This is a genomic window from Pseudomonas viridiflava (assembly GCF_003702045.1).
In the GTDB taxonomy this organism is placed as follows: domain Bacteria; phylum Pseudomonadota; class Gammaproteobacteria; order Pseudomonadales; family Pseudomonadaceae; genus Aquipseudomonas; species Aquipseudomonas viridiflava_C.
In genome coordinates this window covers 1-57671 of the sequence record NZ_RBTP01000043.1, presented here as the reverse complement: position 1 = coordinate 57671, position 57671 = coordinate 1, and the positions used below count along the sequence as shown (strand labels likewise).

Below are 57671 nucleotides of genomic sequence, written 5' to 3'. Positions count from 1 at the left end.
TGCGTGCCAGTCGTACGGCGTAGTCCAGCACCTGCTCATCCATCGGCAGATCACTGGCAATGCGTTGCAATGCCTGGACTTCGCGGGCTTGCATGACCACCTTGAGCGGCCGCACGTCGAGCATGTCGGCACGGGTCGAACGCGTCACCTGACTCACCATGTCCAGCTCTTCCTGTGCGTGCGGGTAGTCCATGCGCAGCTTGAGCATGAAGCGGTCCAGTTCGGCCTCGGGCAGCGGATAAGTGCCTTCCTGTTCGATAGGGTTCTGCGTGGCCAGCACCATGAACGGCTGCGCGATAGGCAGCGCCTTTCCTTCCAGCGTCACCTGACGTTCCTGCATGGCTTCGAGCAGTGCAGCCTGGGTCTTGGCCGGTGCCCGGTTGATCTCATCGGCCAATAGCAGGTTGGTGAAAATCGGCCCCTTGCGCAGCTTGAACTGTTCGGTCTGCAAGTCGTAGACCGCATGACCCGTCACGTCGCTGGGCATCAGGTCGGGGGTGAACTGAATGCGGGCGAACTCGCAGCCCAGGCAACTGGCAAGTGCCCTCACGAGCAATGTCTTGCCCAGCCCCGGGACACCTTCAAGCAATACGTGACCACCGCCTATCAATGCGGTCAGCACATCGTCGATGACGGCGTTCTGGCCAATGACTGCCTTTTGCAGTTCGCCGCGCAGTACCTGAGCCAGATGGCTGGCGCGCTGGCGCTGTTGGGCCTGCGTGTTGACCGCATTGTCGGTGCTCGCAGGCATGACAGGCTCGACACTGCCTGGCTGTTCGGGCGCTTGATCGCTCATAAGGCATTCCTGAGGGTTTGCAGGTGGGCCACCTGACGGGTGAAGTCGCTATGGGAGAGGCGCTGTTGCGGTCTTGGTCGCAAGGCATCGCTGATGGCGCTGGTTGGCTGACGAGTGAGTCGCGACAGTACCTGCCATTGATCGGCAACGGCCAGGGATTCAAAACCCGGATGGCGCTGACGGGCGCGGCGCAAGACGTCCTGTTGCAGGCTCTTGAGCAGCGTATGTTGCCCGCTGCGTCGGCGCAGGAACTCGGCGCTGGCTCGCAAGTGTTCTGTCAGTTGCCGTCGAGTTCGGGCTGCTGGCAACTGCACAGGGCCTTCGCGTAACCCGACATGCCAGAGGCCAAGCCCGATCAGCAGCGCCAGTGCCACTAACGCCAGCGAAAAGTGGCGCAGCAGCAGGCTCAGCAAATTGTCATGTTCGGTTTGCAGCAACAGCGTGACGTCGCTGTCCTGGGTCAGATACCAGAGCAGCCAGGCGTTGTCGTATTTGCCGATCGCGCGGGTCTTCCAGAGATTGGCGTCAGTGAGCACCGTGATCAACCCGTCGCCCTGGCTCACCTGCACCATGTGCGTGGCATCGGCACTGTTGGCCCACGCGTCGGCGTGGTCGTTGGGGTCTTCCAGGTGGAAAGCCGGGTCAAAGCTCATGTAGGCGGGAGCGTTCTCATTTTCAAGGTACAGACGCGTCAGCTCCGGCCACTTCACTTTTTGCCGTTCAGGCGGTTGCGCCATCAGCGGAATGGGCAGGCTGGGCCGTGTGTCATCGGCTTGCAGGTCCTGCGCCTTGATGTCTTTCGTCAGGTACTGGCGAATCTCTATGCTGTCGAGCAACAAGTCGCCGCTGCGGCCTTTGCGCTCATCCCACAGTTGTTCGGCCACGAATATCAGATGTCCGCCCGAGGCGGCCCAGTCCAACAGGCGCTCGGTTTGTGCCGGGGTCATGTTTTCCCGGTCGTCGAGCAGCAGCAGTGTTTGCATGCGTTGCTTTGTGTCAGGCAGCTCGGCGAGTGTGCGCGTAACGGTGACCGGCACGGCGCGGTGACGAAGAAATTCTGCTGCGGCCAGATAGGGGTTCGACCTGGCTTCGGGAGAGGGACCCTGGTCGACAGTTTTCTCGTAACGCTCAAGATGACTGCCTATATAAAAGCCGACAAGCATCAACAGGATCACAACGATCCCTGTGATCAGCACATTGCGTCGGCTCATGCGTCGGCCTCTGGGCCGAACAGGCGACGCCAGCCATCGCACAATTGCTGTTGTGACTGTGCTGGCGGCAGACGATGGCCGTAAGCGAGGTTCTGCCAGTGCGTGGTCAGTGCCCGACTGAATTCAGCCAGTTGGGGCTGGTCGAGACGTTCGATGCGCTCAAGCACTTGACCTTCGGTGTCGGCCGTTTTCAGCGGCAGGCGATAGTCGTTCAGCAGGCGGCTGAGCAAAGCGCGATAAAGGAGGCCGAGCGCTTCGCGTGGTGAAGTGCTCCAGAGTCTTTCTGCGCTGGCGGCGACATCGTCCGGCAGGCTTTCTGCGCTGACTTGCAGGCCGAAAAGCTGTTCTGGCGCTTCGCGGGCGCACACAGGCTGGCGCGGTCTGCGGTTGACGAATGTGCCCAGCCAGGTGCGGTAACGCCAGACCAGCAGGCCAATCACGGCCAATGCCACCGCCCACAGCAGTATTTTCACAGCACTGGCCAAGGCACTGGCAGCCGCCAGCAGTCGGTTGAGCCATGTGACGACTGCGCTTTCATTGGCGCGGTTCTTGGGTGTTGCTGCCTTGTCTTCCCGCTCCGGGAAGCGCCAGCCGGAAACCGTCTTGGGGTTCTTGAACGGCGGCGCTTGCAGGATGCTCTTGATCTCGCTCCGCGCCGCTTCGCTGGTGAGCGGCTGATGGATGAGACGTGGCGAGTCGGGTGCTGCGGTTGCGGCTGACTGTTGCGCAGCAAGGGGCTCAGGCAATGGACAGCTGTAGCTTTGAGAATCGGCCATCGCAGACGGCGGGGCGGCGATGAACAGCAGCGCAGCACCGATCAGCAGGACATAAGCTGTGCCGATCAATCGCTGGCGCAGCCGCCGGAAGGTCAGTTCGATATCCCACGCCTCAAGGACCGTGCGGCGATTGAGGTACAGCGTAAAACCGCACGCGACATAAATAGGCTCCCACAGCACCAATGCCAGGACATAAAACAGGTTGGTCAGGTGTTCGAGCCAGTTCCAGTCTGCCTGGGTGTCGACCAGACTCAGCCACTGCCAGTCGATTTCGATCTGCTGAGGAATGAACAGATAGAACAGGATCATCAGCCCGATCCACAGCGAGTATTCCAGGTGCGCACCGACAATGGTCAACAGGCGGGCGGCTCGTAAGTCTTTCTGGCCAAGCAGGGTGAGGCGACGTGTCCGCTCGGCACCTGAAAGGTTTTCCAGTTGCTGCACCGGCAATTGAAAGCTGCGGGTCAGGCTCAGGCGACGCCACAGCAGGCTGGGCAGCAACTGGTTTTTCAGGGTGGCGGGCCAGGCTTTGAGCGCTTGTTTGAGTGTGGGCGTAGTGCCAAACAAGGCTTGGGACAGAATCAGTAACGGCAGGCGGTCGAAGGCGGGTTTGAGCCACCAGAACAGAAACACTGCCACCGACGGATAGTCCCAGAGCAACAGGCTGAGGACGGCGAAAGCTGGCAGCGTGACGAGCGCCCAACTGCCCATCAGCAGCGTCCGGTGCTCACGGGCCATGAGAACGCCCAGATCAATGGCTTCCCAGGCCGGGCGAGGGCGGATGGCGACGCTCGATTCAGTCAGGCGCATGGGTGGTCCGCCCTGCCAGTGTCAGGTAGGTGCCCACCAGCGCCCAAAGTGTCGCACCCACCAGGTACTTGATAAGTGGCGTCGGCCAGGTCATCGATGACCAGTAGGCTTCGATGAACGCCGCGATCAGCAGGAACATGATCACGCCGCCGATCAGTTGTACGCTGCCCTGTGCGGCGATCCGCAGGGCTTCACCGCGAGTGAACCTGCCGGGTGCCAGCAAGGCCCATCCCAGCTTCAGGCCAGCGGCTCCGGCCAGTGCGATGGCCGTGAGTTCGAAAGCGCCATGACCGATGACGAATGACCAGAAAGTCTGGCCAAAGCCGATGTCTGTCAGATGGCCAGCCACTGCACCGATCATCAGGCCATTGAAGAGCAGAAAGAACAGGCTGCCCACGCCAAACAGCAAGCCGCTGGCATAAGTCTGAAAGGCGATGCCGATGTTGTTCATGATGTAGTAGCCAAACATCACCCAGTCGTCGTCGGAGGCGCGCTCCAATGCCTGACCGATACGGCTCGCCGCAGGGTCATACATGCTTTGCATGTCGCTGACCTGTTCAGGGCTGACAATGCTGTAAATCAGCTCTGGAAACCCGTACACCAAAAGGCCTGTGCCGATCAGGCTGCCGAAAAAGATCAGGCTGGCCACCAGTACGAAACGCCATTCGGCCCGAACGCTTCTCGGAAAGCCTGCAAGGATGAAGGTCAGGAACTGCGCACCCAGCGCACTGCGATGCCGGTACAACTGCTGGTGACCGCGCATGGCCAGTTGGTGAAGCGGGTCAATCAAGTGGCTGCTGTAGCCGCGTTCCTGAGCCAGCGCCAGTTGATGGCAAAGACGTCTGTAGTCGGCAGGGAAGCGCTCACAGGACTTGGGGTCGGCCTTGCCGCGCTCTAGGGCATCCAGGCATTCGCCGAAGTGCTGCCACTCGGCCTGATGACGGGCCTCGAACTGAATCTGTTTCATGTCGCCCCCGTCAGGCTGCGTGCGATACCGTTGACTTGGGTGACGGCCTTGTCAGCAGACAATTGCAGCGGCTCGACGAGAATCGCGGCCAGCTCACGGGTGCGTGCTTCGGACAGCTCACCCTGGCGTTCGGCCAGACTCAGGAGGGCGCGCTGCTCGTCCAGTCTAAGGGCAACCGGCACCACGTAAGGCTCGACGGCCGGCAGGGTGGGCCGCTGCACAGGCAGGTCGGTGTGAACCACCAGGGTTCCGGCGGCCAGGTCGCCCAAGCGCTTGAACTGCGGGTGATTCAGGCAACTGACGGCTCCGACGCTATAGGCCACCGGCAGCATGTCGACGAAACGCAGCAGGTTGCGAATAAGTGAAGAGGCCCAGCCGATCGGCGTGCCATCGTCGTTGACCACGCGCAGGCCCGAGGCGCGCTTGCCGGGCGTACGGCCCTGATTCAGCACCTCGAACAGCACCATGTACCACCAATTCACCAGAAACAGCGCAATGGCGGCCAGCCCCATGCCGAATTTGTCGAACACCTGGAGGATGAAAAACAGCGCACCGAGTGCCAGACCCCGGATGGCCAGATCGATCCCGAATGCCAACGCGCGGACAACCAGACCCGCAGGACGAAGGATCATGTCGATGCCTTCCGGGGTCTCGATGGCAATGCGGGTATCCAGCGGCAATGGCTGCGCTGCAATCCTTTGCGAAGCGGGCGGTGATGACATGATGGGGAGGCGGTACCTGAAGGCGAAAACTGATGCTAGCTAGCACTGCGATGCTAAGCAACCGGCCTTTCAAAACAGACCCTGTAAGAAAAGGTGTCTGAGGCGTGCCGAGCCTTCCGATTAGCCAACGGTTGGCTTCAACCCCTACACTTCAGGGGTCTCTTGTTCAGGATCAGCCCGTGACTTCCAGCCTCTTCTGGTATGACTACGAAACCACCGGTATCAACCCGCGCAATGATCGCGCGCTACAGATGGCCGGTATCCGGACCGACGCCGAGCTCAATGAGATCGCGCCACCGGTCAACCTCTACTGTCAGCCCAGCGACGACATTCTGCCGCACCCTGCCGCCTGTATCATCACCGGGATTACGCCGGCCACTCTGGCAGAGAAAGGCTTGTGCGAAGCCGATTTCATGACGCGTGTTCACGCCGAGCTGTCCGCCCCCGGAACCTGTGGCGCTGGCTACAACACCCTGCGCTTTGACGATGAAGTCACGCGCTACAGCCTCTATCGCAACTTTTTCGATCCTTATGCACGGGAGTGGCAGGGGGGGAACAGCCGGTGGGATCTGATCGATGTGGTGCGTGCCGCTTACGCCTTGCGACCGGATGGAATCGTCTGGCCAGAAGAAAACGGCCGGGTCACGCTCAAACTTGAGCGCCTGACCGCCGCCAACGGAATTGAACATGGGCAGGCCCACGATGCTTTATCCGATGTGCGTGCAACCATTGCACTGGCACGCCTGATTCGTGAGAAACAACCGCGGCTGTACGAATACCTGTTTGCACTGCGTAGCAAACAAAAGGTCCAGGATCAGATTCGTCTGATGCAGCCTCTGGTGCATATTTCAGGTCGCTTTTCAGCCGCCCGTCATTATGTGGGGGTCGTATTGCCGCTGGCGTGGCATCCGCATAACCGTAATGCACTGATCGTGTGTGACCTGCACCAGGATCACTCACCGTTACTGGACTGCGATGTTGAAACACTGAAGCAGCGCTTATATACCCGGCACGAGGCATTGGGCGAGGGCGAACTGCCGGTGCCGCTCAAACTCTTGCATATAAATCGCTGCCCTGTGATTGCGCCCATGAGCGTATTGCGGCCTCAGGATCAAGAACGCCTCCAGCTGGATATGGCAGGCTACCAGGCGCGCGCCACACGCGTCGCGGAAAGTCTGGAAGTTTGGCAGGGCAAACTGCGTGCGCTGTATGGCAAGGATCATTTCATTGCCAGTGAAGACCCCGAGCAGCAACTGTACGACGGGTTTATCGGGGACCGTGACCGCAGGTTGTGTGAACAAGTACGCCTTTCAGATCCTGAACAACTGGCACATGATGCATGGCCGTTTGACGATGCACGCCTGCCTGAATTGTTATTTCGCTATCGAGCCCGTAACTTTCCTCACACCTTGGCCCCCGAAGAACAACAACGCTGGCATCAGTTTTGTCAGACAAGGCTGCAACGCCCGGAGTCAGGGGCTCCGAATACTGTGCACGCCTTTAGTAACGCGCTGGTGGAGTTGTCGCTTAGTGCCACGCCAGAGCAGTTGGCGATACTGAGTCAATGGCAGGACCACGTTCAGTTGCTGCGCGAGCGGCTGGGAATATGAGTAAAAGGTGTAGGAAGTGAACTATAAAAAAACGCCAGCAAGCTGGCGTTTTTCATACCGTGAATAACACGGCTTTTGAAGCTTAGCCCAGCAGAGTGGCCCAGCTTTCAACCTCATCACCGCCCCACTTGGCTTTCCACTCTTTCAGTGTCTTGTGGTTGCCACCTTTGGTTTCGATGACTTCGCCATTGTGCGGGTTCTTGTACTGCTTGACCTTGCGAGCGCGTTTGGTGCCGGTCGTTTTTACAGCGCCGCCACGGGGTGCCTTGTTAACCTTGGAATCCGGATCCAGCAGAGCAATGATGTCACGCAGCGATTTTTGATATTCGCCCATCAGGGTGCGCAGTTTGCCTTCGAATTCCAGCTCGGTTTGCAGTTTGTCGTCTTGCGACAGGTTCTTCAAACGGGCTTGCAGTTCTTTGATGGCTTCTTCTGTAGCGCGGTATTCGTTGATCAGGGACATGAGGAGGACCTTATGTTGTGAAGGGTGGCAGGGATACAGTGACGCAATAATAGTCAGAGGAACTGATCAAGTAAACATTAAATAAAAGTTTTATTTGAATTATTTAGAAATATACACGCGTCCTACAGACTCAGGAACTAGATCGACCGTCTCTACGCTACTAAATAGGCGCGCTATAAAGCCCTGCTTAAATGCCGGTCTTTATAGAAACGCGTCCTGAAAATTGCGTACTGGCACGGTGCAATCTTTTTCCCTCGGCGCGCCAGCCTCGCCGCCTGGATTCAGGCAACAGAGATACTGCAGTTTTTCGGCGCAGTCGCTAGAATAGCGGCTTTGCGAAGTTCTGGAGTTTCCCCTAATGCGCACTTTTCGTCTGGTGATTGCTTGCCCGGACCGTGTCGGCATCGTTGCCAAAGTCAGTAACTTTCTGGCGTCCCATAACGGCTGGATCACCGAAGCGAGCCATCATTCGGATAATCTCAGTGGCTGGTTTTTCATGCGTCACGAGATCCGTGCCGACACGCTGCCATTCGACCTTGACGGTTTTCGCGAGGCGTTCACGCCGATAGCCGAAGAATTCGCGATGGACTGGCGTATCACCGATTCGGCGCAGAAGAAGCGCGTCGTGTTGATGGCCAGCCGCGAATCACACTGTTTGGCAGACCTGCTGCACCGTTGGCACACCGATGAGCTGGATTGTGACATCGCCTGCGTGATTTCAAACCACCAGGACCTGCGCAGCATGGTCGAGTGGCATGACATTCCTTATTACCATGTGCCTGTCGACCCTAAAGACAAGGAGCCAGCCTTCGCCGAAGTGTCGCGTCTGGTCGGGCAGCATCAGGCCGATGTCGTGGTGCTGGCGCGCTACATGCAGATCCTGCCACCGCAGCTGTGCCGTGAATACGCGCATCAGGTGATCAACATTCACCACAGCTTCCTGCCATCGTTTGTGGGGGCCAAGCCCTATCACCAGGCCTCGCTGCGTGGAGTCAAACTGATTGGCGCGACGTGCCATTATGTGACTGAAGAACTGGACGCTGGCCCGATCATCGAGCAGGACGTTGTCCGGGTCAGCCACCGTGACAGTATCGAGAACATGGTGCGCTTTGGCCGTGACGTGGAAAAGATGGTACTGGCGCGTGGTCTGCGTGCGCACCTTGAAGATCGCGTACTGGTTCACGACAACAAGACAGTCGTCTTCGACTGATCCGTTGTGGCAGGATCGTCCATGCGGCGCTCCTGCCAACCTCCCAGGCGGACATTTCCATGACCGACCCCCTCGATAAAGCAACGTCCAAGGCACCGGCCACCCTGGGTGAAGGTTGCCTGAGCCGTTATGACCCGGACGCCTTGACACCTGAGAATGGCACCGAGTTCGATGGCGCGGCTGAACTGTGGCGCGAGTTGCAGCAACCCTCGGAAGATCAGTCTGAGGCGTAGCGCGTAAGCCACTGAATCTTGGTCATTGGCTGTCTGCCGTCTTCCAGCAGTCGTGTCAGCAGCGCGAGCCAATAAGTGCGTGATGATTCGTGCAGCATATCCACAGGATGCAGGCCCAGCCGGATCGTCGGAGAGTCGCGAAGCCGTGCTTGCTTGTAGTCGCTGTAACGCCTCGACGCCGCGCGTCTCCATGCACTGCGTGCGCTCCACACCAGCCCCGGCGCTTCAATCGGGGTGAAGTCGGGCAGTCTGAACAAACGCTGCGGGTCGCTGGTATAACTGAACGGCAATTGACGCAGGGCGTCACGTGTCCCCTGACTCATCAGCCACGCCGGTGCGACAAAACCGTGCAGTGGCCAGCCGTGGCGACGAAACACGTTAATGCCCGCTTCCAGACGCATCAGGGCCTGCTGCGAACTCAGGCAGTAGAACTCGCCTTCCCATGTATAGACACGTCGCATGAAATAGTCGCGCAGGGTTCTTGGCGCGGCGCTGTCGTCACAATGGTAATAACCGTGCAGGGCCAGTTCGTCGCCACGCTCCAGCCGCTCACTCAGCCGGCGTTGAAAAAGCGGGTCTTCGTTCAGCGGGCTGCGCCGATGAAAGTCCGGCACCACCAGCCAGGTCATGTTGACCCCGCCCAGTCGGTCGACCGCGTTCACGAACGGTTCATACATCGACCAACTGTGAGGCGCGACGTCGTGCAAAACCAATAGCACGCTGCGCGGCCTTGACCTGTCGCCCCGTTCAACCATGAGCGAATGCCGACACGTCAGTGCCCAAGACCGCCTGATAATGTCCAAGCAGGTCCGAAACTACGACGTCCCAGCTGTAATGCTGTTCGACGTACAGTCTGGCGGCCAGCCCCTTGGAGGGCATGTCGTGGGAAAACAGCTCTCGCACCGCTGCGGCCATCGCCTGAGCATTGCCTGCTTCACACAACAGTCCGCTGTGCTCCGACACGATTTCCGTGAACGCTCCGGCAGCGACCGCCACGACAGGGATCCCGCTGGCCATCGCTTCAAGCACCACCAGACCAAATGTTTCCTGATCCCCGGCATGGACCAGGGCATCGGCGCTGGCCATTAGACGGGCGAGGGGGGCGGCTTTGCAGAAACGATGGACGACGGTGACGTTGTCCGGTACGTGCATGGGCATGTGTGACCCCACCAGCAAAAGGTGATAACGCGGGCCGAGCGTTTTCATGCACCGCAGCAGCACCGGCAGGTTCTTCTCCCTGGAGCCGCGCCCGGCGAAGATCAGCAACCTCGTGTCTTCGCGCAGACCCAGTTCCGCTTTCAAGCCTGGGTCCCGGTGGCGTGGATTGAAGGTCTGCAAATCAACGCCAAGGGGTTGTATGTGCACGTTTTCCACGCCCATCCCGAGCAGCTTGTCGGCCACGACACGACTGGGCGCCAACACCCGGTCGAAGTTGCTGTAAAGCTTGCTGATATACGCTTGAGCACTCATGCCCATCCAGTTGCCCATGCGATTGCTGATCAGCAGGGGAAGGTCGGAATGGTAGAAACCAATCACCGGAACGTCCAGCTGGCGTCGGGCATCGAGCGCGGCCCAGGCAGTCAGGTAGGGATCGCCGGCCTCGATCAGGTCGGGCTGAAGCCGGTGTAACAGCGTGCGCCACGGAGCGGCCCGCAACGGAAAGCGGTAACCGTTACTGAAGGGCAGGGCTGGCGCCGGAACCCGGTAAATGCCCTCACTGTGTGTGGCGCGTGCCCCAGGAATCAGCAGGCTGTGACGCACCCCGGGGCGCTTGCTCAGAAGGGCGTGCTTGGCGTCCAGGTAGGTGCGCACTCCGCCGCTGGCCGGGGCGTAGAACATCGTGATGTCGGCAATGTGCACAGCAACGTTCCTCCAGACTGAGGTCGTCCTTTCTTGACCTCTTGAAAGAATAGTGGTTCGCGGCGGCATTCACCGCTCGGCAGGCGAGCGGCAGACGCGCCGTCCAGTTGGGAGGATGATGAGCATTCAGCAAGCGTTAACGAACGGCGGCTGCACTTGCTACGCTCAACGCCAGCGCGTCTCATGCTGTGGAGGAAGTGAAACATGCACGACTCTCAAAATATGATTCTGGGTGCGGGTCCGGACGGGCAGCCGATCTCCCAGGCGTTTCGTCTGGCCAATCGTCATGGACTGGTGGCCGGTGCGACCGGGACCGGTAAAACGGTGACCTTGCAGCGTTTGGCGGAGGCGTTCAGCGACGCGGGCGTTGCGGTTTTCGCGGCGGATATCAAAGGTGATCTGTGCGGGCTGGGTGCTGCTGGCAATCCCCAGGGCAAGATTGCCGAACGCATTGCCGGTATGCCGTGGCTCGATCATCGGCCTCAGGCTTATCCGGTCACGTTGTGGGACATCAACGGTAAGTCCGGCCATCCACTGCGCACGACTTTGAGCGAAATGGGGCCGCTGTTGCTGGGTAATCTGCTGGAGCTGACCGACAGTCAACAATCGGCATTGTACGCCGCGTTCAAGGTCGCCGACCGCGAGGGTCTGCTGCTGCTTGATATCAAGGACCTCAAGGCGCTGCTCAATCATCTGCACGATCACCCTCAACTGCTGGGCGAAGACGGCGCCTTGATGACGACCGGTTCCAGTCAGGCGTTGCAACGCAGGCTCGCAGTGCTTGAACAGCAAGGGGCAGAGGCGCTGTTTGGAGAGCCAGCCTTGCAACTGGAGGACATACTCCAGCCAGACAGTGACGGGCGAGGGCGCATTCACCTGCTGGACGCCAGCCGACTGGTGCATGAAGCGCCAAAGGTTTACGCCACCTTTCTGCTGTGGCTGCTGGCGGAGCTGTTCGAGCAGCTTCCTGAACGGGGCGATGCCGACAAACCGTTGTTGGCGCTGTTTTTCGATGAGGCGCACCTGCTGTTCGCCGACACACCCAAGGCTTTGCAGGATCGGCTCGAACAGGTGGTGCGTCTGATCCGCTCCAAGGGTGTGGGGGTGTATTTCGTGACTCAATCGCCCGGTGATCTGCCTGATGAGGTGCTTGCCCAGTTGGGCCTGCGGATCCAGCACGGGCTGCGGGCCTTCACGGCGAAAGAGCAGAAATCGTTGCGCGCAGTGGCGCAGGGCTTTCGGCCCAACCCTGAGTTCGATGCGTTGAGCGTATTGACCGAACTGGGGATTGGCGAGGCACTGGTGGGTACGCTGCAGGACAAAGGCACCCCCGCCGTGGTGCAGCGCGTTCTGATAGCCCCGCCTCAATCGCGTATCGGACCTCTGACAGCCGACGAGCGTGCGAGCCTGATCGCCCGATCATCGCTGGGCACGCGCTATGACAAGCCCGTGGATCGGGAGTCCGCTTACGAGATGCTGGCGGCGCGCAAGGTCTCCGAGCCAGGGGCGGTCGTGGAGCCTGAGCCGAAAGGCCATCAGGAGGAAAGCTTCAGCGATAAGGCTGGGGCGTTTCTGGGAGGGTTGGCCGGTCAGGCCATGAAGAACGCCATGCGGCAGGCGGCGAGCCAGTTGGGACGAGAGTTGGTGCGAGGTCTGATGGGGTCGTTGCTGGGGACGAAGAAGCGCAAGTGACGCCGATCCACTCAGGCGGCGCGAAGATCGCACCGCCTGAGCAGGCTCAGGTCAGGACAGCGCTTTTGACGCCAGCCAGAACAGGCAGGCCGACAGCGCAACTGTCGCTGGCAGGGTCAGTACCCAGGCCAGCAGGATGGTGCGAACAGTGCCGCCTTGCAGGCCGCTCTTGTTGGCGACCATCGTCCCGGCCACACCCGAAGACAGGATGTGGGTGGTCGAAACCGGCAGGCTGAACACGTTGGCCATGCCGATGGCGCAGGCGGTGGTGATCTGTGCCGACATGCCTTGGGCATAGGTCATGCCCTGCTTGCCGATCTTCTCGCCAATGGTCAGGACCACACGCTTCCAGCCCACCATCGTACCGATGCCCAGCGCCAGCGCCACGGCCAGAATCACCCAGAACGGGGCGTATTCGGTGGTGGCTGTCAGGTCTTTGCGTAGCTTCTCAAGGTCGGACTTTTCACGCGCTGCCAGCCCCGGCAGTTTGCCGACCTTGCGTGCGGTGTCGTCCAGGCAGAGCAGGTAGCGACGGACTTCGATACGGCTTTCGGACGGCATGGAATGGTAGTCGGAAACGCCTTTCAAGCGGTCCAGCAGCGCATCGATGGTCGGCTCGGTCTGTTCGGGGTTGCAGGCAGAGCTGGAAGGCAGGTCGCCTTTTTCGGCTTTGCCCATCGCCAGGTATTCACCCAGCGTGTCGCTGTTGCGCTGATAGAACTGGCTCAGGTGCTGGGTCGCGTCGCGCGTGCGTTCGATCTGGTAGGTCGTGCTGTTGAGGTCCAGCACGAACTGGCTCGGAACGATACCGATCAGCACCAGCATGATCAGGCCGATGCCTTTCTGGCCATCATTGGAACCGTGTACGAAGCTGACGGCCATTGCGGAAATCACCAGTACCAGGCGGTTCCAGAACGGCGGATGTTTCTTGTCGTCGAGCTTGCGGCGTTGCTCCGGCGTCTTGTGCATCTTGGACAGCGGTCGCCACCATTTCAGTGCGATCAGCACCAGACCCGCCACGATGAAACCGGCGAGGGGGGAAAACACCAGAGACGCGCCAATGTCGATCGCCTTCTGCCAGTTGACGCCGTCAGCGAGCGGAATGTCGTTGATCAGGGCGTTGGCCAGGCCGACACCAAGGATCGAGCCGATCAACGTATGGGAGCTGGAGGCTGGAATACCGAAATACCAAGTGCCCAGGTTCCATGTGATCGCCGCTGCCAGCAGCGAGAACACCATCGCCAGCCCGTGACCGGTGTTGACGTTGATCAGCAGTTCCACCGGGAGCAGATGGACAATCGCGTAGGCAACGCCGACGCCGCCCAGCAACACGCCGAGAAAATTGAATACACCGGATAGGATGACAGCCAGGTGCGGCGGCATGGCTTTGGTATAAATGACTGTCGCCACCGCGTTTGCAGTGTCATGAAAGCCGTTGATGAACTCGAAGGCCAGGACGAAGGCCAGGGCGAGCAATAGGCTCACAAGCACCCAAGCATCTAGCCCGCTGAATAATTCGATCATGTAGATTTTCTGACCCGGTCTGAAGGGGGCGCGATTATGACAGAAAAAATACGTATCGACTTGCCAGCCTCGACCGGTGTCGCCTGAAACCAAAAAAAAGACGCATGGGCGCCGTCCCATTGGTAAGGCAGACAGGCAATAACACTTCGATTGCGGACCCTGGTAGTGCGGATCAGATCGTCAAGGCTGTTGCAGCCTGACCATCAGGACTCTTGCTTCAAGTCCTCTTCCATTTTCTGCAGTTCCTGTTTGAAAGCCTGATCCCGAAGGCTGGCTCGTTTACGCCAAGGTTTGCGTTCCGGTTCCGGTTGCGCGGCATACGTGGTGATCTCACCGCCATAGACATCCTTGAAACGTTGCTCCTGGCGCTCAAGTTCCGCGCGCAGTTCATCTTTAGTCACTTTATTACCTGTTCAAGTCAAATGAGTTCCGGTGAAAACGCGACGCACGGCAAACAGATTCATCCCGTTACCTGCCCTGAAAAGGATCAAGGGCATATGTGATCGGTACTGGCTGGGATGTCTGAACACCTTGAGGCTGCTCGCGGCTACGGACACCGGAGAAAACGACTGTCGTAGCGACATGTGGTTCAGGGGTAAAACCAACGGGATCTTCGTTGACCGCCGTTTGCACGGGCCCGGTATACGGGGCCTGCACGTTGACGCGACTGCAGCTTGTAAGGCTCGTGGTGCGCACGAGTCACTGCTTAAGATTCAGTCCGCCAATGGAAATGTACTATCGCCAAGAAGTTCGGCTGCGTCAACTATAGTCGTTTGAATAATGTTAAACCCAACTCATTCTGTACGAATGTTCCGAAGTACAGGTGAGTCATGTTTATGACGGAACTTTCATAAAAGAGAATTGACAGGCTCGGACAAAAAACCGCCGCCGGAATTCAGCGAGTCTGATGGACTGACTGTTCAAGGAATAAGAGACGGGGAATTCGGAGGGAATGAATGACGCGTGGTGAGCTCAAGGCGCTGTAATGAAAACGGCCTTGCTTAAAGGGCAAGGCCGCTGCCTTGGACTTCTCAGTGGGTACCTGACCAGTAATTTCCAAGAAGTCACTTAGTGGCAGTCCTAAAGGTATAAGCATATTTACGACGGGTCAATTGCGATTATCGGCCATTGGTTCGATAATCGCACAAACTGAAGCCGGTCAATGTGCTCCTTTGCACTGAAACCGCCGGTTCATAAGGCCTGAAAGGGTGTACAGAGGTTGCGGCAATGAACGACGAACTGCGTAATTCTTTTTCCTCATTGGCTCCGCCTATCGTGGCTTCGCCTGCGAAACGTATCCAGGCGCTGACCGGTGATCCGGATTTCATGACGTCCCTGGCGCGTGGGCTCGCGGTGGTTCATGCGTTTCAAGAGCGTAAACGGCACCTGACCATCGCGCAGATCAGCCACCGTACGGAAATCCCCCGTGCGGCCGTGCGTCGCTGCCTGCATACGCTGATTAAACTGGGCTACGCCACCACCGATGGACGCACCTATTCGTTGCTGCCCAAGGTTCTTACACTGGGCCACGCGTATTTGTCGTCCACACCTTTGGCCATTTCGTCGCAGCCCTACCTGGACCGCATGAGCGACCAATTGCATGAGGCCTGCAACATGGCCACCCTCGAAGGTGACGACATCCTCTATATAGCCAGGTCGGCCACTACTCAGCGGTTGATCTCGGTGGACTTGTCCGTCGGGGGGCGCTTGCCGGCGTATTGCACGTCAATGGGTCGCATTCTGTTGGCGGCGCTTGATGATGTGTCGTTGCATGAGTACCTGGACCACGTTGACCTGCAACCCAAGACCAGTCGCACCATTCGTACCCCCGAAGCATTGCTCGAATGCCTGCAGCAAGTTCGCCAGCAAGGCTGGTGCATTGTTGATCAGGAGCTGGAGCAGGGGCTTCGCTCGATTGCCGTACCGGTCTATGATGCGTCGGGCCAGGTGCTGGCTGCGCTCAATGTCAGCACCAGCGCGGGGCGAGTGGCCCGCAGTGAGCTGGAACAGCGATTTCTGCCAATCATGCTTGATGCAAGCCGTGATCTGAGTACTCAGCTGTTCACGTGAAGCCTTTATAGAGGGTTGATGAATTGGTTCGATTACCGAACGGTTAGTCGATTATCGGATTGTTTGGCGCAGTGCTCAGGCATAACCTCATTTTCATTCCGGCGCAGGTCTTCGCGCTGATCATTGAACATGATGTTGGGTTCGGAGCACCTCATGGCAGACATTCTTTCTCTACGCGATGCGGTGAAGCAACTGGTCAACGATGGCGACACCGTTGCGCTGGAAGGCTTCACCCATTTGATCCCTACGGCCGCTGGCCATGAAATCATTCGTCAGGGCAAAAAAGACCTGACACTGGTGCGCATGACGCCCGACCTCATCTATGACCAGCTGATTGGCGCAGGTTGCGCCAAGCGCCTTATCTTCTCGTGGGGTGGTAACCCTGGCGTCGGTTCGCTGCACCGCTTGCGTGACGCGGTCGAAAAACAATGGCCGCGTGCTATGGAAATCGAAGAGCACAGCCATGCCGACCTGGCCAATGCGTATGTCGCGGGTGCCTCCGGCCTGCCGTTCGCCGTGTTGCGGGCCTATGCCGGCTCCGACTTGCCGAAGGTCAATCCGCTGATCAAAACCGTGACCTGTCCTTTTACCGGTGAAGTACTGGCTGCCGTGCCGTCGGTGCGCCCGGACGTTACGGTTATCCATGCCCAGAAGGCCGACCGCAAGGGTAACGTGTTGCTGTGGGGGATCCTCGGTGCGCAGAAGGAAGCCGCGCTGGCGGCAAAACGCTGCATCGTCACGGTTGAGGAAATCGTTGATGACCTCAACGCCCCGATGAACTCCTGCGTGCTGCCGACCTGGGCCTTGAGTGCGGTGTGCCTGGTGCCTGGCGGCGCTCATCCGTCCTACGCTCACGGCTACTACGAGCGCGACAACCCTTTCTATCAAGCCTGGGACCCGATTGCCCGAGACCGCGAAACCTTCAAGGCCTGGATCGATGAATACATTCATGGCACAGCGGATTTCAGCGAATTCCAGAGCAAGCTGGCTCGCGCTTCGGAGGCAAAATAATGACTTACACCACCAGTGAAATGATGACCGTTGCCGCTGCCCGCCGTTTGCGTAATGGAGCGGTCTGCTTCGTGGGCATCGGCTTGCCCTCCAAGGCGGCAAACCTGGCACGCCTGACCTCTGCACCTGATGTGGTGCTGATCTATGAATCAGGCCCGATCGGTGCCAAACCGACGGTGCTGCCGCTGTCCATCGGCGACGGTGAACTGGCCGAGACCGCTGACACGGTGGTCGCGACCAGTGAGATTTTCCGTTACTGGCTGCAAGGCGGGCGGGTGGACGTCGGTTTTCTAGGCGCGGCTCAAGTCGACCGTTTCGGCAATATCAACACCACCGTGGTCGGCGACTATCACAACCCCAAGGTGCGTCTGCCCGGTGCCGGTGGCGCGCCGGAGATTGCCGGTTCGGCCAAGTCGGTGCTGATTATTCTGAAGCAGTCGGCGCGTTCGTTCGTCAATAAACTCGATTTCATCACCTCGGTCGGCCACGGCGAAGGTGGCGATTCGCGCAAACGTCTGGGCCTGCCGGGGGCGGGACCGGTGGGCATCATCACCGACCTGTGCATCATGGAGCCTGAAGAGGGCAGCAACGAGTTTGTGGTGACCACGCTGCATCCCGGTGTTACACGTGAGCAAGTCATCGCCGCCACCGGTTGGGACATCCGTTTTGCCGACAACGTGGTCTATTCCGAAGCACCTACCGACGTCGAACTGACTGCGCTTCGAGAGCTGGAGGCGCGAACCGCTGCCGCCCACGGTCAGGTCGCAGGAGAAGCGTGATGCGTGACGTATTTATCTGCGATGCGATTCGCACCCCCATCGGCCGCTTTGGCGGTGGCCTGTCTTCGGTGCGTGCCGACGATCTGGCTGCCATCCCGATCAAGGCGCTCATGGAGCGTAACCCGACGGTCAATTGGAACGAAGTTGACGAGGTGTTCCTCGGCTGCGCCAATCAGGCAGGCGAGGACAATCGTAATGTGGCACGCATGGCGGCGCTGCTGGCGGGCTTGCCGACCACCGTTCCGGGCGTGACGCTCAACCGTTTGTGCGCTTCTGGCATGGACGCCATTGGCACCGCTTTCCGGGCCATCGCTACGGGCGAGATGGAGTTGGCGATTGCCGGTGGCGTCGAGTCGATGTCCCGCGCGCCGTTCGTGATGGGCAAGGCCGATGCGGCATTCTCACGCAACATGAAACTGGAAGACACCACCATCGGCTGGCGCTTCATTAACCCGGCCATGAAAGCCCTGTACGGCGTGGATTCTATGCCCGAAACGGGTGACAACGTGGCCATCGATTTTTCTATTTCTCGCGCCGATCAGGACGCTTTCGCCCTGCGCAGCCAGCAACGCGCTGCCGTTGCCTTGGCTGCGGGCTTTTTCGAGGAAGAGATCGTGCCGGTGCGTGTGGCGCACAAGAAAGGCGAAACCGTCGTCGACAAGGACGAACACCCTCGTGCCGACACCAGCCTGGAAACCCTGGCCAGGCTCAAGCCGGTCAACGGGACGGACAAGACGGTCACGGCAGGCAATGCGTCCGGTGTGAATGACGGGGCTGCCGCGCTGATTCTGGCTTCTGCTGAAGCGGTGAAGAAACATGGCCTGACGCCTCGCGCACGGGTTCTCGGCATGGCCAGCGCGGCCGTTGAGCCTCGCGTGATGGGGATCGGGCCGGTGCCTGCGGTGCGCAAGCTGGTCGAGCGTCTGGGGCTGGCGGTGTCCGATTTCGATGTCATCGAACTCAATGAAGCCTTCGCCAGCCAGGGTATCGCGGTGTTGCGTGAGCTGGGTCTTGCTGACGATGCGCCGCAGGTCAATCCCAACGGTGGCGCGATTGCCTTGGGCCATCCGCTGGGCATGAGCGGCGCACGTCTGGTGCTGACGGCGTTGCATCATCTGGAAAAGACCGGCGGTCGCAAAGGTTTGGCGACCATGTGTGTCGGGGTCGGCCAAGGCTTGGCATTGGCCATAGAGCGTCCATAACGCCCCTCTTTTTGCTTTGCTCAACAACCCGGTCCATCGATCTGTCTCCACGAAAAGGCAGTCCGGTGGTCCGGGTTGTTGTGCTTGGGGGCATTGGGGTGTTACAGATTGTGTCTTACGGATAGTTTTGCTTGGGGATAACAATGACCACACCATCGAAAGCACCGCACTACACCGGCGAGGAGCGAAGCAAAAGAATCTTCGCCATTGTCGGTGCCTCCTCCGGGAATCTGGTCGAATGGTTCGACTTTTATATTTATGCCTTCTGTGCGATCTACTTCGCGCCAGCCTTTTTTCCTTCCGACGATCCGACCGTTCAGTTGCTCAATACCGCAGGCGTGTTCGCTGCCGGTTTTCTGATGCGGCCGATTGGCGGCTGGCTGTTCGGACGGGTGGCGGACAAGCATGGCCGCAAGAATTCCATGCTGATCTCGGTGACCATGATGTGCGCCGGGTCGTTGATCATTGCGTGCCTGCCGACCTATGCGTCGATTGGCGCCTGGGCACCGGCACTGCTGCTGATGGCGCGCCTGCTTCAGGGCTTGTCGGTGGGCGGGGAGTACGGCACCACGGCCACGTACATGAGCGAAGTGGCCTTGCGTGGGCAGCGTGGCTTCTACGCCTCGTTCCAGTACGTAACCCTGATTGGCGGTCAGTTGCTGGCTGTACTGACTGTGGTCATCCTTCAGCAATTTCTGACCACTGAAGAGCTGCGTGACTACGGCTGGCGTATCCCGTTCGTCATCGGCGCGGCGGCAGCGGTCATTGCCTTGCTGCTGCGCCGCACCTTGAACGAAACCACAACGGCTGAAAGCCGCCAGGACAAGGACGCGGGCAGCATAGCGGCGCTGTTCAAACACCATAAGGCTGCGTTCATCACCGTATTGGGCTACACCGCAGGTGGCTCGTTGATCTTCTACACCTTCACCACGTATATGCAGAAATACCTGGTCAATACCGGCGGTATGGAGGCCAAGACGGCCAGCTACATTATGACCGGCGCACTGTTTCTGTACATGTGCATGCAGCCGTTCTTCGGCATGCTGGCCGACCGGATCGGCCGACGTAACTCGATGCTGTGGTTCGGCGCGCTGGGTACGCTGTGTACGGTGCCGATTCTGATGACCCTGAAAACCAACACCAATCCGTTCATGGCGTTTGTGCTGATCACGCTGGCGCTGGCCATCGTCAGCTTCTACACCTCGATCAGCGGGCTGGTGAAGGCCGAGATGTTTCCACCGCAGGTGCGCGCCCTTGGCGTCGGTCTGGCGTATGCGGTGGCCAATGCGGCCTTTGGTGGTTCGGCCGAATTCGTCGCCTTGAAGCTCAAAAGTGCAGGGATGGAAAACAGTTTTTATTGGTACGTGACGGCCATGATGGCGGTGGCGTTCCTGTTCAGCCTGCGCCTGCCCAAACAGCCCGCTTACCTGCACCACGATCAGTGATCGCGGGGGAGAACGCATAAAAAAACCCACCGAATTCGGTGGGTTTTTTATTGGGCGTTGATCAGAGCAACAGCATCAGAACAGCTGGATCGACGGCTTCTCTTTGTCGATCGTTGCGGTCTGACCGGTCTTCTCGTACCAGCCGCCGCCGAGTGCCTTGTACAGATTGACCTCGCTGGTCAGCTGCGCAAGACGATCGGTGATCAGTGTTTGCTGCGCGCTGAACAGCGAGCGCTGGGCGTCGAGGAACGTCAGGTTGCTGTCGATCCCGATGCGGTAGCGACGTTCGGCCAGACGGTAGTAGTCCTGGTTGGCGGTGACAAAGTCACGCTGCGCCTGGAGCTGTTCGTCGTAGGTCTTGCGCGAGGCCAGGCCGTCGGACACTTCCTGGAAGGCGGTCTGAATCGCTTTCTCGTAATTGGCGACGCTGATTTCTTTCTGGATTTTGGAGTAATCCAGGCTGGCGCGCAGGCTGCCGGCGTTGAAGATCGGGATGTTGATGCTCGGCTGGAACAGCCAAGTGCCCGAGCCGCCCTTGAACAGGCCGGACAGTTCGGTGCTGCCGGTGCCTGCGCTCGCCGTCAGGCTGATGCTCGGGAAAAACGCAGCACGTGCGGCACCGATGTTGGCGTTGGCTGCCTTGAGCTGGTGCTCGGCTTCCAGAATGTCCGGACGACGTTGCAGCAGGTCCGACGGCAAGCCTGCCGGCATTTCGGTCAGCATGTCGGAGTCGAGCAACTGGCTGGCTGGCAGGTTGTCAGGCAAGCCGGTGCCCAACAACAGCACCAGGTTGTTCTGGTCCTGTGCGACCAGACGCTGGTACTGGGCCAGACGGGCGCGAGCGCTTTCGACGGCCGTGCGCGACTGGCTCAGGTCCAGTGCCGAAGAAACACCGACTTCGTTGCTGCGCGAGGTCAGGCGGAAACTTTCTTCGTAGGTCTTGAGGGTGTCTTGCGTCAGCTTGAGCAGTTCTTTGTCCGCCTGCCAGGTCAGGTAGGCGTTGGCGACGTTGGCCACCAGACTGATCTGGGTGCTACGACGCGCCTCTTCGCTGGCGAAGTAGGTTTCCAACGCCTGCTGGCTGAGGCTGCGAACACGACCGAAGAGGTCCAGCTCATAGGCGCTGACGCCCAGCGTGGCCGAATAGCTGCTGGTGATGGCCGACTGGCCGGTCTGCGTCTGGTCGCCCGGCACACGCTGACGGCTGCCGTTGCCGTTTGCCGAAACGGCAGGCAACAGGTCGGCACGCTGGATGCGGTACTGCGCGCGGTAGGCGTCGATGTTCAGGGCCGCAACGCGCAGGTCACGGTTATTGACCAGCGCGGTCTGGATCAGACGCTGCAGCGCCGGATCACGGAAGAACTCGCGCCAGCCCTGTTCGGCGGCAGCCATTTTGGCCGCTTCGGCCGGCGAGTACGCCGGACCTTGCGGGTATTGAGCGGCAACCGGAGCTTCGGGCTGCTTGTACTCGGGGATCAGAGAGCAGCCGCCGAGAATGAACGCGGTAACTGCTAGAGAGATCAGGGACTTGCTCATTGGCCAGCCTCGGTATGTTTGACTTGTGGCTTGTTTGATTTGTCTTTGCCTTTGAACACCGACGACACGGCGACGTAGAACATAGGCACCCAGAAGATCGCCAGGATCGTTGCGGTGATCATACCGCCGATAACGCCTGTACCGATGGCGTGCTGGCTGCCCGAACCGGCGCCGCTGGAAATGGCCAGCGGAACCACGCCCAGGATGAACGCCATCGAGGTCATGATGATGGGGCGCAAGCGCATCCGGCAAGCTTCCATCGCCGACTCGACCAGCGATTTACCCTGCTCATGCAGTTCCTTGGCGAACTCGACGATCAGAATGGCGTTTTTCGCCGCCAGACCCACCGTCACCAGCAGGCCCACCTGGAAGAACACGTCATTGGACAGTCCACGCAGACTGGTTGCCATCAAGGCACCGATTACACCCAGCGGTACGACCAGAATGACCGCAATCGGAATCGACCAGCTCTCGTAAAGCGCTGCCAGGCAGAGGAATACCACCAGCAAGGACAGTGCGTACAAGGCTGGCGCCTGAGAACCGGACAGGCGTTCTTCGAACGAGAGGCCGGTAAACGAGTAGCCAATCCCTGCCGGCAGTTTCCCGGCAATGGCTTCAACTTCCGCCATGGCCTGTCCGGAACTGTAGCCCGGAGCAGGCGTACCCAGCACTTCCATCGCTGCTACGCCGTTATAGCGCGACAGCTTGGGCGAACCGTAGATCCACTCGCCGCTGGCAATGGCCGACAGGGGTACCATCGTGCCGCTGTCGTTGCGCACGAACCATTTCTGAAGGTCTTCAGGGGTCATGCGGCTGAACGCTTCGCCCTGCACGTACACTTTCTTCACCCGACCACGGTCGATGAAGTCGTTGACGTAGCTACCGCCCAGCGCGATGGATAGCGTCTGGTTGATGTTGGCCAAGGTAATGCCCAACGCACTGGCCTTCTCGTCGTCCACGGTGAGCTGATACTGCGGCTCGTCGTTCAGACCGTTGGGGCGCACGCCTGCCAGGATCTTGCTCTGTGCTGCCATGCCCAGGAACTGGTTACGGGCATCCAGCAGTTTCTGGTGGCCGACACCGCCCTGGTCTTGCAGGTAAACGTCGAAGCCGGTGGCGTTACCCAGCTCCAGCACCGACGGTGGGACGACCGCGAAGACCATTGCGTCCCGGAAGCTGGCGAAGTGTGCCTGCGCCCGTTCGGCGATCTTGAACACGGTGGTTTCAGCATCGCGCTCGTCCCACGGTTTGAGCATCACGAAGGCCAGGCCCGAACTTTGGCCGCGACCGGCGAAGTTGAAACCGTTGACGCTGAACACCGAGTTGACGCCCTTGCCTTCACCGTTCTCTTTATCGAGCAGGAAGTCGCGCATGTCATCGATGACTTTCTGGGTACGTTCTGCCGACGAACCCGCCGGTGTCTGGACCTGGGCAAAAATCACACCCTGGTCTTCTTCAGGCAGAAACGCCGCCGGGATACGGGTGAACAGCCAGATCATGCCCGCGAAGATGATCAGGTACACGACGAAGGCCGGCAACTTGTGAGTCACCATGCGCTTCACGCCGTTTTCGTAGCTGACGACGCTGCGGTCGAAGGTCCGGTTGAACCAGCCGAAGAAGCCGCGCTTGGGTTGGCCGTGCTTCTCCGGATCGATAGGTTTGAGCATGGTGGCGCACAGCGCCGGGGTGAAGATCAGGGCCACGAGCACCGAGAGGGCCATCGCCGAAACGATGGTGATCGAGAACTGTTTGTAGATCACCCCCGTGGAGCCGCCGAAGAACGCCATCGGCAGCAGAACCGCCGACAGCACCATCGCGATGCCGACGAGCGCACCCTGGATCTGGTCCATTGATTTCTGCGTGGCCTCCTTGGGAGACAAATGCTCCTCGGCCATCACCCGTTCGACGTTCTCCACCACCACGATGGCATCGTCCACCAGAAGCCCGATGGCCAGAATCATGCCGAACATGGTCAGGGTGTTGATGGTGAAGCCAAAGGCGGCCAGGATCCCGAACGTACCCAGCAGTACCACCGGCACGGTCATCGTGGTGATGATCGTTGCGCGCAGGTTTTGCAGGAACAGGTACATCACCAGGAACACCAGCACGATGGCTTCGATCAGGGTGTGAACCACGCCGCTGATGGATTCCGTGACGGTCGGCGTGGTGTCATACGGGTAAACAACCTTCATGCCCGGCGGGAAGAAGGGCTCGAGCTCGCTGATGGTGGCGCGAATCGCTTTGGCGGTGTCGAGGGCGTTGGCACCCGATGCCAGCTTGATCGCCATACCGGAAGCCGGTTTGCCGTTGAACTGTGCGTCGATGCTGTAGTTCTGACCGCCCAGTTCGATACGCGCGACATCCTTGAGACGAACCTGCGAACCGTCGGTGTTGACCTTCAGAAAAATGTTGCCGAACTGTTCGGCGGTCTGCAGACGGGTCTTGCCGATGATGGTGGCGTTCAACTGAGTGCCGGGCAGCGCAGGCAGGCCACCCAACTGACCGGTAGCGATCTGCACGTTCTGCGCACTGACCGCATTGGTTACATCCACAGGCGTCAACTGGAAGTTGTTGAGCTTGGCCGGGTCCAGCCAGATGCGCATCGCATACTGCGAACCGAACACCTGGAAGTCACCCACACCGGAAGTCCGCGAGATCGGGTCCTGAATGTTGGAAACGATGTAGTTGGACAAGTCTTCGCGGGTCAGGGAGCCATCTTCAGCGACGAGACCGATCACCAGCAGGAAGTTCTTCACCGACTTGGTCACGCGCAGGCCCTGCTGCTGCACTTCTTGCGGCAGCAGTGGGGTGGCCAGGTTCAGCTTGTTCTGAACCTGTACCTGAGCGGTGTCCGGGTTGGTGCCCTGATTGAAGGTCACCGTGATGGTCATGCTGCCATCGGAGTTGCTGTCCGAAGAAACATAACGCAGGTTGTCGATACCATTGAGCTGCTGCTCGATGATCTGCACCACGGTGTCCTGCACGGTCTGTGCGGACGCACCTGGGTAGGTGACCTGGATATCGATGGCCGTTGGTGCGATGGCCGGGTATTGGTTGATCGGCAGCTTCATGATCGAAAGCGTGCCAACCAGCATGATCACCAGGGCTAATACCCAAGCGAAGATGGGGCGGTCAATAAAGAATCTGGACATCTATCACTCACCTTTGCCAGTGGCAGCAGGGGCAGCATTGGCAGACTGGTCAGCGTTGAGGTTGGTTGCTTCCTTGACCTTCACTTCAGCGCCTGGTTTTACGTATTGCAGGCCTTCGGTGATCACCCGATCACCCTCGACCAGACCTTTTTCGATCAGCCAGTAGGCACCGGCGGTTCGGCTGGTGACTAACTCACGCTGTTCCACCTTGTTGTCCTTGTTCACCACCAGAGCGGTCGGCGTACCTTTCAGGTCGCGGGTCACGCCTTGCTGCGGAGCAAGAATGGCCTTGCTGCTGACACCCGCCTGCAGCTTGGCGTGAACGAACATGCCGGGCAGCAGAACGTGATCAGGGTTGGGGAACACAGCGCGCAGCGTCACCGAACCGGTGGCCTGATCGACCGAGACTTCGGAAAACTCCAGCTTGCCTTGCTGTGCATAATCACTGCCGTCTTCCAGGGTCAGCTTGACCGAAGCCGAGTTGTCGCCCGACTTCTGCAGCCTGCCGCTGGCCAGATCGGCACGCAGCTTGAGCATGTCTGCCGAAGACTGATTGACGTCAACGTAGATCGGGTCAAGTTGCTGGATAGTGGCCATTGCGTTGGTCTGGCCGTTGCTGACCAGCGCACCTTCGGTGACAGCGGAACGACCGATACGGCCGGAGATCGGCGCGAGCACCTTGGTAAACCGCAGGTTGATCTGAGCGGTTTGCAAGGTGGCCTGAGCTTCCTGGGTCGACGCCAGCGCAGTGTCGTACTCCTGGCGGCTGACAGCTTGCTCGTTGACCAATTGCTTGTAACGGTCGGACATCGACTTGGCCGACTGCAGGGTCGCCTTGGCGCTGTTGACGTTCGCGTCATAAATAGACGGGTCGATCTGGTACAGCTGCTGGCCGGCCTTTACATCGCCGCCTTCGGTGAACAGGCGCTTGAGAATGATGCCGTTGACCTGCGGCCGGACTTCCGCCACGCGGAACGCGGTTGTCCTGCCCGGCAGCTCGGTGGTCAGCGTGTAGGGCTGGGCTTTGAGCGTGACGACGCCCACCTCAGGTTTCTGCGGAGGCGGGGCCTCCTGCTCCTTCTTGCCACAACCGCTAAGCAGGGTTGCCAGGGCGACGGCAGTGACCAGGACGGTAACAGCTGGCTTGAATTGCATGAAGATCCTCGGGGGCAGGAGCCTGTTCGTTCAACGGAGAGTTGAAATGTTAAAAAATATTTCGGCTAGATAAGTAGCATGCTAAGGAATATACTTACATTCATGGCTGTTTGTAAATACCTTCCCTTCGCAATGATTCGTAGCGAAGGGGGTCATCAGCGGGTTCGGGACAAGGCGATACAAATGCCGCCCGGTTGTGACTTCAGGCATCGCGCTACGCGGATGGCTGAGGTGAATTTTTTGAGGTTGATTGCCATGGTTCGTCGCACCAAAGAGGAAGCTCAGATCACTCGCAGCCAGATACTGGAGGCTGCCGAGCAGGCCTTTTATGAGCGCGGGGTTGCCCGTACAACGCTGGCCGACATCGCGACCCTGGCGGGTGTGACGCGGGGAGCGATCTACTGGCACTTCAATAACAAGGCCGATCTGGTGCAGGCGATGCTGGACAGCCTTCAGGAACCGCTCGACGAAATGTCGCAAGCCAGCCGGGATGAAGATGAAGAGGATCCGCTGGGGTGCATGAAGAGTCTGCTGGTTCATTTGTTTCATGAGCTCGCACTTGACCCGAAAACCCGTCGCATCAATGAAATCCTTTTTCACAAGTGCGAGTTTACGGACGAGATGTGTGATTTCCGTCGTCAACGCCAAGAGAACGCCGTCCAGTGCCACGAGCGCATCCAGTTGGGGTTGAGTAATGCCGTGCGTCGGGGCCAGTTGCCAGCAGGTCTGGATACGGGGCGCGCAGCGGTCGCTCTGTTTTCCTACATCAATGGCATCATCTACCAGTGGCTGCTGGTGCCCGACAGCTATTCACTGCCGTCGGAGTCCGAGCAGTTGGTGGAAGTCTGCATGGATATGTTGCGTTTCAGCCCATCGCTGTTGAAAGCGCAGCATGCCGTCTAGCGAAGTGACTGAATATAACGCTGTGAGGGTGCGAATGGGCACCCTTGGATTTCAATTAATCCTGGTAAACAAAAAAGTTTACCGTTTGCTGACGTTTGTCCATGTGTAGGCGCGCTTGAAACAGCGTTTTAAGGCATGGGATGCCCGTGGTTTGTAGGACATCGGTAGGACATTTCCTGAAACATGTAGCTGATTTCCCAAACTAAATTCCGTGTATTGCTCCGTCTCGAAACTCCCTTCACTCTTCGTCCCTCAATCAACAGGGTGAGAGGGAAGTTGCATGTTCAGGCGAACGCTTGCGCCTATCTGTTCTGAAAACAACGTCAGCCGCGCAAAAGGCCGCAAGGCAGGGGATTGTCTTCCCGGATGCTGTCGCTGTTCATCAAACAGGGTGGTAAGTTCGGGCAGTTTCGACTGTCAGCGCTCGCTCACCCTAAGTCTCAGCTATCACTGGAGGGAAGGGTGATGTCAGACACGGTAGCTGATTGGATGACGCCGCTGACAAAACTGTCACGGCAGGCCGAGCGCATCGCTGTCGATTCAGGATTGGGCACGCCCGTCGTCCGCCTCGGGCTCATCACCACGTTGTACTTCAGAAAAGGCCATACGCAGGATTTGAAACAGCGAGTGGAGGCCTGTTTTGTAAGGTTCTACGACGCCTTCAAACCCGTGCTCAAGTGGCAGCTCTACAAACGCATGCGTCGTCTGACCTCGTCGGGCTTCGCGGCGTGCCGACGTCAGGTGTTGCAGAGTTCGCCGGACGATCAGTTTGTCTGGTCGATTGCCAGCGCGACCCAGGCCGAAGTCGCCGACTACAGCCTCTTTGTCATGAACACATCGGAGGGCCAGGCGGACAACGACCTTTCCTGCCTGAAAATGGTGCTGCCCTGGTCGTACCTGACCGAGCCCGACGGTTTGCAAAACTATGAAGCGTGGATCCGTTACTTGAGCAACGAAGTCCAGGCGGAGCACGGGTTTGGTGGGCTGGCCTGCATTCTCCCTTGTGACGGGCATCAATACTTGCCCTGGGAATACCGGCTGGCTCAACAGTATGTCGGGTTGATGGTCGACCCCGGCCCTCATATAGAAAGCCTGCGTTTGCTGGACCGGATCAAGGGCGTGGGCTGGTACACCGTTCTGGGCGAATCGTTTGTCAGGCGACTGGGCAGCAGTGACAGGCTGCGCGCTCAGTTGAGCGGGCACAGCGACATCGTTTTTCATGCCTACAGTGCCGGCTTGATGATTCGCGCGGGCAGGTTGCCGGAGCTGGGTGATCCAGGTCGGCCTGCGCCCGCCTCCTATATGGCGGTCAACAAAGTGATCAAGCCCGTCCGGTTGCAGGACACGGGCAATCTCCATCCTTATCTGGTGCCGGGCCTTGGGTTCAACGAGCACACTACCGCGCAGTGGTTTTCCCGCTTCGACGAAAAATCCCCCCAGCCGGTCGATGCCGGGCGTGCCTGTCCACGGGCCGGTTATTGGTTCAGTAACGCGCGTGCCCGTTCTCGCCGGTTTTTCAATGAAAGCGAGATCATGCCCGCGTTCGAACATATAAAGGACAAGAAGACCCAGTGGTTCTGGGCGGCTGAAGCGCAGTAACTGCTACTGCGCTTTTTGCTCGGCGGCCTGTTCACGGCCGCGCAGAAGGTTGTTGGGCATTGCCCACGCAGCAGCGATACCCAGCAATGAGATGGCGGCACTGATCATCAGCAGATGCCTGAACGTCATGGCCAGTTCGGCGCGCAAGGTATCCAACGCCGGTCCGGTGGCAGCGTTCAGGCTGTCAAGCAGCACATTGCCAGAAGCGCCTTCATGACCTATTGCGCCTGCTTCCAGTTGGCCTACACCGGTGTGTTGCAGCATGGCCAGCAGCAGCGCCGACATCAGTGCCACGCCGACAGCACCGCCCAGTGAGCGGAACAGATTGGTGGTGCTGGTGGCCACGCCCATGTCTTTGACGTTGACCGAGTTCTGTGTCCCGACCAGCGACGTTGGAAACTGCATGCCCGTGGCGATACCGGTCAGAATCATGAACAGGCTCATCAATACGATTGACTGCGGCGGCGTGAAGGCCATGCCCAAAATGGCGATGGGCATGAGCACGGCGCCCGTTGCGATCAACGGTTTGTAGCGCCCGGTCGATGCCGTGCGCCGCCCTGCGAAATAGGCGCCCATCGGCATGCCCATTGCCAAGGGAAGCAGGTGCAGCGCGGCGCTGTCCGCACCGCCGCCGGTCACGGTCTGATAGCGCAGCGGCATCAGGACAATCAGTGAGATGGCCTGGAAACTGGTGAAAAATACCGTACACCAGCAGAGCACTGCACTGCGGTTGGCGAACAGGTGCATGGGCAATAGAGGCTCGGCTGCACGGCGCTCATACCAGACGAACACCCCCAGCGTTAGCAAGGCCACGCCCAACAGGGCCTGCACCTGCACCTCATCCAGACCATGCCCCTGGCCGATTTCCGTGATGCCTAGGAGCAGCGCAGTCAGGCCAATGATCATCAACACCGTACCCAGGTAGTCGATGATCGGTTTGCGTTGTGGAACGGGCAGCCCTTTCAGCGTTTTCCACGCCACCACCCACGCGGCGACGCCCAGCGGCAGATTGATCAAAAACACCCAGCGCCACGACAGGTATTCGGTCATCAAGCCACCCAGTACAGGTCCTGCGACACTGGCAACGGCGTACATGCTGCTGAAATAGCCCTGATAACGGCCTCGCTCACGGGGTGGGACGATGTCGGCAACGATTGCCTGACTGACCGACACCATGCCCCCCGCGCCGATGCCCTGCAGTACGCGCGCCAGTACCAGTTGCTCCATGCTCTGGGCCAGGCCGCAAAACAGCGAGGCGAGGGTAAACAGGCCAAGGCCGAACAGCATCAGTTTGCGTCGCCCGTACAAATCGCCCAGCTTGCCGTAGATCGGGACCGCCACAGTCAGCGAAACCATATAGGCAGAGATCACCCATGCCAGCAGGTCAATGTCCTTGAACTGGGCGGAAATGGCGGGCATCGAAACGGCGACGATGGTCTGGTCAAGTGCGCTGAGCAGCACAGCCATCATCAACGCAAACAGAATGCTGCGGATCGCGGGAGGGGTAAGCGTAAGACTGGTCAAGGCGGAACCTGATGGCAGTGTTGACCCGCTGCAAACGAGGCGGGAGAAGTCAGGCCAGTCTAATCCGATAGGGGGCTAATCGATAGCGCCCTTTGTTTCATCCGCGACGAAATGCGCGACGCGTGAGCGTCATCGCAACGCGCTGAAGGTTGAATTGGTAGGCACGCAATGGCCGAAGCTGCAGCTGACGACAGCGGGAGCCTGGCGCGCCAGCTCGATGCGCCAGGCACCTGCGGCGTAGACACCGAGCACAGCGATAACACCCACTGCCACCATGCATTTTCTTGTTATTGAGTTCATGTTGCACTCCTCACTTCAGTTGCAAAGCAATTTGAAAGAGCTAAATGGAGTGTAGGACAGGATCGTGGGGTGTACAGCAACGCGCAGGCGATACACGGCCAGGCGGACGGGCTAAAATGCGCGTTTTATCCGACAGGCAGGTTCAAGACTGATGGCGCGCAAAGAATACGAAGAGTTCGAAGCGGTTTCTGCAGTGATTCCGGGGGAAGAAGGCTACCGTGCGGCGATTGCAGTCAAAGCGCGAGCCGGTGGTGCGCCGCGCTTTCATGCGGTTCTGCCGGGCCAGACATTCAAGACTGCTCACGACGCCGACCTGGCTGCAACCGCAGAGCTTGAGCGGCTGGCCAGCGTCGATGCCGAGGGTGAACTGGTCTGGTGAAAACCGTGATCAGGCGCCGGGTCTGAACATCTTGAACAGTGCTTCCGGACCCAGCTGGAAGTAATCCGCAGGCCCGCCGCCGCGCAGGATGGGTTCGGCGGCAGCGGTGTCATACACGCCGTCCTTGAGAAGTGACTTGGCAATGTGTACCGCAACCACTTCGCCGAGAATCAGCCAGCTCGGCACCAGCTCCTTGTCGGCGCGTTGCAACTGGACGATCTGCGTGACTTTGCACTCGAACGACACCGGCGTTTCCAGCACGCGTGGAACGGCAACGATTTGCGAAGCCAGCGGCGTCAGGTTGGCCAGTTCGAATTCACTGACATCTGCACCCACCGGCGCGCAGGTCTGGTTCATCGCTTCTGCCAGAGAGCGGGTCGCCAGATTCCACACGAACTCGCCCGTCTGCTCGATGTTGTTGAGGCTGTCTTTGCGCCCGACGCTGCAAAAGCCAATGATCGGCGGCACGTAATTGAAAGCGTTGAAGAAGCTATAAGGTGCCAGATTCAGCTTGCCATTGGCGTCCTGGGAAGAAATCCAGCCGATGGGGCGGGGCCCGACGATCGCGTTGAACGGGTCATGAGGCAGGCCATGACCTTTGGAAGGTTCGTAGGAGTGAATAGCGTCTGACATGCTTATTCCTTATCGGCTTATAAAAGAAGATTGACAGCATAGTGCTGCGCTTTGAAAACGGATGCCAGCCCTCAGACACTGAAAAGCCCGGCGTGTGCCGGGCTTTGGGGATGTTGTGAAGCGGTCGCTTAACCCAGACGGTTAGCGCCTACGTGATCTGCACCGTCGGCGGCCAGGCGGTTTGCACCCACATGGTCAGCGCCATCGGCAGCTTGACGGTTGGCACCTACGCGATCTGCACCATCGGATGCGAGACGATTTGCACCTACGTGGTCAGCGCCATCTGCAGCCTGACGGTTTGGGCCGACACGATCAGCACCGTCAGCAGCTACACGGATCGAACCGACGTTGGTGTGCTTGGTGCCGCCTTCAGCAACGATAGTTGCCTGGGACAGGTCACTTGTGGTGATGGCTGGAAGTGCGAAAGCGCTCGAAGCCAGAACAGAGAAAGCGAGGCCGAAGATCAGTTTGGTGGTTTTCATGAGTGTGTCTCCAATGTTGTCGGGTGAGTTGTCATCCCGGTATGGAGGCAATGCTACGCGCCGGCGGATTATTAAGAAGTTAATCGGATTGCTAGCGATCATCGCTGAAAATGATAGTAAGTCGCGACGCGCTGTTTTCGGGCCTTGCAGGTCAATGCGCATCATTGAGGTGCAATTTATGAAAAGTCTTGTAATAAAGCCTCTTGACAAAATTTAATGATATAAAATTCATAGGCTTGGGCTCGGATTTCGCTGAAAAACCGCACCGGCTTGAAACACTTGGTCACATCGAACCGTCCATGTTTACTGCTTTATTTGCGCTCATAAAAAAGGGCAGCCCCAGTAACTGACTGCCCTTTATCACTGCAACGCGAGATCAGTCGGTTTCGATTCGCGAGTGCTTGCGGGTGTCTTTCATGAAGACATACACCAGCAGCGAGCACGCGATACAGGCCGTGACGTACCAGTAATAACCGGTTTCCATACCAATGCTCTTGAACCACAGCGCGATGTATTCAGCCGTGCCGCCAAAAATCGATACGGTCAATGCATACGGCAGGCCTACGCCCAGCGCACGAATTTCAGTCGGGAACAGTTCGGCTTTTACCACGGCGTTGATCGAGGTGTAGCCGCTGACGATGATCAGTGCTGCCATGATCAGGAAGAACGCGCCCCACCAGGTCTGAATGGTGTGCAGGGTGGTGAGGATTGGCACGGTACACAAGGTGCCCAGTAAGCCGAACGCGATCAGGATCGGACGCCTGCCAACCTTGTCGGACAGCGCACCGATGACCGGTTGCAGCACCATGAACAGGAACAGCGTCGCGGCTGAAATGGTGGTCGAGTCGGTGATACTCATGCCGACGGTGTTCACCAGGTACTTCTGCATATAGGTGGTATAGGTATAAAAAGCCAGCGTGCCGCCCATCGTCAGACCGACCACGGTCATCAGTTCCTTGGGATGACGCATCAGCGTCCGCATCAGGCTTTCCTTGGCTTTTTCCTTTTTCTTACGCGTGAAGGACTCGGTTTCTTCCATGCCGCGCCGCAGAAACAGCGCCACCACGGCACACAGCGCACCGATCACGAACGGGATACGCCAGCCCCACGCATACAACTGCTCGGTAGTCAGGGTCTGTTGCAGCACGATCAGCACACCCAGCGCGATGAGCTGGCCGGAAATCAGCGTGACGTACTGGAAGCTGGAAAAGAAGCCGCGACGCTCTTTGGTCGCCATTTCACTGAGGTAAGTGGCCGATGTGCCGTACTCGCCACCAACCGACAGACCCTGCAACAAACGCGCGAACACCAGCAGGATCGGTGCGCCGACGCCGATGCTTTCGTAACCGGGCGTAAGGGCGATGATCAACGAACCAAAGCACATCAGCAGCACCGAGGCCATCAGCGCCGCCTTGCGCCCTTTGTAGTCAGCGTACAGGCCCATCAGCCAGCCGCCGATCGGACGCATCAGAAAGCCGACGGCAAAGATTGCAGCCGTGTTGAGCAGTTGGGCAGTGGTGTCGCCCTTGGGGAAGAAGGCTTTGGCGAAGTACAGCGAGAAGGCGGCGTAGACGTACCAGTCATACCACTCGACCATGTTGCCGACCGAGCCACTGAAAATGGATTTGAGACGACTCGAAGTGGTTTTCGGAGCAGCCGTAGCGCCCGCCGACCCCTCCGGTAGGGAGTTGGAAATTTCCATGGTGATCCTTTTATTCATTATTTTTGGAAGAGGCATTCAATGCCTTGACCAGTTCCATAGCAGGAGCTGTGCCACACCAGAGAGGCTTGTTTTAGAGGGGGGCTGAACAATAGATGAGCGAAAAACCGCTCATTCGTCCTTGTTGAATGAGCGGAAAACCGCCGATGGCAGGGTGCGAGGCTGTGCCCGGTTTACGAAACAGCGTTCATTAAAGCGCTCATTTGTCGAGTGCCCCGCTGCGCGATGCCGCCTTGTGCAGAAGCGTGGCCAGGTCCTCCAGCGCATAGGGTTTTTGCAGCAGATCGAAGCGATGCGTGTCGTCCTGTGCGAACTGGGCGAACTCAGTGCTGTAGCCGGTCGTCAACACCACCGGCATCCACGGGTATCGCGCTTCGATCTCGGCGTACAGCTCAAGCCCGCTCATGCCCGGCATGGCAATGTCCGAAAACACCACATGGAAACTTTCAGGGTTGCCGGAAAGCTCTTGCAGCGCCTCGCTGGCGCTTGAGACCCAGACCACTTGAAACCCCAACTGCTCAAGCATGGGACGGGTGTAGGTACCGATGTCCTGATTGTCTTCGACCATCAGCACGCACAGGCCAGGCAGCGTGTTCAGCGTGGGGTTTTCGTTTTCGGGAACGATCTCATGACTCTGCGAACTGGGCAGGCACAGCGTGAAGCGGCTACCACTGCCCAGTTCGCTTTCCACTAGCACTTCACCCCCAGACTGCTTGGCGAAACCGAAGACCTGCGACAGCCCCAGGCCTGTACCCTGGCCCACGCTTTTGGTGGTGTAGAACGGTTCGAAAATAAGTGCGAGTTTGTCCTGCGCGATGCCCGAGCCGGTATCGGTCAGCGACACCGTCACATAATTACCTTCGCTCAGCGAGGGGGCCAGCTCGCTGGAGGGGCAGTCCGAGCGTTCGACCTTGATGGTCAAACGACCTGAACCGGACATCGCATCGCGTGCGTTAACCACCATGTTGACCAGCGCTGTGTCGAACTGGCTGCCGTCGGCAAAGATGAAGCAAGGTTCGGCAGGCACATCGATCTCTACCTGAATGCGCGATCCGGTCAAGGTGTCCATCATCTCCCCGATGCGAGCAACGCTTTTGCCGACATCGAACACTTCCGGCTGCAAGGCCTGGCGACGCGCGAAGGCCAGCAACTGACCGGTAAGGCGGGCAGCGCGGTCCACGGTGCTGGAGATGGCCTCGACATATTTCACGCGACGCGCTTCGTCCAGGTCTGCGGGCTTGAGCAGGTCGCTGCAAGAGCGGATTACGGTCAGCAGGTTGTTGAAGTCATGGGCCACCCCGCCAGTGAGTTGGCCAATGGCTTCCAGTTTCTGTGCCTGATGAAGCGCATCCTGGGAAAGCTTCAACGCCTGGTTGGCCTCTTCTTCGGCCTGAATGTCGCGGCCTACGGCGTGGATGAACTGCTGGTCGGGCACCGCCGTCCAGGCAATTGTCCGGTACGAGCCATCGGCATGGCGGTATCGGTTCTTGAAATGCGGAATGTTCTGGCCGCTCTCCAACCCGCTCATGGCGGCGAGTGTGCTGTCCAGGTCATCGGGGTGTACCAGCGTCAGGAATTGACTGTCGACAAGCTCTTGCTCGGACCAGCCCAACGCCTGCGTCCATGCCGGATTGACGGCATTGATGATCCCGTCGAACTCCGCCACCAGCATCAGGTCGGTCGAGAGTCGCCAGATACGGTCGCGGTCGCGGGTGCGCTCGACGACGCGTTGTTCGAGCGATTCGTTGAGTGTCTTGAGTGCGTCTTCCGCGTCGCGCAGCTGCGTCATGTCGCGGGAGACGCAAAGGATCTTCTCCGGCTTGCCGTCTTTGCCGAAGATCGGGCTGACCTGTACGTGCCACCATTTGACGGTGCCCGCCATCGTTTGCGCCGAACCCATGAAGCTGGCGCTCTTACCTGCCCGGGCGGCCTCAACGGCGGCGATGGCCTCCAGATTGCCGTTGTCCTGCCAGAAGTCCGGCCACGGACAGCCACGAATCGCGTTGAAGTCGCTGACCTCCATGATGCGCTGGCCGCCTTCGCTCATGAAGGTCAGGCGCGAGTCCAGATCCAGTACCTTGATGCAGTCGTTGATGCTCGACAGCACTCGGTCAGTGAAGGCTTCGTTTTCGTTTTGTCTGGCCTGAGCCAGCACGTGCGCTGTGGTTTCGTTGACCCGGCAGAAAACACCGTCGATTACGCCCGTATCGCCGAACAACGGCGAATAGGACAGCGACCACCAAGTCAGCTGGGGTTTGCCGTCACGAATCACCGTGCGCTGAATATCGTCGGACCGACAGCTTTGCCCGGTCTTCGCCTGTTCGGCCAGATGCCGCACGTCTTCCCACGCATCACCCCAGACCGAGGCGATTGGCTGCCCTTGCGCCTGGCTGGCTGCGATCGGTAGCACGGCGCAATAGGCGTCATTGAAGAACAGCGTGAACTCAGGCCCCCACAGCAGGTACATGCTGTCCGGACAACTGAGCATCAGGTTCATCGAGGACAACAAGGCAGATGGCCAATTGTCCTTGGTCCCAAGAGCAGACGTCGACCAGTCTGTCTCTCGGATAAGCCGACCCATTTCACCGCCACCCAGAGGGAGGTCGAGGGGAGTATTCACGGTAGAAAATGCCCCATGTTTCGGACTGCTGAGGTGGGTTGGGAGATAAAGGCGCAATGATGGCATTACGCCTTATAACTATCCAGCCATCACGACCGAAGGCGTCGTGACAGTATGCAGACCCGGTGTTTCTGGAAATGTTCGTTTCCCGCCAGGCAAGTATTTTCAGTGGGCGTCATTATCCTAGAAACATTTCCCGCACCAGACCGTGGCGCTGCATTTTCTCGTTAAGGGTTCGGCGCGGCAGTTGCAATTCATGGAGTACGGATTTGATGTCGCCTTTATGCCGATTCAGGGACGCCCGTATGCACTGGGCTTCAAAGGCTTCCTGTTGGGCGGCCAAAGATTGGCCGTCGGGTTCGGCGCAGGTGTCTGCGTCCGGCTGGGTCAGCCCCAGCGTTTGGCGCTCGGCCGCGTTGGCCAGTTCGCGCACGTTGCCGGGCCAGTCGTGGCTGAGCAGCTGGCTCAGGCGTGACGCGCTGACCACTGGCGCTTCACGGCCCATGCGCGCCGCCGCTGCGTGGGCAAAGTGGTTGAACAGCAGTGGAATGTCTTCGCGTCGTTCACGCAGCGCGGGCAGGCGCAGCTCGGCCACGTTGAGCCGGTAGGCAAGGTCTTCGCGAAAGCGTCCGGCGCGCGCCTCTTCCAGCAGATCCGGCTTGGTGGCGGCAATAATGCGCAGATCGACATCAATGCTCTGATTGGAGCCCAGGCGTTCAAGGCGTTTGTCCTGCAGCACTCTCAGCAGCTTGACCTGTTGCGCCATTGGCATGCTTTCGATTTCGTCGAGAAACACCGTGCCACCGTGGGCGTATTCAAGGCGGCCGATGCGTTTGCCCTGCGCGCCGGTGAATGCGCCGCTCTCGTGGCCGAACAGCTCGGCTTCGAACAGGTGTTCGGGAATGGCGGCGCAGTTGAGGGCAACGAACGGTTTGCCGGCGCGAGGGCCGAAGTCGTGCAGGCAGCGGGCAACCAGTTCCTTGCCGCTGCCGGTTTCGCCGCGAATGATCACGTTGACCGACAGTTGTGACAACTCCAGCACATGGCGGCGCAAGGTCTGCAGGCTCGGCGACATCCCCAGCAGGGTGGCGTCCAGCCGGGTTCGGGCATCGGCTTGTTCATGCAGGCGGCGGTTTTCCAGAATGAGCTGGCGCTTTTCCAGTGCGCGACGCAGGTTGCTGATCAATGTTTCCGGGCTGAAGGGCTTTTCAAGAAAATCGTAGGCACCTTCACGCATGGCTTCGACGGCCATCGGTACGTCGCCATGACCGGTCAGCAGGATGACCGGCAAGTCCTTGTCGACCGTCTGCAGACGCGCCAGCAGTTCAAGCCCGCCGATGCCCGGCATGCGCACGTCCGTGAGCACGACGCCTGGAAAGTGTTCCGGCAGTTCGGCCAGGCAGTCCTCGGCGCGAGCAAAGACCTGCACAGTGAAGCCTGAAAGTGTCAGCCACTGCTCGACGGCTTGCCGAATGGGTGCCTCGTCGTCTACCACGATGACCGCGTTCAACATGCCGGGTCAGGTCTCCAGAAAGTCGTTGGGCAGGCAGAACCAGAAGACCGCACCGTTGCTGTGGTTTTCAGCGTTCAACTGGCCGCCCAGTTCATGGATGATCGCATAGGAAACCGCCAGCCCAAGCCCCAGCCCGTCGCCTACCGGCTTGGTGGTGAAAAACGGATCGTAAATGCTCGCCAGGTTTTCCGGCGCAATGCCGCTGCCCGTGTCGCTGACACTCAAGCGCCATTGGTCGTTCTGGGGGGCGATGCGAATCTCCAGGCGAGCAGGTGCTGCGTCACGCATGGCGTCCAGTGCGTTGCGCAGCAGGTTGATCAGCACCTGCTCCAGTCGAATCGCATCGCCACGCACCCAGGCGGGGCGTGACAGGTGCAAAACACATTCGACATGCTCTTCGCGCAGGCGCGGGTCCAGCAACAGCAGGGCCTGATCGACCACCGTAGCCAGGTCCAGGCGCTCGCGCAGGCCGCTGGGGCTCTTGCGGGCGAACGTCTTGAGGTGACCGGTCAGGGCCGACATGCGCGTCAACTGCTGATCCACCGGGATCAGCGCTTTGCTGGCTTCATCGATGCGACCGTGATCCAGCAGCAGACGCACGGTCGCCAGCTGCATGCGTTGCGCCGTCAGCGGCTGATTGATTTCATGGGCCAGTGCCGCCGACATCTGGCCCAGTGCCGCCAGCTTGGCCGATTGCACCAGACCGTCCTGAGCGGTTTGCAGATCACGGGTGCGTTCCTGAACCAAGCGCTCAAGTTCGTCCCGGCTGCGTTCGCGCAAACGTGCCAGACGCCAGCGCTGGTAGAGAAAAAGCGTCAGAAAAACCAGCGCCAGCCAGATCCCCGCAGCGGCCATCCCGGCGTTACGGATGTCTTCGTTGGTCACCGGCGGTTTGCGCAGCAAATGTAGCGTCCAGTTTTCATCCGGCAACGGCAAGGACTGCCAGAGGTAATCCGCCATACCGTCCGGGCCTTCGACCCGACGCAATTGGCTGTGCTCCCCCAAGCGTTCGAGGACGTGACTGTGCAGGGGCGACAAGGGTTTTTTATCGTACTGGCGAGTGCGCAGCAGCTCGGTGCGGTTTTCGAGCGAGATGGGTTCAAGCTCGCGATAACGCCAGCCAGGCCTATTGGCGATAAACACGACGCCCATGCTGTCGCTTACCAACAACAGGTCCTCGCCCTGACCCCATTCCTGTTCAAGCGTGGGGAACTCAAGCTTCACCACCATTGCGCCAATGAAGCGGGATTTGTCGTCCCGCACGGCACTGGATAAAAAGTAACCTGGAATGCCCGTGGTCACGCCGACCGCATAGAAGCGCCCTGTGCCTTGAGCGCGGGTTTGCAGAAAGTACGGACGAAAGCCGTAGTTGTGACCGACATAGCTGTTGGGGGACTGCCAATTGCTCGCACCGATGGCCAGTCCATGACGGTCCAGTAACTCAAGCGTCGAAGAATGAGCGGCCTGGTTGATCTTTTCCAGTTTCAGGTTCAACTGATGCTGCACGCTTTCTGTGACCGGGCCGCTAAGAGAGGCTCGAATCTCCGGGTCCAGCGCCAACACGGAGGGTAGGGCGCGATAACGTTCTATCAAGGTGTGCAACGTGTTGGCGTACAACGCCAATTGACCACTGGCGCGCGCGGCATCTTCCGCCACTGCATGGCGTTGCGCCTGATGCATCGCAAGGCTTGCGGACACGGCTGCGCCAACGAGGATGAGCAGGGTATACAGGGAGAGGCGCCAGTAGCGATGCTTGAACGTCATGTCACGTGCACTGCCCGAACAGACCGGTTGGGAGCCTTCAGGAGCAGGACGCTCGTGAAGGCTCCCTCAGCGGTGCTTACAACAGGTTGAAAGTCGCTTCTTTTAACGTTTGTGAGTCCAGACCGATCATGACCTTGAACTCGCCCGGCTCTGCAGCGTATTTGAGCTGAGCGTTATAGAACTTCAGGTCATTTTCGCTGAGGGTGAAGGTAACGACTTTTTCTTCACCGGGCTCCAGCGTGACCTTTTCAAAGTTTTTCAGCTCTTTCACCGGACGGCTGAGCGAGGCTGCAATGTCACGCAAGTACAGCTGCACGACAGTCGCCCCGGCGACCTTGCCGGTGTTCTTGACGGTGACGCTGGCCGTCAGCTTGCCGTTGCGCGCCATCTTGGCGTCAGACAGTTTGACGTCCGAGACGTCGAACTGCGTGTAGCTCAGGCCATAACCGAAGGGGAACAGTGCGCCGTTCGGCTCTTCGAAATAATGCGACGTGTAATTGCCCGGCTTGCCTTCATGGTACGGACGACCGGTGTTCAGGTGCGCGTAGTAAACCGGCAGTTGACCGATCGAACGCGGGAACGACATGGCCAGTTTGCCCGACGGGTTGTAGTCGCCAAACAGCACGTCCGCCACGGCATTGCCGCCTTCGGTGCCCGGGAACCAGGTTTCGAGCATGGCATCCGCCTGTTCCTGTTCGTCGACCAGCACCAGCGGACGGCCGTTCATCAGGACCAGAACCAGCGGCTTGCCGGTCGCCTTGAGTGCCTTGATCAGGTCGCGCTGCTTGCCCGGAATGTTCAGGCTGCTGCGGCTCGCCGACTCGTGAGACATACCGCGAGACTCGCCGACCACGGCCACGATCACGTCGGACTGCTCGGCCACCTTGACCGCTTCGTCGATCATTTCCTGAGCCGGACGCGGATCGATTTCCACTTCCTTCTCGATGAAGTTCAGGTAGTTAAGGACGTGTTCGTTGTCGCTGATGTTTGCGCCACGGGCATAGACCAGCTTGGCCTTGTCGCCGACGGCATTTTGCAGACCTTCATACACCGTCACCGACTGGTTGGGACGGCCAGCAGCCGACCAACTGCCGAGCATGTCGAGGTGACTTTGCGCCAGGCCGCCGATCACGGCGATGGTGCCTTGCTTCTTCAGCGGCAGCGTGTCGTTCTGGTTTTTCAGCAGCACCAGTGTCTTGCGCGCCACATCGCGGGCTTCGGCACGGTGCAGGCGGTCATCGGAGTAAGTGTCGGCAGGGTCATCGGCAGCAACACCAATGCGACCGTAAGGCGAGGCGAACAGGCCCATGTCGTACTTGGCGCCCAGCACCTCGCGTACGGCGTTGTCGATTTCGTGCATGGACACTTCGCCGTCCTTGACCAGCCCAGGCAACTGCTCGCCGTACGCCACGTCGTTCATGCTCAGGTCCACACCGGCCTTGATGGCCAGTTTTGCGGCTTCGCGGTAATCCTTGGCCACGCCGTGTTCGATCAGTTCCTTGATCGCCCCGTGGTCACTGATCGTCACGCCCTTGAAGCCCCAGTCCTTGCGCAACAGGTCCTGCATCAGCCACATGTTGGAGGTGGCCGGAATGCCGTTGATCGAGTTCAGGGCGACCATGATGCCGCCAGCGCCGGCGTCGATACCGGCACGGTACGGCGGCAGGTAGTCGTTGTGCATGCGCGTCATGCTCATGTCGACGGTGTTGTAATCGCGTCCGCCTTCAACTGCGCCATACAGGGCGAAGTGCTTGACGGCCGCCATGATGCTGTCGTTGGCGGCGACGTTCTTGCCCTGGAACGAGCGAACCATCACGTCGGAAATGCGCGACACCAGATAGGTGTCCTCACCGAAGCCTTCGGAGCTGCGGCCCCAGCGTGGGTCGCGCGAGATGTCGACCATTGGCGCAAAGGTCATGTCCAGACCGTCGGCGCTGGCTTCCTTGGCTGAGACACGGCCGGTCAGCGCAATAGCGTCCATGTCCCAGCTGGCGGCCATGCCGAGGCTGATCGGGAAAATCGTGCGATGACCGTGAACGACGTCATAGGCAAAGAACATCGGAATTTTCAGACGGCTCTTGGCGACTGCCGCTTCTTGTAAAGGACGGTTTTCCGAGCGTGTAATGGAATTGAAGGTGCCACCGATGCGTCCGGCAGCGATCTCTTTCAGAATCATCGGCTGCGGCATTTCGCTGCTGATGCTGATGAGGCGCAGTTGGCCGATCTTTTCATCCAGCGTCATTTGTTTCATCAGTTTGCTGATGAACGCATTCTTTGCTTGAAGTGTGGCCTTGTTCGAGACGGCAGAAGACGCCGGAACAGTCGCCGTTTCAGCACTTTGAGCGATGACGGAGTGACTCGCCAATCCAACCAGCAAACCTAATAAACACAGCTTATTCATGAATAATTTCCAAGGCTTTTGTCGGCAACTCGCGTTTAATATCCGACAGCCAGTTTTTGGGTTATAGACCTTTGGCGGTATTGTTCGAGCAGGGCGCAAGAATAGTTGCTGCCCGCTTCGTTGTGCGAGGTCTTTCCAGGGTGTGTACGAAAATCTTCGGTTGTAGTGATTTTTGTACGCATCCTTGCTCGGTCAACGGTTGGCTTATGCTCGGCGTCGGCGATGGATTATGCCGGGGAACGTGTGATTTGGCTAAGGCGGTTGTTTCAATGGATTCAAAAAGCACCGGAGGTCTGGTTTGAAGTGCGTGTTACAGATGATGTTGTACGCGGTAATGACGCTGGGTGTGGCATTTCGTGCCCAGGCCGAGCAGCCCGTTTTGGTTTTTCCGCCCATGACGGGCAGTGTCGTGGATGCGGCGCAGATGCTGGACAGCCAGACGGCGGTGCGTCTGGCAAAACTGCTTCGGGCTTACGAACAGTCGACCGGCGAGCGGATCGTGGTTGTCACGCTGGCGGATCTGCAGGGTGCGACGATTGAAGAGTTCGGCGCCCAGCTCGGTGATGCCTGGGATCTGGGGCAGGGAGGCAAGGCCAACAGCGCCTTGCTGGTGGTTGACCGTGAGAAGCGCAAGGTGCTCATGGAGGTCGGCTCGGGTCTGGAAGACCGGTTGAGCGACGCCCAGTCCTCGCTCATTATCAACATGCTGATCATGCCCGAGTTCAATGACAGCCGGTTTGCCGCAGGCATCGAGCGCGGCGCTCAGGCGGTCGTCGCAGCGTTGGGCGGCCAAGTCCCGGATTACCCGGAACCTGCGACCCGGCTTGCGGTTTATGAAGAGCCGATGAGTGATTTCAAGGTCTGGCTGATGGCGGTAGTCCTGACCCTTATCGTGGTGATGATCGTGCTGGTCAGCATTCGACGTTCAGTCGGCCGTCTTTGCTCGGCCGAACGTTCCGAGGGACGCAGTGGCGGCCGTTTCGGCGGCGGTGGCGCTTCAGGCAACTGGTAATCGATGGATCCGGGAAAGAGAAAACGATGGCTTTATTGAACAGAGAAGAACAACGGCAGGTGGCAGAGGCGATTGACCGTGTCGAACAACGCACCGACGCCGAACTTGTGACCGTACTGGCGGCTCGCGCTGATGATTACGCGTACATGCCGTTGATCTGGGGCGCACTGATTGGCCTGTTATTACCCGGCACCGTCAATTACTGCCTGCAATGGCTGAGCGCCGATGAATTGATGCTGGCCCAGATGAGCACCTTTATCGTGGTTGCACTGGTGTGTCGTATTCCGAAAGTCACGTCGCACCTTGTGCCCGCTTCCGTGCGCCGATGGCGTGCGGGGAATCTGGCGCGACGGCAGTTTCTGGAGCAAAACCTGCACAAGACCCATGACGGCACCGGCATTCTGGTGTTCGTCAGCGAGGCCGAGCGTTATGTGGAGATTCTGGTCGATCATGGTATTGCCAGTCGCTTGCATGACGACATCTGGAAAGCGATGGTCGATGTGTTCACGCAGCAGGTGAGAAATGGTCAGACTTTGCAGGGCTTTCTTGGGTGCATCCATGCCTGTGGCGAGCTGCTGGCCGATCATGTGCCGGTGACACATGGAAAGAATGAGTTGCCCAACCGGCTGGTGGTGTTGGGCTGACTTCTGTGAAACCGGTGTCGGCAAGACCGACACCGGTCGTGTATCGGTAGATCAAAGGGTGCGTTTGATGTCATGCACCTGCTTTAAGTAGGTTTTGAATTCTGCCAGGTAACGGGTGAAATCGCCCGAGGTGGCGTCCGGCGACTGGCAGGCAGCCAGAAAACCATACAGCGCCTCGTAGACCTTGGCTGCTTCATTGATCCAGGCGCCCTTGTTTTGATCGATGCTGTCCAGACCTTGCAGTTCAGCCAGATTCCTTGCGAGGGCTTTCGCCTCGCTGCTAACACCACGTGACTGCGCGAGCAGCGCATTGTAGCGATGGCGCAAGGTGTCTCGCTCATTGACCAGATCAAGGTACTTCAACGCATTGCTGACCTGTCCCAGCATCTTTTCAAGCCGGGCGAGCCCAGCTTGCACCAGCGCGAGTTCAGGCGATGGCATGTTGATCAAAGCCAGCTCATCCGCCGTGGGCAGGATGTCCTTGAACTGATCGGCCAGATTGTATTTTTCAAGCGTGGCAATGGTGCTGTCCAGCAGACGTCGATCTTCCGCAATGGAGGCCATCGAGCTCGCCAGTTTGGCGTTTTGCTGATTCAGGGAATCGAGTTGCCGTTGCAGTGTTTCCTTTAAGGTCGTTGCGTCGGGTTTAATATTGATCTGTTTCAGATCATCGCAACGTTGGGCAATGGCGTTTGCACTGCTGCTGACGATGCGTCGCAACGATGATTGAGCGTGCACGCGCTGCGTATCCAGTAAGCCCAACGCCTTCTGTTTGTTCTCAACGCTTAATGTCAGGTCGGCTTCGATCTCGCGTTGCATGATCTCCAGGGCGTTCAGTTGCTCGTTGTTCAACTGAACCGTGACCGTGGTCAACGTTTCGGACAGTACCGCACCCGCTGCCGTGAGTGCCGCTTGCACGGAGGGCAGTTTGATCTTGATAGCGGGGAGAAAGTCCAGCGTGAGAGACGCAATATGCGCGTGAATAAGTTGCTCGGCAGCCTTCATGATGGCTTTCTCAGGCACCGCGAGGTGCGTGAAGTCACTTAATGTTTTAGCGGTCATGTTCATATCCTTATGATTATCTGTTCTGTTCGGAACGATACTGATCCAGTGCATCGTTAAAGAGTTTCAGCAGGGGTTGAGTGATACCGTGAATTTCTTTCCAAGGCGTTATCACACCACGAAAGTGCAGCGCAAAGATCAGCAGTGCCTGATCATCGGTGATGGACGTCAGTACACGCGCGGATTCATTTATATACGACGCCAACATGCTCCAGAGGTCTTGCAGGTTCGTCGCACTTTGATGCGCATCCAGCATTCTGAATTGCATGTCTTCAAAGAGTGTTTCCAGGTTGCGTACGGCCGCTGCCAAAGGGCGCTTCTCTTTAAGTAGCTGGACCTTGGCATTTTTCTCACGGATCAGTCGGTTCTTTTCCTTGCGGATTTTTTCAGCCTTGCTGCCAAAGACGCCGCCCGTAATAGCCAGTCCTATGGGACCACCAAAAATACCCCACGCCGCACTGGCTGCTGTCTTTTTGTACTCTTTGATCTTTTGCTCGATCTCGACCGTCAGGCGCTCGATGTCTGTCTGAAGCTCTTCGATTTGCTCATCAAGGTCAGAGCGGCCTGCCAGCGTTATCTTGCGAGTGACATCGGGAACCAGCGAGACCGTCAGCGTTTGGGTGAATACCTGAAGGTCACTTGCCAATTGCTCCGATGATTGCCTGTGTTTGTCGATATCCGCCGCAATGACGGAGAGGTAGGTTGCCAGCGAAATACATAGGTGTTGATCTTCGGCGCTGAGCTCGGCAGGTGTCATGGCCCAGACCTGCTCGATGTCCAGGTCGGCGACCTTCGTGTTAAGCCGCTGGGTGATACTCAGGTTGTTGATGACCTCAATAACCGCTGAACCCTGCTCGAAAAAACTGTTGGCAAAGAGATCCACGGTAAACCCGGTTTCTTTAATGTTTCGTTCAAGGCCGGACCAACTTCTGGCGTGCTGGTTGATGTTTAAATACGTGGCCAACAGGTCTTTGGGTTCAAGCCCCGGAATGCCGCTGGAACTGAACCCAAGATGGTGTTGAACCTTGGTCAGGGTGAGGGGCAGATCAAGGCCGTGTCGTTCGTAACGCTTGATACTGAGGATATCTTCTTTGGTCAGGACCAGTGCCGGAGCTCGGCCATCGTGTTGTTCATCCTGCAACACAACATGAAAGAATTCGGCGGGTTTTACAACTACCCGCTCCAGTTCATCAGTGCCTAACGATTTAAAGGGAGTCTGCATCATGCACATCCTTGTGCCGGTTATCTGAAGTGCTGAATGTAAACAGTACGGTCGTTCCTGACCGGTTGCCTTCAGCGGAATTGAATATAACCGGGATGGTGTGAACCACAAGTGTTGAAGGGGATTTAGGACCGTGGTTATTTTACTGGGTATGTAGATGACCTAATGTGTCCGGGTTCTGGCTGCGCAGCGCTTGCAACTGCCGTAAAAAATAGTGATGTCATGGCCGACGTTGACGCTTAAAATGCACGCTGATTTTTCGAGTCCCGACAGGGGCGCTTGAGGCTTTTTCGATGTCCGTCACACCCTCCGCTCCATCTCCGGTCGCTCCCGACCATCGCGCGCAGTTTCTCGATCTGCTGGACACCAGCTTGTCCCAGAGCTCGCTGATCAAGCTGGTGCTGGCCAAATACGTGGGCAGCGAAGCCGAGTTGCAGCGCGTGATCATCAAGCCGCTGATCGTCAGAGAACAGCCGAGCCTGTCCTTCGTGTACCGCTACAAGACCCGCGACATTACCAAGAACTTTTCGCTTGCCGAGGCGGTGGAGATCATCGCAGGCCTGATTCCCGAGTCGTTCAAGAACGCGCATCTGCTATCGCTGACTGACGAAGTGCAGCTGGAATTCAGCAAGAAGGGTAAAAGCACGCTGTTCAAGAGCAAGGCTCAGCAGGCGCGCGAAACCCCTGCCGCTGGCCATGATCGCGAGAAGAAGCGCTATCTGGAGCTGACCCGTCCGTTTCTGACCGATCTGGGCGTGACCAATCGGCAGCATGAGCTGATCCCGGCGATGTCGCGCAAGTGGAAGCAGATCAACAAGTTCATTGAGGTGTTTTCCCACGCCCTGACGTCTTCTGCGCTCAAGCTCGATCAACCGGTCAAGGTCGCGGATTTTGGCTCTGGCAAAGGCTACCTGACGTTCGCCATTCACGATTACCTGCGCAACACCCTGCACGTGCAAGGCGAGGTGACGGGTGTCGAGTTGCGCGAAGACATGGTGACCCTGTGCAACAACGCCGCTGCGCATCTCGAACATCCCGGGCTTGTCTTCAAGCACGGTGATGTTCGCACCGTTGCGCCGAGCGAGCTGGACGTGATGATCGCGCTGCATGCCTGTGACATTGCCACCGATTACGCCATACACACGGGTATCCGGTCCGGCGCGTCGATCATCATGTGCTCACCTTGCTGTCACAAACAGATTCGTTTGCAGATCCAGAGCCCGGCGCTGCTCAAACCCATGCTGCAATACGGTCTGCACATGGGGCAGCAGGCCGAAATGGTGACTGATAGCCTGCGTGCCCTGTTGCTTGAGGCCTGCGGTTACGACACCAAGGTGTTCGAATTCATTTCGCTGGAACACACCAACAAGAACAAGATGATCCTGGCGGTCAAACGTGCCGAACCGGTGGACCCTGCCCACTTGCTGGCACGGATCCAGGAACTCAAGACGTTCTACGCGATCACCGAGCAGAGCCTGGAAACGCTGCTTCGGGCCGATGGTTTTCTCGGCTGAAGATTTAACTGACCACGGCAGCCGGCTTGGGTGCAACGACCGAGGTCTTGCGTCCGAGCATGACGGTGGCAATCACTGCGGCTGCAAATACCCAGGTCATGGGCTCGATATGTTCGCCGAAGAACAGCGCCGACAAGGCGATGGTGAAGAAAATCTGTAGCAACTGAATCTGGCTTACCCGCGAGATCCCGCCCATCGCAAGCCCTGAATACCAGGCAAAGAAGCCGATGAACTGCGAGAAGAACGCGACGTAGCCGAACGCCCACCAAGTGCCCGTCGAAATGGGGCCCTGGTGCTGGGCGGCCATGTACAGAAAAGGCCCGAGCAACAGTGGACTCGACAACACCAATGCCCAGCAGATCACCTGCCAGCCACCCATTTCCTTCGCCAGTCGGCCGCCCTCGGCGTAGCCCAGCCCGCCCACCGCAATGGCGCCCAGCATCCACACATCTCCCACTTGAATGCTGCCGGCTCCATTCATCAAGGCATAGGTGAGCACCAATGCGCTGCCCAAGGCCGCGCACGCCCAAAAGGCTTTCGAAGGGCGCTCATGTGACAGCCACGCGGCGTAGATCGCCACGAACAGCGGCTGTATGCCGTTGACCAGCGCGCCGTGTGAAGCGGGCAGGGTCTGCATGGCCCATGCGGACAGTATCGGAAAGCCGATGATCACCCCGGCAATGACCAACGACAGCCCTTTCAACTGTTGCAGGGTTGGCCACTTCTCGCGTCGCCAATACAGCAGCGCAGCGGCGGGAATCGCGGCCAGCAAAGCGCGCCCGATTCCGTTGAGCAGAGGGTGCATTTCCTGCACCACGACGCGTGTCATGGGCAGCGTCAGGCTGAAGATGATCACGCCCAGTAGGCCCAGCGCCATGCCTGTGTTTTCGCGAGTTGCCATGTTTCGATCCGGTATTTTTAGTGATGTGTCCAGACCCGATATATAGCCATATAACGCGCTCGCTTTCCTTTACAGCCAGAGGCTTATTCGGCCGTACAGTTTGAATCGGGTTGTTGTGCATGGCATCAGTTGACTACGCTGCGTAAAAATTGAAACAGGAACGCTCACACATGGACACGCTTCGGCCTTACACCTCGACGGATCAGGAAACGTGCCTGAAGATTTTCGATTCCAATACGCCGCGATTTTTTGATCTGGCGGAACGTGACAAATTCGCTCGCTTTCTACTCGACCCTGTAGGTGCCTATTTTGTCGTGGCGCGAGACGGAATCGTCCAGGCTTGCGGTGGTTTTCTGGTGCTGGCCGACACATCGGTGGCTGAACTCACCTGGGGCATGGTGGACTGTGACGAGCACGGCAACGGGCTGGGGCGGTTCCTGACCCTGGCCCGACTGGACGCCATGAGGGAGGTCCCCAGCGTGACCCGTGCCTATATCAACACCAGCCAACTGGTTCAGGGCTTTTACACCAGCCTTGGGTTCACGCTGACTCGCGTGAAGAAGGATGGGCATGGTGTGGGTATCGACAGCGTCGAAATGCTGATGACATTAGCCTGAGGAAAACTAACTGAACGGGTCAATAATTTAAAACACCTTTACCTGAAAGTTGTACAGGAATGTTGCAGTTTTTAAGAGATGTACAAGAATAGGCGCGGTATTAAATAGCAGGCTCTCTAATAAGTATTTATGTGGAACGCTGGTAAGTCAGCACCGTCTCAATGCGGTCACTCATTAATTATGCACAGTAGGAAATCATGAGCGCATATAGGCTTTCTACGCTTGAAATCAAGCATATGATCGAACAGTCGTTGCTACCCCACCGCTGTGAATGGAGCGCCGCCGAGGGCGATTCATTGACGTTGACACTGACCAACGCTGCCAGCCCGGAACACGCCATTTGCATGGCCGGAATCAAGCTGGACAGCATGATCTCCAGCCGTGCCATTTCGGAACTGGTTGCCGAAGCTCGCCTGTTGATGTCCATGAACGAAGTGCCGGTATCTTCGTTGGGCCACCGACAGGCTTCTGTAAAACACTGGTAACACCCGCGCAGTTCGTAACACGTTGAAATATCGGGCATCGAAGAAGTTGTAACGGGGACGATGGAAATGCTTTTGCATTTCCATAGTTGCCTGCATAAATGGCGGGATTGAAATCCGTAAATGGCCAAACAAAGGTGTTCACGTCCGCACAGTGACTGATGCCATGTGCCTATGCGGCGAACAGCTTTGCGCATGGCCGCTCTCAGCGTCCAGGTGACGGTTGTCCTCACCCTCGTTGAGGGTTATCATCCGGCGGTCAATTTATGACCTGTCGAAGGAAATACCTTGTCTCGTTCCAACTGGCTGCCTACGCCGCCTTAGCGCTACGCCCCCCTCGCGTTACTCAGATCGCTCCCTAACCGCGGTCGCTCTCTGCTGTGCCCGATTTTTGGCCACCGCACATCCTCAACTGCACTGAACACAGACGCACCTGCATCGCCCAGCGCCCGACGCTGCGCGCCATGCCGTGCCTGAATGGGTGAACCAATGCTTGAAAAAATCAAGGCTGCCTGGCTATCGAACGTCCGGGCTGACGTACTTGCAGGCCTCGTTGTTGCGATGGCCCTCATTCCTGAAGCCATCGCGTTTTCCATCATTGCCGGGCTCGACCCACGAGTGGGGCTCTACGCATCGTTCTGCATCTGTACTGTCATCGCGTTCGTCGGTGGACGCCCGGCGATGATCTCCGCGGCAACCGGCGCGATGGCGCTGCTCATGGTGAATCTGGTCAAGGATCACGGTCTGCAATACCTGCTTGCTGCGACACTGGTGTGCGGTGTTTTGCAAATTATCGCGGGGTATCTGCGCTTGGGTGAGTTGATGCGATTCGTGTCCCGCTCGGTGGTCACCGGCTTCGTCAACGCACTGGCCATTCTGATCTTTCTGGCGCAATTGCCAGAGCTTACCGGCGTTACCTGGGTGGTGTATGCCATGACCGCCGGTGGGCTTGCGATCATCTATCTGCTGCCACGGATTCCAGTGGTGGGCACGCTGTTGCCATCGCCGCTGGTGTGCATTCTGGTGCTCACCGCAATATCGGTTTACATGGGCCTGAATGTCCATACCGTGGGCGATATGGGCTCGCTGCCCGACAGCCTGCCGGTGTTCATGTGGCCGGACGTGCCGCTCAATCTTGAGACATTGCTGACTGTACTTCCGTACTCGGCGGCGCTGGCGGTGGTGGGTTTGCTGGAGTCGATGATGACCGCAACCATCATCGACGACCTTACCGACACCTCTAGCGACAAGAACCGCGAATGCAAAGGGCAGGGCGTTGCCAATATTGCCACCGGACTGATCGGCGGCATGGCGGGCTGCGCCATGATTGGCCAGTCGATGATCAACGTGAAGTCCGGTGGCAGAACGCGCCTGTCCACCCTGAGCGCCGGTATATCACTATTGGCAATGATGATCTTCCTCGGCGACTGGCTGGCGCGTATCCCGATGGCGGCGTTGGTCGCGGTAATGATCATGGTGTCCATCAGCACGTTCAGCTGGAGCTCGATTCGTAATTTGCGCGAATACCCTTTGTCCACCAATCTGGTCATGGTGGTGACAGTGGTCGTGGTTGTCGCCACGCACAACCTGGCCTATGGCGTAGTGGCCGGAACCCTGTTGGCGGCGATGTTCTTTGCCAACAAAATGGCCCGTTACCTCGACGTCAGTTCGAAACGCGACCCGCAATACAGCCACCGCACCTACTACGTCATCGGCCAGGTGTTCTTTGGTTCGGCGGATCGTTTTGCAGGCGCATTCGATTTGAAAGAACCGCTCGACACCCTGACCATCGACCTGCGAGACGCGCATTTCTGGGACATCACCGCAGTCGCTGCTCTGGACAAGGTGGTCTTGAAACTGAGGAACGCCGGGATTGTCGTGGACGTGATAGGCATGAACAGCGCGACCGCCACGCTGGTGGACCGATTCGGCGTGCACGACAAGCCGGGCGGCATCGAGGCGCTGATGAAGCATTGAGGTTTTTTGGGTAAGCCGCCTTTTTCGCGGTGTCGAGCCTGCTTCTGCCCGCAGGGCGTGGGCGCTTTCGGAGGTTACGACGGCAGCGATGGGCTGCGCAGCGGCCCTAAAACACCCTCATTAATCCTTAAGCCCCGCCCAGAACTTCTCCGCAAAGTCCCCCAGCGGGATCATTGCCCTGAAGATCCGGATTTCGGTCGGGATGTCTGGCAGTGGTGTCGAGCTTTTCGAAAGACGACCCGACACAAGCTCAGGCGCCGCGAGGCTCTGGGGCAGCCAGGCGATGCCTTTGGCTTGCAACGCCATCGACAGCAGCACGGCTGCCAGGTGCGAGCTGAATACCGTTTCCAAGGCGGGATGATCCGGGCTGTTTTGCAGGTACGACGCAATGATTCGTCCCAAACCCGACTCTGCCGTGTAAGAGAGAAAGGGCACCGGCGCTCCCTGCGTCAACTCGGGCGATTGCAGGGCAAGCAGGGTGTCGGTGCCAATGACTTTGCTGTCGAACTGCTTGCTGTCGAAACGGGGCGAAACATTCGGATACTGATGGCAGATCAGGAATTGCACTTCACCGTTGAGCAGCAATTGCTCGCACGCCGCCATGTTGTCGGAGTGAAGCCTGACGCCTTCAATCGGGGCGCCGTCTTCCACCTTCCTGATCCAGGCCGGGAAGAAGGTGAACGACAACGAGTGTGTGGCGGCAAAGTGCAGCGTTCGCGTGGCTTTACCTGCAACTTCCTTCACATCGGCGCGCATCTGGTAAAGCCTTCGCGTCAGTTCGCGGGCATTGTCCAGCATGCTCTGGCCCGCTTCGGTCAACGTCGCGCCTTGGGCTGTGCGCTCGAACAATTCAACGCCAACCCAGCTTTCCAGCGCCCTGATCCTTCGGCTGAACGCGGGCTGAGTGACATGCCGCGCATCGGCGGCACGGGAGAAGTTTCCGCTCTCGGCGAGGGCGTTGAAGTCCTCCAGCCACACGAGTTCCATGAGTGATGCCTTGTGCACATAGGGTGCTGCATTAATAGCATTGGCCCCGATTTCGCGTCCAGCCCTACAGTCTGTGCGTACCAACCCGGAGCTCCGGGGACAACAATCAGAGAGGACGCTTCACCATGCGCATCGTAGAAATTCGTGAGAAAACGGTTTCCATCGCCTCCCCCATTGCCAATGCCTACATCGATTTTTCAAAGATGACGTGCTCGGTTGTCGCCGTTATCACTGACGTGATGCGTGATGGCAAACCGGTGATCGGATATGGCTTCAATTCCAACGGCCGTTACGGACAGGGCGCGTTGATGCGTGACCGTTTCCTGGCCCGCATCAGCGAAGCGGACCCCGAGACGCTGGTCGACAAGGAGCGCGATAACCTGGACCCGTTCGCCATCTGGAAAACCCTGATGACGAATGAAAAGCCCGGCGGCCACGGTGAGCGCTCCGTGGCTGTGGGCACCATCGACATGGCGGTCTGGGATGCCGTGGCCAAGATCGAAGGTAAGCCGCTGTATCGTCTGCTGGCCGACCGTTATCGCGATGGGGTGGCTGACGACAAGGTCTGGGTCTACGCGGCAGGCGGTTATTACTACCCGGGCAAGGACCAGTCCAAGCTCAAGGCCGAGATGCAAAGCTACCTGGATCGCGGTTACGACGTGGTCAAAATGAAGATCGGCGCCGTGCCGCTGGACGAAGATATTCGCCGCATCGAGGCGGTGCTGGAAGTGGTGGGGGATGGTCGCCGTCTGGCGGTCGACGCGAACGGACGCTTCGACATCAAGACCGCCATTGCCTACGCCGAAGCCATCAAGAAATACAACCTGTTCTGGTACGAAGAAGTCGGTGATCCATTGGATTACGCCTTGCAGGCCGAGCTTGCCAATCACTACGAATTGCCGATGGCGACCGGTGAAAACCTCTTCTCTCATCAGGATGCCCGCAACCTGTTGCGCCACGGCGGCATGCGTCCTGACCGTGATTACGTGCAGTTCGATTGCGCGCTGTCGTATGGCCTTGTGGAGTACATGCGCACGCTGGATGTTATGAAAGAACTGGGCTGGTCATCGCGCCGGGTCGTTCCCCACGGCGGGCACCAGATGTCGCTGAACATCGCAGCGGGTCTGCACTTGGGCGGCAACGAGTCATACCCCGATGTGTTCCAGCCGTTCGGCGGCTTCGCCGACGGGATTCGCGTCGAGAATGGATACGTCGGCCTGCCGGACATTCCGGGTGTCGGCTTCGAAGCCAAATCCGAACTCTACAAAGTGATGCGAGAGCTCGGCGAAGGCTGACCGGTTTTCATCATGACGCGGCGCTCCACAACAGGGCCGCGCTTGTCCTCATACAAAAACAACACTGAGGTACAGCCATGAACACAGCCACACGCTGGTACAAGCTTCTGTACGTCCAGGTTTTGATCGGCATCGTCATCGGCGGTCTGATCGGCTACCTGATTCCCGATATCGGCGCCAGGCTTCAGCCGCTCGCCGACGGGTTCATCAAACTCATCAAGATGCTGCTCGCGCCAATCATTTTCGGCACGGTCGTCGTCGGCATCGCCAAGATGGGCAGCATCAAGGAAGTGGGCCGCACGGGCGGCAAGGCGCTGATCTATTTCGAGATCGTCTCGACAATGGCGCTGGTCATCGGACTCGTGGTCGTCAACCTGATGAAGCCGGGCGAGGGCATGAACATTGACGTCAGCACGCTCAACGTCGATGCGATCAAAGGCTATGCCCAGGCTGCAGAGTCTCAGGGCGGTGCCGTCAGCTTCTTCATGAACATCATTCCGACCACCCTCGTGGACGCCTTTGCCAAAGGCATCATGCTTCAGGTCATCTTCATTTCCGTATTGATGGGCATCGCGCTGGTACAGCTGGGTGAGACGGGTAAACCGTTGGTCAATATCATCGACCTGTTGTTGCAGAGCCTGTTTCGTATTGTGGCGATGGTGATGCGCCTTGCGCCGATTGGTGCCGGTGCAGGTATGGCGTTCACCATCGGCAAATACGGCATCGGCACGCTGGTTTCCCTGGGACACCTGATGTTGGCGCTGTACGTGACCACGCTGTTTTTCATTGTCGTTGTATTGGGCTCGATTGCTCGCTGGTCAGGCGTGCCGCTGCTGACGTTCGTGCGGTATTTCAAGGACGAGATTCTGGTCACCCTCGGGACGTGCTCCACCGAGGCTGTCTTGCCGAGGATGATGATCAAACTCGAAAAACTCGGCTGCAAGCGTTCGGTCGTTGGAATGGTGCTGCCAACCGGCTACACGTTCAATTCGGACGGCACCTGCATCTATCTGACGATGGCGGCGATCTTTGTCGCTCAGGCCACCAACACGCCGCTGACTCTGGCCGATCAATTGGTGGTGCTTGGCGTGCTGCTGCTGACCTCGAAAGGATCGGCGGGCGTTGCCGGGGCGGGCTTTGTGACGTTGGCGGCCACGTTGTCGGTGATTCCGGAAATCCCCCTGGTGGGCCTGGTATTGCTCTTGGGCGTTGACCGTTTCCTCAACGAAGCGCGTGCGGTCACCAACCTGATCGGTAATGGCATTGGCACCCTCGCCATTGCCAAGTGGGACGGCGCGTTTGATCAGTCGGCTGCCGATCGCGAGATTGAAGCGATGAAGCATCCTCAGGCCGTTGCCACAGAGTCATCGGACAAAGCCGATACGGCGTACTGACAGACAACGCCCGGCCTCGGAAACGGGGCCGCCGTGGGCGCATCAACACACTATCCCAACTGTCGAAGAATCGTTGCCAACAACCCCGGAAAACGGGTTTCGAGTTCGTCCTGACGCAACGAATTCATGTGCGTCGTGCCCACGTTGCGGGTGTGAACCAGCCCGGCATCACGCAGCACCCGAAAGTGGTGTGAGGCACTGGATTTAGGCCTTTCGCCACATAATTCGCCGCACGTTGCCTCTGGCACGCCAGCCAGATGGCGGACGATTTCCATGCGCACAGGGTCGCTCAACGCATAGAGCACGCGGTCGAGAGTGAAGGCATCGGGTTCTGGGTGTTTTAGGGTTCGCATGGACGGCATGATAACGAGGGGTTTCAATTAGCGCTATATTTCGAATACTATCGAACAATCGTATTTCGACGCATTCGGAGATATTCATGTCAGCGCTGTTCCAACCCTACACCCTCAAAGACGTCACTCTGCGTAACCGAATTGCCATCCCGCCGATGTGCCAGTACCGGGCAGACGACGGCGTCATCAACGACTGGCATCACGTTCATCTGGCGAGCATGGCGCGCGGCGGAGCCGGGTTGCTGGTGGTTGAAGCGACTGCCGTGGCACCCGAAGGTCGAATCACACCCGGGTGTGCCGGCATCTGGAATGACCAGCAAGCGCAGGCATTCGTTCCCATCGTGAAAGCCATCAAGGCGGCCGGTTCCGTGCCAGGCATCCAGATTGCCCACGCAGGCCGTAAGGCAAGCGCCAACCGTCCGTGGGAGGGCGACGACCATATTGATCAGTCCGACGCACGCAGTTGGGAAACCATCGCGCCGTCCGCCATCGCTTTTGGTGCCAACCTGCCCAAAGTGCCGCGTGAAATGACCCTGGACGACATCGCTCGCGTTCAACAGGACTTCGTCAACGCCGCACGCCGCGCGCTGGAAGCCGGCTTTGAATGGATCGAGCTGCACTTTGCCCACGGCTATCTGGGGCAAAGCTTCTTCTCGGAGCACTCTAACCAGCGCACCGATGCCTACGGTGGCAGCTTCGACAATCGCAGCCGCTTCCTGCTGGAAACCCTGGCCGCCGTGCGTGAAGTCTGGCCAGAGCACCTGCCATTGACCGCCCGTTTCGGCGTCATCGAATACGATGGTCGCGACGAGCAAACCCTCACCGAATCCATCGAACTGGCGCGTCGTTTCAAGGCCGGTGGTCTTGACCTGCTGAGCGTCAGCGTCGGTTTCACCATCCCCGACACTAACATCCCGTGGGGGCCTGCTTTCATGGGCCCGGTTGCCGAGCGCGTACGCCGTGAAGCGGGCATTCCGGTAACCTCGGCATGGGGTTTTGGCACGCCGCAATTGGCTGAAGAAGCGGTTAAATCCGGACAGCTTGATCTGGTTTCCGTCGGTCGTGCGCACTTGGCGGATCCACACTGGGCCTACTTCGCTGCCAAGGAACTGGGAGAGGAGAATGCGTCCTGGACGTTGCCAGCGCCGTACGCGCATTGGCTTGAGCGGTATCGTTGAGTGACCTGATGTTGGTCCGGATCAAGGCATAGCTGGAATGGCTATGCTTTTGGTTGATTGAAAACCCCGCCCAGGCGGGGTTTTTCGTTTCAGTCTGATCTGTTTTTTAAGCACGCCTTGATGAGTAGTTCGCTGTCGCATGGGATCTTCTGGAAATGGCTGATGTTCATGTTTTGTGTCTGGCCAACCCCTGATGTGTCGGCATTACTGTCTTACAAATGAAATTGACACCCGCTTATATTCTTCGTATTCCTAAGTCGACTTGCGCTCAAGCTTTACTCGCAGCAGCCGAAAGTGAGTGCAGAGATTTTTGATTCGTTGTTGTAAGCAAACCGACCCCCTCCGATACATCCTCATATCAAGGAAGAAGAAATGGCCGTTATTAATGGAACAGCCGGCGCAGATACGCTTGTCGGCACAGCCGGGGATGATGAAATCAACGCCTTGGGTGGCAACGACATCATCAAGGGCTCAGCTGGCGCGGACAAAATTGATGGCGGCGCTGGTTCGGATACTGTTGATTATTCGGCATCTAGTGAAGGCATCAATGTAAATGTGCGCTTGGGCGTTGGGCTTGTTGGGCGGGGAGGCGATGCAGAAGGTGACACGCTCAATGGCATCGAGAATGTTATAGGCTCGGCCTTTAACGACGTCCTTACTGCCGGCCCGTACACCATCGTCAACGCGGTACGCCTGGAAGGCGGCGCGGGGGACGACGTTTACAACATTGATATGGGCTACGCCCCGACCATCATCGAGCAGGCTGACGGCGGCAATGACGAAGTACGCGTCTCGGTGATCAACCCTGCCAACACGTTCCTGGCGGCCAATGTCGAGCGCCTGACTTATGTAGGTTCAGGCGCCTTCATTGGTTATGGCAACGACAGCAACAACGTCATCACCGGTGGCTCAGGCAACGACACCCTCTACGGTGGCGCGGGTGCAGACCAGTTCATCGGCGGCGCGGGTTA

General features: G+C 58.5%; 48 protein-coding genes and 1 pseudogene (1 of these 49 running past the window's edge). 22 read left to right on the top strand and 27 right to left on the bottom strand.

The window, feature by feature from the left end:
- The 5 genes in view from ALP40_RS14860 to ALP40_RS14840 are tightly spaced (each overlapping or abutting the next) and all read right to left on the bottom strand, a layout consistent with a single transcriptional unit that may run on beyond the window.
- Nucleotides 1–796: the 5' portion of a MoxR family ATPase gene (locus ALP40_RS14860; protein ID WP_122208998.1), read on the bottom strand. 248 nt of this gene lie to the left of the window's left edge; 796 of the gene's 1044 nt are visible here — the first part of the coding sequence; it begins with the start codon at nt 794–796; its stop codon lies beyond the left edge, outside the window.
- The gene (locus tag ALP40_RS14855) at nt 793–2007 is read right to left on the bottom strand and encodes a DUF4350 domain-containing protein (RefSeq protein ID WP_122208997.1); all 1215 of its coding nucleotides are present in this window, start codon (nt 2005–2007) and stop codon (nt 793–795) included. The genes ALP40_RS14860 and ALP40_RS14855 overlap by 4 nt, the downstream gene beginning before the upstream one ends.
- Entirely contained in the window at nt 2004–3593 is a 1590-nt protein-coding gene (locus tag ALP40_RS14850) for a DUF4129 domain-containing protein (RefSeq protein WP_122208996.1), read from the bottom strand. Before ALP40_RS14850 ends, ALP40_RS14855 begins: the two co-directional genes overlap by 4 nt.
- Nucleotides 3580–4560 (bottom strand): stage II sporulation protein M, encoded by a 981-nt coding sequence (locus ALP40_RS14845; RefSeq protein ID WP_122208995.1) that lies wholly within the window; start codon nt 4558–4560, stop codon nt 3580–3582. Before ALP40_RS14845 ends, ALP40_RS14850 begins: the two co-directional genes overlap by 14 nt.
- Complete coding sequence (locus ALP40_RS14840; protein ID WP_122208994.1) at nt 4557–5282, bottom strand: RDD family protein; 726 nt, start codon at nt 5280–5282, stop codon at nt 4557–4559. The genes ALP40_RS14845 and ALP40_RS14840 overlap by 4 nt, the downstream gene beginning before the upstream one ends.
- 179 nt (nt 5283–5461) lie before the next feature.
- On the opposite strand from ALP40_RS14840, the gene sbcB reads away from it, so the two are divergent.
- A complete protein-coding gene (gene sbcB, locus ALP40_RS14835; protein WP_122208993.1) occupies nt 5462–6892 on the top strand; it encodes an exodeoxyribonuclease I in 1431 nt (476 codons plus the stop codon).
- A gap of 82 nt (nt 6893–6974) precedes the next feature.
- Here the strand turns inward: sbcB and mvaT are convergent, their stop codons facing one another.
- Nucleotides 6975–7355: a histone-like nucleoid-structuring protein MvaT gene (mvaT, locus tag ALP40_RS14830; RefSeq protein WP_083184029.1), complete on the bottom strand. Its 381-nt coding sequence runs from the start codon at nt 7353–7355 to the stop codon at nt 6975–6977.
- Between the two features lie 358 nt (nt 7356–7713).
- On the opposite strand from mvaT, the gene purU reads away from it, so the two are divergent.
- A complete protein-coding gene (purU, locus tag ALP40_RS14825) occupies nt 7714–8565 on the top strand; it encodes a formyltetrahydrofolate deformylase (RefSeq protein WP_122208992.1) in 852 nt (283 codons plus the stop codon).
- A gap of 59 nt (nt 8566–8624) precedes the next feature.
- Nucleotides 8625–8798: a hypothetical protein gene (locus ALP40_RS14820; protein WP_122208991.1), complete on the top strand. Its 174-nt coding sequence runs from the start codon at nt 8625–8627 to the stop codon at nt 8796–8798.
- Here ALP40_RS14820 and ALP40_RS14815 read toward each other — a convergent pair.
- On the bottom strand, nt 8783–9553 hold the full coding sequence (locus ALP40_RS14815) for a DUF2334 domain-containing protein (RefSeq protein WP_122208990.1): 771 nt from the start codon (nt 9551–9553) through the stop codon (nt 8783–8785). The two genes, ALP40_RS14820 and ALP40_RS14815, sit on opposite strands and share 16 nt — an antisense overlap.
- A complete protein-coding gene (locus ALP40_RS14810) occupies nt 9546–10637 on the bottom strand; it encodes a glycosyltransferase family 1 protein (RefSeq protein WP_122209043.1) in 1092 nt (363 codons plus the stop codon). Before ALP40_RS14810 ends, ALP40_RS14815 begins: the two co-directional genes overlap by 8 nt.
- A gap of 225 nt (nt 10638–10862) precedes the next feature.
- Here ALP40_RS14810 and ALP40_RS14805 point away from each other — a divergent pair, with 225 nt between their 5' ends.
- Entirely contained in the window at nt 10863–12350 is a 1488-nt protein-coding gene (locus ALP40_RS14805; RefSeq protein ID WP_122208989.1) for a helicase HerA-like domain-containing protein, read from the top strand.
- Nucleotides 12351–12401: 51 nt separating this feature from the next.
- On the opposite strand, the gene ALP40_RS14800 is transcribed toward ALP40_RS14805, so the two are convergent.
- Nucleotides 12402–13874 (bottom strand): inorganic phosphate transporter, encoded by a 1473-nt coding sequence (locus ALP40_RS14800; protein WP_122208988.1) that lies wholly within the window; start codon nt 13872–13874, stop codon nt 12402–12404.
- 203 nt (nt 13875–14077) lie between these two features.
- On the bottom strand, nt 14078–14275 hold the full coding sequence (locus ALP40_RS14795) for a hypothetical protein (protein ID WP_122208987.1): 198 nt from the start codon (nt 14273–14275) through the stop codon (nt 14078–14080).
- A gap of 826 nt (nt 14276–15101) precedes the next feature.
- Here ALP40_RS14795 and pcaR point away from each other — a divergent pair.
- The 5 genes from pcaR to ALP40_RS14770 all read left to right on the top strand — a co-directional run bounded on the left by pcaR (nt 15102) and on the right by ALP40_RS14770 (nt 20381).
- Entirely contained in the window at nt 15102–15944 is an 843-nt protein-coding gene (pcaR, locus tag ALP40_RS14790; RefSeq protein ID WP_122208986.1) for a pca regulon transcriptional regulator PcaR, read from the top strand.
- Between the two features lie 153 nt (nt 15945–16097).
- Nucleotides 16098–16955 carry a CoA transferase subunit A gene (locus ALP40_RS14785; protein WP_122208985.1) on the top strand — a complete coding sequence of 286 codons (858 nt, stop codon included), beginning with the start codon at nt 16098–16100 and terminating at the stop codon, nt 16953–16955.
- On the top strand, nt 16955–17734 hold the full coding sequence (locus tag ALP40_RS14780) for a CoA-transferase subunit beta (protein ID WP_122208984.1): 780 nt from the start codon (nt 16955–16957) through the stop codon (nt 17732–17734). The genes ALP40_RS14785 and ALP40_RS14780 overlap by 1 nt, the downstream gene beginning before the upstream one ends.
- Nucleotides 17734–18936, top strand: coding sequence for a 3-oxoadipyl-CoA thiolase (gene pcaF, locus ALP40_RS14775; protein ID WP_122208983.1), 1203 nt, complete (start codon nt 17734–17736; stop codon nt 18934–18936). The genes ALP40_RS14780 and pcaF overlap by 1 nt, the downstream gene beginning before the upstream one ends.
- A 143-nt stretch (nt 18937–19079) precedes the next feature.
- Nucleotides 19080–20381 (top strand): MFS family transporter, encoded by a 1302-nt coding sequence (locus ALP40_RS14770; protein ID WP_122208982.1) that lies wholly within the window; start codon nt 19080–19082, stop codon nt 20379–20381.
- Between the two features lie 75 nt (nt 20382–20456).
- Here ALP40_RS14770 and ALP40_RS14765 read toward each other — a convergent pair whose 3' ends face one another.
- Genes ALP40_RS14765 through ALP40_RS14755 form a run of 3 tightly spaced genes read right to left on the bottom strand, consistent with a single transcriptional unit; the run spans nt 20457 to nt 26224 of the window.
- A complete protein-coding gene (locus tag ALP40_RS14765; RefSeq protein ID WP_122208981.1) occupies nt 20457–21917 on the bottom strand; it encodes an AdeC/AdeK/OprM family multidrug efflux complex outer membrane factor in 1461 nt (486 codons plus the stop codon).
- Nucleotides 21914–25069: an efflux RND transporter permease subunit gene (locus tag ALP40_RS14760; protein ID WP_122208980.1), complete on the bottom strand. Its 3156-nt coding sequence runs from the start codon at nt 25067–25069 to the stop codon at nt 21914–21916. The genes ALP40_RS14765 and ALP40_RS14760 overlap by 4 nt, the downstream gene beginning before the upstream one ends.
- A gap of 3 nt (nt 25070–25072) precedes the next feature.
- Entirely contained in the window at nt 25073–26224 is a 1152-nt protein-coding gene (locus tag ALP40_RS14755) for an efflux RND transporter periplasmic adaptor subunit (protein WP_122208979.1), read from the bottom strand.
- A 255-nt stretch (nt 26225–26479) separates the two neighbouring features.
- Between ALP40_RS14755 and ALP40_RS14750 the strand changes: the two genes are divergently transcribed.
- Together ALP40_RS14750 and ALP40_RS14745 are read left to right on the top strand one after the other, a co-directional pair.
- Nucleotides 26480–27127 carry a TetR family transcriptional regulator gene (locus ALP40_RS14750; protein WP_122209042.1) on the top strand — a complete coding sequence of 216 codons (648 nt, stop codon included), beginning with the start codon at nt 26480–26482 and terminating at the stop codon, nt 27125–27127.
- 465 nt (nt 27128–27592) lie between these two features.
- Nucleotides 27593–28726 carry a DUF3396 domain-containing protein gene (locus tag ALP40_RS14745; RefSeq protein ID WP_122208978.1) on the top strand — a complete coding sequence of 378 codons (1134 nt, stop codon included), beginning with the start codon at nt 27593–27595 and terminating at the stop codon, nt 28724–28726.
- Between the two features lie 3 nt (nt 28727–28729).
- On the opposite strand, the gene ALP40_RS14740 is transcribed toward ALP40_RS14745, so the two are convergent.
- Together ALP40_RS14740 and ALP40_RS25575 are read right to left on the bottom strand one after the other, a co-directional pair.
- Entirely contained in the window at nt 28730–30250 is a 1521-nt protein-coding gene (locus ALP40_RS14740; protein WP_122208977.1) for an MDR family MFS transporter, read from the bottom strand.
- A gap of 129 nt (nt 30251–30379) precedes the next feature.
- Nucleotides 30380–30550, bottom strand: a complete 171-nt coding sequence (locus ALP40_RS25575) for a hypothetical protein (protein ID WP_181116619.1) — start codon at nt 30548–30550, stop codon at nt 30380–30382.
- Nucleotides 30551–30701: 151 nt separating this feature from the next.
- Here ALP40_RS25575 and ALP40_RS14735 point away from each other — a divergent pair, with 151 nt between their 5' ends.
- Entirely contained in the window at nt 30702–30929 is a 228-nt protein-coding gene (locus ALP40_RS14735) for a hypothetical protein (protein WP_122208976.1), read from the top strand.
- A gap of 9 nt (nt 30930–30938) precedes the next feature.
- Here the strand turns inward: ALP40_RS14735 and ALP40_RS14730 are convergent, their stop codons facing one another.
- From ALP40_RS14730 to bglX, 7 genes are all read right to left on the bottom strand, one after another.
- Nucleotides 30939–31562: a flavin reductase family protein gene (locus tag ALP40_RS14730; protein WP_122208975.1), complete on the bottom strand. Its 624-nt coding sequence runs from the start codon at nt 31560–31562 to the stop codon at nt 30939–30941.
- A 128-nt stretch (nt 31563–31690) separates the two neighbouring features.
- Complete coding sequence (locus ALP40_RS14725) at nt 31691–32044, bottom strand: hypothetical protein (RefSeq protein WP_122208974.1); 354 nt, start codon at nt 32042–32044, stop codon at nt 31691–31693.
- A gap of 376 nt (nt 32045–32420) precedes the next feature.
- Nucleotides 32421–33746, bottom strand: a complete 1326-nt coding sequence (locus ALP40_RS14715) for an MFS transporter (protein WP_122208972.1) — start codon at nt 33744–33746, stop codon at nt 32421–32423.
- A gap of 217 nt (nt 33747–33963) precedes the next feature.
- Nucleotides 33964–36345 (bottom strand): PAS domain S-box protein, encoded by a 2382-nt coding sequence (locus tag ALP40_RS14710; RefSeq protein ID WP_122208971.1) that lies wholly within the window; start codon nt 36343–36345, stop codon nt 33964–33966.
- A 217-nt stretch (nt 36346–36562) separates the two neighbouring features.
- A complete protein-coding gene (locus ALP40_RS14705) occupies nt 36563–37897 on the bottom strand; it encodes a sigma-54 dependent transcriptional regulator (protein WP_122208970.1) in 1335 nt (444 codons plus the stop codon).
- Between the two features lie 6 nt (nt 37898–37903).
- The gene (locus tag ALP40_RS14700; protein WP_122208969.1) at nt 37904–39661 is read right to left on the bottom strand and encodes an ATP-binding protein; all 1758 of its coding nucleotides are present in this window, start codon (nt 39659–39661) and stop codon (nt 37904–37906) included.
- A gap of 76 nt (nt 39662–39737) precedes the next feature.
- Nucleotides 39738–42062 (bottom strand): beta-glucosidase BglX, encoded by a 2325-nt coding sequence (gene bglX / locus ALP40_RS14695; RefSeq protein ID WP_122208968.1) that lies wholly within the window; start codon nt 42060–42062, stop codon nt 39738–39740.
- 319 nt (nt 42063–42381) lie between these two features.
- Here bglX and ALP40_RS14690 point away from each other — a divergent pair, with 319 nt between their 5' ends.
- Together ALP40_RS14690 and ALP40_RS14685 are read left to right on the top strand one after the other, a co-directional pair.
- Complete coding sequence (locus ALP40_RS14690; protein ID WP_181116678.1) at nt 42382–43074, top strand: YgcG family protein; 693 nt, start codon at nt 42382–42384, stop codon at nt 43072–43074.
- A 26-nt stretch (nt 43075–43100) separates the two neighbouring features.
- Nucleotides 43101–43718 carry a TPM domain-containing protein gene (locus ALP40_RS14685; protein WP_122208966.1) on the top strand — a complete coding sequence of 206 codons (618 nt, stop codon included), beginning with the start codon at nt 43101–43103 and terminating at the stop codon, nt 43716–43718.
- Nucleotides 43719–43769: 51 nt separating this feature from the next.
- Here ALP40_RS14685 and ALP40_RS14680 read toward each other — a convergent pair whose 3' ends face one another.
- Nucleotides 43770–44834 (bottom strand): alpha-xenorhabdolysin family binary toxin subunit B, encoded by a 1065-nt coding sequence (locus ALP40_RS14680; RefSeq protein ID WP_258198151.1) that lies wholly within the window; start codon nt 44832–44834, stop codon nt 43770–43772.
- Nucleotides 44797–46002, bottom strand: coding sequence for an alpha-xenorhabdolysin family binary toxin subunit A (locus tag ALP40_RS14675; protein WP_122208964.1), 1206 nt, complete (start codon nt 46000–46002; stop codon nt 44797–44799). Before ALP40_RS14675 ends, ALP40_RS14680 begins: the two co-directional genes overlap by 38 nt.
- A gap of 293 nt (nt 46003–46295) precedes the next feature.
- On the opposite strand from ALP40_RS14675, the gene ALP40_RS14670 reads away from it, so the two are divergent.
- Nucleotides 46296–47516 carry an SAM-dependent methyltransferase gene (locus ALP40_RS14670; protein ID WP_122208963.1) on the top strand — a complete coding sequence of 407 codons (1221 nt, stop codon included), beginning with the start codon at nt 46296–46298 and terminating at the stop codon, nt 47514–47516.
- Nucleotides 47517–47520: 4 nt separating this feature from the next.
- On the opposite strand, the gene ALP40_RS14665 is transcribed toward ALP40_RS14670, so the two are convergent.
- Nucleotides 47521–48417 (bottom strand): DMT family transporter, encoded by an 897-nt coding sequence (locus ALP40_RS14665; RefSeq protein ID WP_122208962.1) that lies wholly within the window; start codon nt 48415–48417, stop codon nt 47521–47523.
- 170 nt (nt 48418–48587) lie between these two features.
- On the opposite strand from ALP40_RS14665, the gene ALP40_RS14660 reads away from it, so the two are divergent.
- The 3 genes from ALP40_RS14660 (at nt 48588) to ALP40_RS14650 (ending at nt 51493) form a co-directional block, all read left to right on the top strand.
- Entirely contained in the window at nt 48588–49034 is a 447-nt protein-coding gene (locus tag ALP40_RS14660) for a GNAT family N-acetyltransferase (RefSeq protein WP_122208961.1), read from the top strand.
- 197 nt (nt 49035–49231) lie between these two features.
- Nucleotides 49232–49519, top strand: a complete 288-nt coding sequence (locus tag ALP40_RS14655; RefSeq protein ID WP_122208960.1) for a DUF1652 domain-containing protein — start codon at nt 49232–49234, stop codon at nt 49517–49519.
- Between the two features lie 486 nt (nt 49520–50005).
- Entirely contained in the window at nt 50006–51493 is a 1488-nt protein-coding gene (locus ALP40_RS14650; RefSeq protein ID WP_122208959.1) for a SulP family inorganic anion transporter, read from the top strand.
- 120 nt (nt 51494–51613) lie between these two features.
- On the opposite strand, the gene ALP40_RS14645 is transcribed toward ALP40_RS14650, so the two are convergent.
- Nucleotides 51614–52480, bottom strand: coding sequence for a LysR family transcriptional regulator (locus tag ALP40_RS14645; RefSeq protein ID WP_122208958.1), 867 nt, complete (start codon nt 52478–52480; stop codon nt 51614–51616).
- Between the two features lie 125 nt (nt 52481–52605).
- Between ALP40_RS14645 and ALP40_RS14640 the strand changes: the two genes are divergently transcribed.
- Nucleotides 52606–53775 (top strand): mandelate racemase/muconate lactonizing enzyme family protein, encoded by a 1170-nt coding sequence (locus tag ALP40_RS14640; protein ID WP_122208957.1) that lies wholly within the window; start codon nt 52606–52608, stop codon nt 53773–53775.
- A gap of 77 nt (nt 53776–53852) precedes the next feature.
- The gene (dctA, locus tag ALP40_RS14635) at nt 53853–55169 is read left to right on the top strand and encodes a C4-dicarboxylate transporter DctA (protein WP_122208956.1); all 1317 of its coding nucleotides are present in this window, start codon (nt 53853–53855) and stop codon (nt 55167–55169) included.
- Between the two features lie 50 nt (nt 55170–55219).
- On the opposite strand, the gene ALP40_RS14630 is transcribed toward dctA, so the two are convergent.
- Entirely contained in the window at nt 55220–55522 is a 303-nt protein-coding gene (locus ALP40_RS14630; RefSeq protein WP_122209041.1) for a helix-turn-helix transcriptional regulator, read from the bottom strand.
- A gap of 86 nt (nt 55523–55608) precedes the next feature.
- Between ALP40_RS14630 and ALP40_RS14625 the strand changes: the two genes are divergently transcribed.
- Complete coding sequence (locus ALP40_RS14625) at nt 55609–56700, top strand: NADH:flavin oxidoreductase/NADH oxidase (protein WP_122208955.1); 1092 nt, start codon at nt 55609–55611, stop codon at nt 56698–56700.
- Nucleotides 56701–57072: 372 nt separating this feature from the next.
- Nucleotides 57073–57671 (top strand): annotated as a pseudogene (locus ALP40_RS14620) (calcium-binding protein); the annotation flags it as partial.

Bases quoted from the DNA above. Each gene is read 5' to 3' on its own strand.
- ALP40_RS14685 (WP_122208966.1), top strand. From the start codon at position 43,101: ATGGCTTTATTGAACAGAGAAGAACAACGGCAGGTGGCAGAGGCGATT.
- ALP40_RS14765 (WP_122208981.1), bottom strand. From the start codon at position 21,917: ATGAGCAAGTCCCTGATCTCTCTAGCAGTTACCGCGTTCATTCTCGGC.
- purU (WP_122208992.1), top strand. From the start codon at position 7,714: ATGCGCACTTTTCGTCTGGTGATTGCTTGCCCGGACCGTGTCGGCATC.
- ALP40_RS14680 (WP_258198151.1), bottom strand. From the start codon at position 44,834: ATGCACTGGATCAGTATCGTTCCGAACAGAACAGATAATCATAAGGAT.
- ALP40_RS14725 (WP_122208974.1), bottom strand. From the start codon at position 32,044: ATGAAAACCACCAAACTGATCTTCGGCCTCGCTTTCTCTGTTCTGGCT.
- ALP40_RS14640 (WP_122208957.1), top strand. From the start codon at position 52,606: ATGCGCATCGTAGAAATTCGTGAGAAAACGGTTTCCATCGCCTCCCCC.
- ALP40_RS14745 (WP_122208978.1), top strand. From the start codon at position 27,593: ATGTCAGACACGGTAGCTGATTGGATGACGCCGCTGACAAAACTGTCA.
- bglX (WP_122208968.1), bottom strand. From the start codon at position 42,062: ATGAATAAGCTGTGTTTATTAGGTTTGCTGGTTGGATTGGCGAGTCAC.
- ALP40_RS14650 (WP_122208959.1), top strand. From the start codon at position 50,006: ATGCTTGAAAAAATCAAGGCTGCCTGGCTATCGAACGTCCGGGCTGAC.
- ALP40_RS25575 (WP_181116619.1), bottom strand. From the start codon at position 30,550: ATGAACTCAATAACAAGAAAATGCATGGTGGCAGTGGGTGTTATCGCT.
- ALP40_RS14845 (WP_122208995.1), bottom strand. From the start codon at position 4,560: ATGAAACAGATTCAGTTCGAGGCCCGTCATCAGGCCGAGTGGCAGCAC.
- ALP40_RS14630 (WP_122209041.1), bottom strand. From the start codon at position 55,522: ATGCGAACCCTAAAACACCCAGAACCCGATGCCTTCACTCTCGACCGC.
- ALP40_RS14735 (WP_122208976.1), top strand. From the start codon at position 30,702: ATGGCGCGCAAAGAATACGAAGAGTTCGAAGCGGTTTCTGCAGTGATT.
- ALP40_RS14705 (WP_122208970.1), bottom strand. From the start codon at position 37,897: ATGTTGAACGCGGTCATCGTGGTAGACGACGAGGCACCCATTCGGCAA.
- ALP40_RS14800 (WP_122208988.1), bottom strand. From the start codon at position 13,874: ATGATCGAATTATTCAGCGGGCTAGATGCTTGGGTGCTTGTGAGCCTA.
- ALP40_RS14820 (WP_122208991.1), top strand. From the start codon at position 8,625: ATGACCGACCCCCTCGATAAAGCAACGTCCAAGGCACCGGCCACCCTG.
- pcaR (WP_122208986.1), top strand. From the start codon at position 15,102: ATGAACGACGAACTGCGTAATTCTTTTTCCTCATTGGCTCCGCCTATC.
- ALP40_RS14855 (WP_122208997.1), bottom strand. From the start codon at position 2,007: ATGAGCCGACGCAATGTGCTGATCACAGGGATCGTTGTGATCCTGTTG.
- ALP40_RS14755 (WP_122208979.1), bottom strand. From the start codon at position 26,224: ATGCAATTCAAGCCAGCTGTTACCGTCCTGGTCACTGCCGTCGCCCTG.
- ALP40_RS14700 (WP_122208969.1), bottom strand. From the start codon at position 39,661: ATGACGTTCAAGCATCGCTACTGGCGCCTCTCCCTGTATACCCTGCTC.
- ALP40_RS14805 (WP_122208989.1), top strand. From the start codon at position 10,863: ATGCACGACTCTCAAAATATGATTCTGGGTGCGGGTCCGGACGGGCAG.
- ALP40_RS14665 (WP_122208962.1), bottom strand. From the start codon at position 48,417: ATGGCAACTCGCGAAAACACAGGCATGGCGCTGGGCCTACTGGGCGTG.
- pcaF (WP_122208983.1), top strand. From the start codon at position 17,734: ATGCGTGACGTATTTATCTGCGATGCGATTCGCACCCCCATCGGCCGC.
- mvaT (WP_083184029.1), bottom strand. From the start codon at position 7,355: ATGTCCCTGATCAACGAATACCGCGCTACAGAAGAAGCCATCAAAGAA.
- ALP40_RS14760 (WP_122208980.1), bottom strand. From the start codon at position 25,069: ATGTCCAGATTCTTTATTGACCGCCCCATCTTCGCTTGGGTATTAGCC.
- ALP40_RS14840 (WP_122208994.1), bottom strand. From the start codon at position 5,282: ATGTCATCACCGCCCGCTTCGCAAAGGATTGCAGCGCAGCCATTGCCG.
- ALP40_RS14770 (WP_122208982.1), top strand. From the start codon at position 19,080: ATGACCACACCATCGAAAGCACCGCACTACACCGGCGAGGAGCGAAGC.
- ALP40_RS14785 (WP_122208985.1), top strand. From the start codon at position 16,098: ATGGCAGACATTCTTTCTCTACGCGATGCGGTGAAGCAACTGGTCAAC.
- ALP40_RS14675 (WP_122208964.1), bottom strand. From the start codon at position 46,002: ATGCAGACTCCCTTTAAATCGTTAGGCACTGATGAACTGGAGCGGGTA.
- ALP40_RS14730 (WP_122208975.1), bottom strand. From the start codon at position 31,562: ATGTCAGACGCTATTCACTCCTACGAACCTTCCAAAGGTCATGGCCTG.
- ALP40_RS14815 (WP_122208990.1), bottom strand. From the start codon at position 9,553: ATGGTTGAACGGGGCGACAGGTCAAGGCCGCGCAGCGTGCTATTGGTT.
- ALP40_RS14750 (WP_122209042.1), top strand. From the start codon at position 26,480: ATGGTTCGTCGCACCAAAGAGGAAGCTCAGATCACTCGCAGCCAGATA.
- ALP40_RS14645 (WP_122208958.1), bottom strand. From the start codon at position 52,480: ATGGAACTCGTGTGGCTGGAGGACTTCAACGCCCTCGCCGAGAGCGGA.
- ALP40_RS14655 (WP_122208960.1), top strand. From the start codon at position 49,232: ATGAGCGCATATAGGCTTTCTACGCTTGAAATCAAGCATATGATCGAA.
- ALP40_RS14850 (WP_122208996.1), bottom strand. From the start codon at position 3,593: ATGCGCCTGACTGAATCGAGCGTCGCCATCCGCCCTCGCCCGGCCTGG.
- ALP40_RS14690 (WP_181116678.1), top strand. From the start codon at position 42,382: ATGTTGTACGCGGTAATGACGCTGGGTGTGGCATTTCGTGCCCAGGCC.
- ALP40_RS14710 (WP_122208971.1), bottom strand. From the start codon at position 36,345: ATGGGTCGGCTTATCCGAGAGACAGACTGGTCGACGTCTGCTCTTGGG.
- ALP40_RS14670 (WP_122208963.1), top strand. From the start codon at position 46,296: ATGTCCGTCACACCCTCCGCTCCATCTCCGGTCGCTCCCGACCATCGC.
- ALP40_RS14625 (WP_122208955.1), top strand. From the start codon at position 55,609: ATGTCAGCGCTGTTCCAACCCTACACCCTCAAAGACGTCACTCTGCGT.
- ALP40_RS14660 (WP_122208961.1), top strand. From the start codon at position 48,588: ATGGACACGCTTCGGCCTTACACCTCGACGGATCAGGAAACGTGCCTG.
- ALP40_RS14780 (WP_122208984.1), top strand. From the start codon at position 16,955: ATGACTTACACCACCAGTGAAATGATGACCGTTGCCGCTGCCCGCCGT.
- ALP40_RS14810 (WP_122209043.1), bottom strand. From the start codon at position 10,637: ATGTTCTACGCCCCGGCCAGCGGCGGAGTGCGCACCTACCTGGACGCC.
- ALP40_RS14715 (WP_122208972.1), bottom strand. From the start codon at position 33,746: ATGGAAATTTCCAACTCCCTACCGGAGGGGTCGGCGGGCGCTACGGCT.
- dctA (WP_122208956.1), top strand. From the start codon at position 53,853: ATGAACACAGCCACACGCTGGTACAAGCTTCTGTACGTCCAGGTTTTG.